This window comes from Skermanella aerolata KACC 11604 (assembly GCF_000936425.1).
GTDB classification, from domain to species: domain Bacteria; phylum Pseudomonadota; class Alphaproteobacteria; order Azospirillales; family Azospirillaceae; genus Skermanella; species Skermanella aerolata.
This window is the reverse complement of the sequence record NZ_AVFK01000005.1, coordinates 228,105-283,669: the sequence shown is the minus strand read 5'-3', so window position 1 is coordinate 283,669 and position 55,565 is coordinate 228,105. Positions and strand designations below refer to the sequence as shown.

Here is a 55,565-nt window from a genome sequence, read left to right as displayed (position 1 = left end):
TCCCGTCTACGGCCTCAGTATCCCGCCGCTCGCGGAGGGCGGCTGGTGGATCATGACGGGTTTCTTCCTGACCACCTCGATCATGCTGTGGTGGCTGCGGACGTACCGAAGGGCACGGGCGCTCGGCATCGGCACCCACGTCTCCTGGGCCTTCGCCGCCGCGATCTGGCTGTACCTTGTCCTGGGGCTCATCCGGCCCGTGCTGATGGGAAGCTGGGCCGAGGCGGTGCCCTTTGGGATCTTCCCCCACCTGGACTGGACGGCGGCCTTCTCCATCCGCTACGGCAACCTGTTCTACAACCCGTTTCACATGCTCTCCATCGTCTTCCTCTACGGATCGACGCTGCTGTTCGCGATGCACGGAGCCACCGTGCTGGCGATCAGCCGGTTCGGCGGCGAGCGGGAGGTCGAGCAGATCGTCGACCGGGGAACGGCGTTCGAGCGCGGCGCCTTGTTCTGGCGCTGGACGATGGGCTTCAACGCCACGGCTGAATCGATCCACCGCTGGGCGTGGTGGTTCGCGGTGCTCTGCCCCCTGACCGGCGGCATCGGCATCCTGCTGACCGGAACCGTGGTGGACAACTGGTTCCTCTGGGGCGTCAAGCACGGGCTGGCTCCGGAATACCCGCACCTCTTCCCGGTCGTGACCGACCCGGCCCTCCTGCAAGGGAGGCCATGATGAAGATGACCCGTGAGGAGGCCCTTCGCAGCCTGATCCTGCGCATCGCCGGGGTGTTCGCGGTGGTGTTCGGCGCAGGATTGCTGTTCACCTTCGAATATCCGCCCGTCGTCAGCGTACAAACCGGCTACCGGGGCGTGGCGCTGGAACAGAACTTCCACCCGGCGCGGCTGGAGACCCTGGCTGCCGCCAACCAGGTTCCGGCGCCGCAGGACCCAGCGGACCCCGACGCCGCCCCGGCGTCGGAGGTCTACCAGAACGTCCAGGTGCTGGGCGACCTGAACGAGAACGAGTTCATCCGCGTCATGACGGCGATGACGGAATGGGTCTCGCCCGAGCAGGGCTGCACCTATTGTCACGCCGAGGGCGAGGAGTTGTCGTCCGACTCGCTCTACACCAAGGTCGTCGCCCGCCGGATGCTCCAGATGACGCGAGACATCAACGTCAACTGGCAGCCCCACGTGGCCCAGACCGGCGTTACCTGCTACACCTGCCATCGCGGCAAGCCGGTCCCGTCGCAAGTCTGGTTCAACGAACCGGGCCAGCCGCACGCGAGGGGTGTCCTCGGCGATCCGGCCGGCCAGAACCAGCCGGCGATGCTGGCGGGGTTGGCGTCGCTCCCCTTCGACCCGCTGACCCCGTTCCTGACGGGCGGCGGCAAGGACGCCGGCATCCGGGTGTCCTCCGACACGGCCCTGCCGTCGGGCAACCGCAGCTCGATCAAGCAGACCGAGTGGACCTACAGCCTGATGATCCACATGTCGGAATCGCTGGGCGTCAACTGCACCTACTGCCACAACAGCCGCTCCTTCCGCGACTGGGGCCAGAGCAGCCCGACGCGGACGACCGCCTGGCACGGCATCCAGATGACACGCGGCCTCAACGCCGACTACCTGGAACCGCTGCAAGGCGTCTTCCCGGCCAACCGCCTCGGCCCGCTCGGCGACGTGCCGAAAGTCGCCTGCTCGACCTGCCACGAAGGCGTCTACAAGCCGCTCTACGGCGTCAGCATGCTGAAAGACTACCCCGAGCTGGCGAAAGCCGGCGGCATCACCGGCGTCCCGGTGCAACCGGCGTCGCCGGTAGCGCCCGAGCCGGGACCGGCGCAAACGCCGGGATCGGCACAGCCGCCATCGTCGGGCCAGCCGGCGCAGTAACAGACGGCTGGGGAGTATATCGTGAGGGCCGGAGTCTCGGACTCCGGCCCTTGGCATTTCGGGTCATGCCAAGGCCAACAAAGAATAACCGGCAAGTTCCGGCAAAGATGTCGGACTGAAGAGTCCCACCCCACAAAAGCACGCTCACGTAGGTCGGGCCTCTTCAGCCCGACATCTAACGCTCCTGACCGGCAAATGTTTAATGACGCTGCTATCAGACCAGAAGCCGAAGAGTTTGACCTGCACTCCAGAAGTGTTGGGCCACGGCCCAACCTACGAAGCAGGAGCCCGTAGGTTGGGCCGTAGCCCAACAAACACTGTCCCCACAGGTCGATATCTCCGGCCCCCGGTATCAGTTGCTTACCGAACCCAGGTCCGTCTGAGCAAAGTCATCGCCCTTGAACACAAGAACAGCGCCCCGGACCTTTGCCAGCGCATAGGAAAAGCAGTCGCCGTAGTTCAAGCCGGCCGGACGCCGGCCCTTGCCATACCGTCGATCCCGCCATCCCCGCTCTTCCCCGTTACCTCAACCTTGATGAATCCTGCTTCCCGCAGGAGACGTTGTGCCAGTCGCTCGAAAATGTTGGGAGATAATGCCTTCAAGGTGTTGAGAAGTTGGTCTTTCCAGTACGGGTCCGCTATGTTGCTGACTTCGTCCTCGATTGGCTCCGCTGCAATATCGCCGTTCGGACCGTCTGGCTTTTGAGATTTACGGCTTTCCACATTCATTTTTCGAACTCGTGAAGGAACCAGTGCGATGCTGGTCTCTGTGCAAGCCTCGCCATCCGGCGTGAGCGTCCAGACGCCGCGCGCGCTGTTGTCCAGGAGGCCGACTTTCTTCATGTAGCTCTTGGCCCATGCAAGATTGTAGCTGACTTTTGTCTGGCGGCCATCAGAGTGCGAGACGGCCTGCACTTCCTGTGGCAGCTTTAACAATTCAGTAAGCTTCGCAAGCAATTCCTCATTCGTCGCCGATCCGTCGAGAGACTTGAGAGCTAGAACCGCAGGCCACATCAGCTTGTCGAAAGTCGGAACGGCTATCATAATTTCTCCGTGTTCAGGCCACGGGTTCTATTAGATGATGAACTATCGCGGTAGATCGCCCGTCAAACATCGCGTGCGAAAAAGAGTTCATAGTGATTAGTTCTCGCCCTACAAATCCCGCAGCAGCTCCGGCAACTCCCGCGCGCCGTGCAGACCACGGAGAATCAACGGCGGTTCTCGACCAGCATCGTAAACGATGACATATGGAAATCCGCTCACCACCAGAAACCGTATCGATTGCGGTGCAAGCTCGGCTCTCACAGCGCCGATCCGGCGGTGATTTCCGATCCGGGTTGCGTCGGCAACGACGGCGTCTCGTAGCGCAACCGCAGCGGATGGATTCTCCTTTGCGATCCAACCTGCCGCCGCAAGCAGATCACGCCGGGCCTGTGGCGCCAGCGTCGCCGCCGACGTCAACGCGACGCCGCTATGATATTGTCCATTTCCTGGGAGACGGCCTCGATATCATGGGTTCCCTCCCGGTCAGCCTCGGCACGGGCTTCATCGAGCATGGCGCCGAACCGCGCGCGGCGCTCCTCGTTCTCCTGTAGGAGTCGCAGTCCCGCCCGGACGACTTCACTGACATTGTTGTAGCGTCCGCTCTCGACGCAACTCCGGGCGAATGTCTCAAGTTCGGCAGTCAGACTGACGTTGGTTGCCACTTGGGACTCCTATGTCAGACTTTGACATAGAGTATCGGGACGGACCATAACAGGCAACTGCCGTTTGCCGGTTTTCGATTTGGAAAAACAAATCAAGGACCTGATCGCGGCCAACGCCGCCGAGTACCAGCGCGGCATGAACAACGCCTTCCGAGAAGGAATGGGCGGGCTTGCAATGTCAGCGACGAGGGGCCCGATCGGGGCATTCCCATACAGCACTGAACAGCCCTGATTCTGCAAATATGAACCGGCTGCCAATATGCAGCTAAGCAGAAGCCGCTTCTGCCTCCACCAGACGCCGCGCCCGGCGGTTGGCGGTTTCGTGCCAGCGTTTGTCTTTGGTGACCGTCTCCAGCGCTTCCGCCGCAAGCTTGTCCAGGTCGGCAAGGCGTTCGACTTCGTCCAGGCGGATCGGCCTTTGCGGCGCCTTGTCCACGCGAAGGTACCGTGTGCCAAGGATACGCGATGCTTGAAGGGTGGAGGCGTGTTCCTGTGCGGCGAGCGTCAGTTCAACGATGCGGTGGCGCATGATCCAGGGGATGCGGCCGCCGAACCATACGGGTTTACCTTCGACCGCCTTTCCAGCGGTACCGATGCTGAGCACGTGCACTTTTTCCGGGATGGCGCCCAGCCGCGCCATGGCTTCGCTTACCGCGATCAGGTCCGGAGCATTGGCTGCCAGTCCGCCATCGACATATACCCGGTCACCGATCCGGTGAGGCGGAAAAAGGGTAGGGGCTGCGGATGTCGCCAGGGCCGCGTCCATCAGGGTCACGTCATCGGCATCCTTCTCCGCCAGTCCAAGGGAGCGGAACAGGTGAGAACTGCCGTTGGTGTGGTCCACGGCGGTCACGAGAACGGGCACCGGCAACTCGCTCAATCTCCTGTCCGCATGATCGCCCAGGATTGCCCGGATCGCCTTTCGCAGGGGCGGTTTAGGATACAATGCGGTAAAAAGACCGAAGCGATGAAACCGTTTCTTGAATATCGACGGCGCGTTGTCCGCTATCGCCGCGTGGATCGCTGCCGCTGGTATTCCGGCGGCAAGACCGATGGCGATGATTCCGCCGATAGAGGTGCCGCCGATCAGATCGAAGCGCTCCGCTGCGGGAGCGTTCGCCGCTTCCTCGAACGCAGTCAGTATCCTGGCCGTGAACAGGCCCCGCACCCCGCCGCCGCTCAGGGACAGGCATGACATCATCGCCAGCCCGGCATGCACGGGATTTGTCGTGTCCTGGAGACGATAAGTCATGCGTCGGCTTCGTCGTAGCCAGGATCGAGTATCTCAAGCCGCGTTCGTGCCTTCAGGACGTCATGATACGCTCGAGCGTGGGTAACCAAGATGAAGCGGCGCTGAAGGGCCTGTGCTGAAATCATCTGTACCGATCTATCCAAGGGATAGCTTTGCCCGTCTTCATCCACGTCGTTCAGGTCGAGCGGCAGGACATCGGACGCCCAGACTTGGGCATCCTGCACCGTGAAGTCGAAGGTGCGAAGCTCGAATTCAGTCTTCGCCACGACAAGGCGCCGCCGCCAGCCGGTACGCTGTGCCGCCGGCAACGCATCGATCGTATATTCAGCTAATCCAACCGCCACACTGCTGGCGAACACGTTCCTTGGCGGAATGGTCGCCGCCCATTTCTGCATCACGTTCTGGCCGCCGCCGACTAAATCTAGGAATGGCTGTACGTCCAGCAGATACATCGTGCCTCAAAGTTTGAATTTCGGCAGCCGTCCGCCCCGTTGCGGTTCGAACTTCAGCCGGGTCGCCGCTGGCAAGTCGGGCCGCTCGGCAAACACATCCGCCAGCGTGGGTTCCGGAATTGCCGAGCTGATGACCTCTCCCAGCATGTCGTATCGCATGGTAACCAAGGTATCCTCACGGATTTCAGACTTGCGACCTCTGGTCGTCAAGCGGATTCGACCTTGAGCGAGCGTTCCTGGCAGATTTCTTGCCTGACGTACATTGACAATCTCGACCGCGACGGAGGGGTCGACACTATGCCGCATCAGCGCGGCCTCGACGGCTTTGGCAACCACTTCGCTGCGTTTTCCGATGGCACTAGCACGTGACATGAAACCCAATTCAACGAGCCGCTTCCGCGCTGATTGTCCGCCTGCTGCCATGATTTTCTGTCCGGCGACGACAACTGTCTCCGTGTCTGAAAATTGGCGGCGTTTGAGTTGATGGGCATGGGTTTTCGCCTTGGCCGTCCCGGCGAACAAACTGCCAAGGCCCTTCTTTTGCCGCTCCGACACAAGCTTGTATCGCGATGTCGAAACCAACGTGTTCCTGACCGTGAACTTCCGCTCCATGGCCATCGCCGGACCTTGCATAATGTGTACACGCACGACAGACTATGTGCTCACACGGCAGCCGCGTCAATCTGACAAACCCAAAAACTGATCATCCGGCCGGATCGAACTTGTAAGTCCGGCTTACAAGTTGCCCCTTGGTGAATTCGCCTTCCGTGTATCATGGCACCCATTCCACAACTCGCTCTCGAAAAAATAGGAATAATATGCTATGGCTCTCCCGTCCCAAAAACCGTCCTTCAGGACCAGCCGACGCCGATAGCCGGGGAGTGACCTATGATCACGACCGCATCCTATTATGGCATCCCGGATCAGGCCTCGGCCCTGATCAGCGTCGCCCGCAATGTCGGCGGTCCCATCGGCGTCTCCATCGCCCAGAACGTCCTGGCCTACCGCGAGCAGTTCCACCAGAACCGGCTGGTCGAGCACGTGGTCCCGTCGATCCCCGGCTATCAGGAAACCCTGCGCATCGTCACCGACTAATTCGCGTCGGCCGGCGGCGGCGTCGCGGACGCGCAAGGACGCGCGATCGCCTATATCGGCCAGCAGGTCGCGACCCAGTCGGCCTACTGGGCCTATATCGACGTGTTCTTCACGCTGATGCTGATCTCGGCATCGGCGGTGCCGCTGGCGCTGATCCTGCGGAAGGTAAAGCTGTGAGGGGTGTGGATGGGAACGGCCTTGAGACCGTTCCATAGATGAGGCAAGGCTGAAATTTCACAGAAATCAGAAATAAATAGCGCAAAAGGGTGAGGCTAAATAATTATGATTCTAGTTGTGTTCCATGACTAACATAATAAATTTCCGTTGAAGGCGCAGATTTTTCTTCATCAGCTTCGGTAAAATCAAAAGTCATTGATATACTTTATTGCTGATAGAAAATTTAAATTAGCTGTTTTCAATAATAATCCTATGATTTTGCAGCGCAGCATATTATGTTGCATAAGCGAGATGGGGCGATCGACCGCCCACTCCTCAAATCCACACCACCAAGGAATTTTCATATGACGACCTCCATCATTGGCCTATTCGAAAACGGCGACATCGCAAGCAAGGTCCTGGGCGAACTGACCAAGGCCGGCCTCAAGAAGGATGCCGTAGAGATCCTTCAGGACGTTGCCGTCGCGAAGATTTCCGGCCGGCTGGTCGAGGCCGGCTACGACAAGGAAAAGGCCGAGACATACGGCAAGGCGATGCAGAAGGGCGGCGCCCTGGTCGTGGCGGAAGTCGCCGACGACAAGGCCGACGAAGGCCTGACCACCATGCGCACCTTCAAGGCGATGACCCCGGAAGCACTGCTCGAGAAGCTGGGCAACCGGACGGTCGAAGAAGGCCAGACCGCCCAGGTGATCGAGGAGGAGCTGGAAGTCGGCGTCTCCCGGACCACCGGCGGCAAGCGCCTGAAGACCGAAGTGACCGAGCGGGAAGTTCAGGAGACGGTGACCCTCCACGAGGAGAACGTCGAAGTCGAGCACACGAAGATCGACCGCGTCCTGAACCCCGATGAGGCCGCCAAGGCGTTCCAGGAAACCACGATCGAGATGACCGAAGTCTCGGAAAAGCCCCTCGTCACCAAGCAGGCTCATCTGGTCGAGGAAGTCGCCCTGAGCAAGGAAGCGGGCGAGCGCGAGGTTACCGTCAGCGGCACCGTCCGCCGTCAGGACGTCACCGTCGAGGAAATCGACCGCAAGCCGGCCACGACCAAGAAGTCCTAAGGTCTGAGCGCGGAAGCAGGCGCTACGGTCCGCCGGACCGCGGCGCCTGCTTTCCGTGCGCTACCTCAAGCCGTGCATATCCAGCGAATTTTCATACCGAGGAATAGTCCATGTCTGCTATCATGAATAAGACCGACACCAAGAAGACAGTCCGCGACGCCAGCGCCGAAGCACCTCAGCCGAGTGCCGCGCCCGCGCGGAAGGTCGTGGACGCCGCGAACCGGGACATCGCCCGCAACAATGCCGAAGCGGCGGAACAGAACCTTCAGAAGGCCGCCGACGACATGCGCGGCACGATCGAGCGCACGACGGAGATTGCCGGCGATGCAGCCGTCACGACCCGCCGGATGGCAGGGCAGGTGGCCGAGCAGGCTGCGGAAAAGGCCGGCGAGATGTCGGCGATGCAGAGCAGGGCTTCGAAGGAACTGGCCGGCCGTACCCAGCAGAACCTCGGCGTCATGATGAAGACGGGAGTCAAGCTGGCCGAGGGCTACCAGTCGATCATGCGCGAGTGGGCCGACTACACCCGGAACGCCATGCAGTGCAATATCGACGGCATGAAGAGCATCATGCGCGCCCGGACTCCGCAGGACCTGAAGGCCGCGCAGACCGAGTTGCTGAATGCCGAAGTGCGGGTCCTGCTCACCAGCGGCGTCAAGATTTCCGAAGCGACGCTTCGTGTCGCCAGGGAAGCCGCCGACAGCGTCGGCGAGCACGCCCGGCAGCAGAGCGAGAAGAACTCCTGAGGAGTTCTTCCAGCGAACGGCCCGGCTGAGCAGCCGGGCTGGGCGGGGACTTACTTCTTGTCACCGCTCGTCCAGACCGTCCGGTTGTCGCCGTTCTGCTCGGGCGTCTCGATCTTGACGTCGTGGCCCAGGTTGCCGACCCGGATGCCATCCTGCAGCGCACTATGGCAGGCCTCTCCCCGGTTGGCGAACTCACCGTTGGCTTTGCCGCTGGAACTGACCGTCCAGTAGCCTTGGTACTTCTTCACTAAGTATTTGATATGGGCTATGGCGCTCATGTTTAAGTTCTTTCAAGTTCAGGATCAAAGAAAAGCTATCTTCAATAGTATAATCCTGATCTTGTATTAATGACAGCGTAATATTTTATTTGTAGTGTCCTAGAAAAGATAATTATCTTTTCTTTGCCGAAAACGATTTGGGGCTGACTTCGCACCGATAGGGCAAGGGCGGGGGAGCGGGCAAGCCGGCAAGAAACCGTGGTCTCGCACACATCGCCTCTCGAAATAATAGGAATATTATGCTACAGTCTCCTGTCCCGAAGGATTGTCCTTCGGGACAGATCTGGGCAGCGACCTATGATGACCTTCGATGCCGTCCCCTCAAAATGATGACATTTGCGTACTTTCAAATACGCGAAGGGGTGTCGTCATCAAACTTCCCGCCATCCGATAGCCTGCCGCAGGAAGCTGTAGCCCAGCGCCGTGAAGCCCGCGCGCTCGGTGTTGTCCTTGCCGTAGCCGTGCCCTCCGGCGGCAGGCTCGTAGAAATAAGCCTCGTATCCCATCGACTGGAGCTTGGCCGCCATCTTGCGGGCATGGCCGGGATGGACGCGGTCGTCTCGGCGGGTGGTGGCGATCAGGATAGGGGGATAGTCCTGACTAGGGACGGCGGTATGGTATGCCGACATCGGCCCCAGGAACGCCCAGTCCTTCGGATCGTCAGGGTCGCCGTATTCGGCCATCCAGCTCGCCCCGGCGAGCAGCTTGGTGTAGCGGCGCATGTCGATCAGCGGGATCGTGCAGAACAGCGCACCGAAGCGCTCCGGGTAGCGCGTCAGCATGTTGGAGATCAGGATGCCGCCGTTGGAGCCACCCTCCGCCGCGATCCGCTCCGCCCTGGTGACGCCCCGGCGGACGAGGTCCGCCGCCACCGCCGCGAAATCGTCGTGCGACAGGCGCTTGCCCTCGCGGCGGCCGGCTTCGTGCCAGGCTGTGCCGAACTCTCCACCGCCCCGGATATTGGCGACGACGCTGGTACCGCCGCGCTCCAGCCAGAGCTTGCCGATGGCCGAGTTGTAGGACGGCAGTTGCGAGATGCCGAACCCGCCATACGCATAGAGATGTACCGGCGCATCGCCCGTAACATCCGCCGGCCCGACCTGGGTATAGGGGATGCGGGCGCCATCCACCGACACCGCTTCATGCCGCGTAATCACCAGTCCGCTCGGGTCGAAACCCGCCGGGCCACGCTTCAGCGGTTCAGGGCTGCCGCCGGCGCGGATCAGGAAAAGCGTCTGCGGCGTCAGCGGGTCCTGGGCGTTGGCGAGCATGTCGCCATTGGACTCCGACTCCTCGACGTCCAGCGGCCAGACGCTGGCGACGCCAAGGTCGGGCAGCCCCGTGATGCGGGACATCGACCAATCCCCGGCAGTGCCCGGATCGCTGGCCGGCGGGGTCCAGACCTCGAACACCGGCCGCAGATCGTCCAGGATCGACACGGTGATCCGTCCGTCGCGCATGAAGAAGCCTTGCAGCGCGCGGCGCTCCGCCGGTTCGAACAGGATGGTGAAGTCCCGCCCGCCCGCCAGGAAATCGTCAAGCCGGATCACAGCTACGCTGTCGGGAGCTACCGTCGTGTCCCCGACCGTCCAGGGGAAACGGGGTTTCGCCGCCAGCCATTTGCGGCTGGCGTCCACCTCGATATCGGTCGGCACGTCGATTTGGGTCTTCGGGCCGGTGCGGTCGCCAATCCAGTAGCGGACGTCGAAGAAGGCGATCCGCTCGGTGAACCAGATGGTCTCCGTCCCGGCTTCCCGGTCGACATGCGCCCCGGCGCCCATCGACTCCTCGGGGATCTCGTAGATGACGGGGGCTGTCAGCGGGTCGGCGCCGCGCTTCCACAGGCGGACCGTCTTGGCATAGCCGGACCGGGTCGCCATGCCGGGGCCGTAGGCGGACTGGAGCAGCAGCGTATCGCGGTCGAGCCAAGTGGCGCCGCCCTTGGCTTCCGGCAGGGTGAAGCCGTCGGCCACGAAACTGCGGGTGGTCAGGTCGAATTCCCGAAGCACCGTGGCGTCGCCGCCGCCGCGCGACAGGCTCAGCATGGCGCGGTCATGGGTCGCGGGCAAGGTCGCGGGACCTGCCCAGATCCAGTCTTCGCCCTCGGCTTCCGAGAGCGCGTCCAGGTCGAGCAGAAGGTCCCATTCCGGCGCTTCGGTGCGATAGCTCTCCAGCGTCGTGGTCCGCCACAAACCGCGCGGGTGCTCGGCGTCCTTCCAGAAGTTGAACAGCTTGTCGCCGCGCCGGGCGACGAACGGAATGTTGGCGGGCTGGTCGTAGATCGCCGCCAGATCGGCCCGGTCCTTGAGGAAGGCGGGACCGCCGAAGCGCTCCAGCGTCTTCGCGGTCTGCGTATCGGCCCAGGACGTGGCCTGCGGCCCGTCCACCTCCTCAAGCCAGATCCAGGGATCGTCGTCGGGGGCTTCCAGAGTGGGGCGCGGATCGGCGAGGGTCATGGCGGACTTTCCGGGTGCGTGTCTTGAGTGGCAGCGAAGCATCGACCAAAACGGTTGATGCCCGCAACCACTCAATGCACAAACAAGTACCTCGGTCAGAAGCGCCGCTTGTAGCGCACCGCCGTAGCAAACGCCGGTGCCGCGCCCTCGACATGGCCGGGAGAGGTCTGGACCAGCGCTCCCGTGCTGAGTTCCTCCTTGTCGCTCAGCAGGATGCGGTATGCCAGTTCCACGTCGATCTCCCGCCCGCTCGGCGTCAGGCTGGCGGACCCGCTTTCGCGCAGGATCGTACCGTCGGCGGTCGTTCCGGTCGGAGCGTCGATGTCGGCGCGCCCGGCGCTGACCCGAAGCGGCTGCGACAGGCTGATCGATATCCGGTCCTGGGCGGAGACGACGTCGTTCCGGGCGAAGCCGACCGTCCAGGCGTCGCTGCGCACCCCGGACAGCCGGCGGATCAACCCGTTGCCGAGCTGGGTATCCGCCGTCGTGCCGTACTGCCAGCTTCCGAACAGCTCGACGAGCTTGAGGTCGAATGCTGCGAAGACTCCGCCGAACCGGGTCGTAACCGGGGCGTCGAAGGCGAAGGCGGAACCGCCGCTGCTGTCCAGCGCCGACCCGCGCTCCGTCAACTGGCCGAACTGGATGCCGACGCGGCCGCCGTCCCAGCTCTTGCGGACTTCGCCCATCACGACCTCGCGGTCGCCATAGTCGCTCCACGACCGGCTGTCGCCGTATTTAAGGTAGTCTTCCTCCCGCCGGGACGCGAAGCCCGTGGCTACCGAAACGCCGTCGCCAAGGTCGGTGCGGATCGAGACGTTGCGTCCGGAATCGGCAAGGTCGAGGAAGGCCGAGCGGGCGGGATCGCCGGAGATCGTGTCGAGCACTACCGGGCTGTCGGCGTCTACGCCGAACCGGGCGGCCATCGGGCGACCCGCCGCAACGCCGATATCGGTGCTCGTCCCCAGCTTCGAGCTGAACGAGAAGCTTCGGCCGGAGCCCTGCCGGGTCGGCTCGACAGTGCGGCGGTCGGTGGTGCGGTCGGAGAAGCTGGCCTGTCCCGTCGTGCCGAATGGTGTCGCGACAGTGTCGTAACTCCTGTCACCCCCCAGCCAGTTGACCAGATCGTGCTGCGGCTGCGGCCGGGCGACGCGGGACGTCAGGTCTACGCTGTAGGCCCGCTGGTAGTCGTCCAGCATGATGCTGTTCCGCAAGGCGCCGCTGGTGGCGAGCGCATCGCCGAACGCGGCGCCCAGCCGGAGCGACGATGTGCCGAGCGGCACGGATGCGCCGCCGACCGTCGTTCCGGTCGGGATGCTGGCTGTCCCGACCGGAGCCATCGCCGCCGCGACGTTGAGCAGGCCCCGGCCATAGACCGGGTCGGTTCCAGGTGCTCCCAGGTCGGTCGCGGTACGCAGGATCAGATCTACGATCTGGGCACCGGTCAGGTTCGGGAAGGCCTGCTTGAGCAGGGCGGCCGCACCCGAGACATGCGGGGTCGCCATCGACGTGCCGGTCACCGTCACGTCATTGCCGGCATTGTTCACCGCCCGGATCGCCTCTCCCGGCGCCACGACATAGAAGTTGGCGGAGCTTCCGGCCTTGTTGGAAAAGCTGGAGATCTGGTTGGCGGAGTTGACCGATCCGACCGCGATGCCGTGGCCGGTCGCATCAGTGCTGGTGACCCACATCGCGATCAGGTTGGTGACGGTGTCCTTGCCGTTGTTGCCGGCGGACGCCACCAGGATCACGTCGCGAGATGCGGCCTCGCTCAGCGCTGCCGCGAGGTTGAGCGGCATCACCCCTTCGCCGCCCAGCGAATAGTTGATGATGCCGGCGCCGTTGGTCACCGCATAGGTCGTCGCCCTGGCGATGTCCTCCGTGAAGTACTCTCCCGACGACTTGCCGGCGGTAGCGGTATAGGCGTCGGTCCGGATCGCCATGATGCGGGCGTTATAGGCGACACCGTGAGTCTGCGCGCCGTTCTTCCGCGCGGCGATGACGGAGGAAACGGCGGTGCCATGGCCGTCCAGATCGGTCACCGCCTGACCGGCGCGTTCCGTGACGATGTCGGTCGAAGCGGGGTGGATGGCGCCCGCGAACTCCGCCAAGGTCATGTTGATGCCGCTGTCGACGAGGGCGACGGTCTGTCCGGTCCCGTCGATCCCTTTGGCATAGGCGGAACTGGCGTTGATCTGCTTCAGCCCGGCGTTCAGACGGTACTCCGCGGTATCGAAAGCGGCAGTGGGATCGGCGGGAGCCGCAGATGCGGGAGGAGCGTTCGAAGTCGTGGGAGATGGGCCGCCACCTCCGCCACCGCATCCGGCGAGCAAAAGTATAGTTGCGGTCGCAACTCCTGTGCGAGGGCTGATCACTGCACTCTCCCCAGATTAGGTTTCTTAGAGCGGTCTGGGGAGCGACTGTATTATTTTAAAACAAGATGCGTATTTTACCTTCAGAGGGAAAATGCCTGGGATTTCGAGGAAGAGTTTTCCTTACTGCATTTGTTGATGCAGAGCTTTGGTCTTAGACGGGTGGGTTTCACCGGCCTTATAGAATACTCATTACTGGAAGGTATGAAGATTGCGCGGGAGAAAACCTGCGCGTCGGCTGTAGAACGTTGTTGGGCCACGGCCCAACCTACGAAACTCCGTAGGTTGGGCCGTGGCCCAACAATACTTCTCCTTTTCTCACGCCGCGCGCTTCAGGCCTATCTCCGCCCAGATCTCCGTAAGGGCGTTCACAAGATGATCGATGTCGGCATCGGTATGAAGGGGGGAGGGGGTGATGCGAAGGCGCTCGGTCCGTCGTGCCACCGTCGGGTAGTTGATCGGCTGAACGTAGATGCCGTAATGGTCGAGCAGACGGTCGCTGATCTCCTTGCACAGCACGGGATCACGGACCATCACCGGCACGATATGGCTGGGGTTTTCCAGCACGGGAATGCCGGCAGCCTCCAGCCGGCGGCGGACGACGGCGACGCGGTCCTGGTGGCGCAGGCGCTCGGCCGTGCTGGCCTTCAGGTGGCGGATGCTCGCCAGTGCTCCGGCCGTGACGGCGGGCGGCAGCGACGTCGTGAAGATGAAGCCGGACGCGAAGCTTCGGACGAAGTCGCAGAGGTCGGTGGACGCCGCGATATAGCCGCCGACCACGCCGAACGCCTTGCCGAGCGTCCCTTCGATCACCGTCAGCCGGTCCATCAGGCCCTCGCGCTCGGCGATGCCTCCGCCGCGCGGACCGTAGAGGCCGACCGCATGGACCTCGTCCAGATAGGTCATCGCGCCATGGGCTTCGGCCACGTCGCAGATTTCCGCGATAGGGGAAATGTCGCCGTCCATCGAGTAGACGGATTCGAACGCGACCAGCTTGGGCAGCCGGGGGTCGAGGGCCGACAGCTTGCGGTCGAGGTCTTCCGGATCGTTGTGGGCGAAGATGTGGCGCTCGGCCCGGCTGTGGCGGATGCCCTCGATCATCGAGGCATGGTTGCCGGCGTCGGACAGCACGACGCAGTTGGGGATCTTCGACGCCAGCGTACCCAGCGCCGCCCAGTTGGAGACATAGCCCGACGTGAACAGCAGCGCCGCTTCCTTACCGTGCAGGTCGGCCAGTTCCTGTTCCAGCAGCACGTGATAGTGCGTCGTGCCGGAGATGTTGCGGGTGCCGCCGGCCCCGGCGCCGCAGCGGTCGATCGCCTCGTGCATCGCTTCCATCACAGCGGGATGCTGACCCATGCCAAGATAGTCGTTGGAGCACCAGATCGTCACGGTGCCGGAACGTTCGCCGTCGACATAGTGTCCGGCGCGCGGGAAACTGCCGGCCTGCCGTTCCAGTTCCGCGAAGATGCGGTAGCGTCCTTCGTTGCGGAGGCTGTCGAGCTGGTCGCGGAAGAAAGTATTGAAGTCCATCATCGCCTCCGTTGGGTGGAAATCGCTTGCCTGAGCGGCAGTGTGGTCATGCCGCTGTCGGCGCGGCGGTTTAGGTACCAGTTCCACAGGGCGGCCGCGGGCAGGGGCAGCACCAGCAGCCAGTGCTCCAGCAGGGCCAGGGTCACCAGGGTCGCCAGGAAGGTGAAGCCCGCCGTCTCGAACCCGCTGTTGCCGCCGGCTCCCGCCGCCTGCACCAGTAGGATCGCGGCAATCGTTGACAGCGTGACGGAGACCGGGAACAGGCAGTTCATCGGGCGCTTGCGGAAGAAGCTTTCCAGGTATTTCAGGTGGTCGGGCAGGAACTCGCTGCCCAGATTGGGAACGCCCAGGAAGACGTTCAGCTTGGCGCTGATGCGCATGGCCCAAAGCACCATGAAGGTCCAGGTGCCGATCTGGTTGGGTGCGTCCCAGGTCAGGGCGACGATCAAGGCGGCCGATGCCGCTATCGCCAGCTCATGATAGGCGATCGCCTCGATCGCGTGGCGCAGACGCTGCAATCCGGCGCTTCCCGGAGGGGCGGCTTCGCGCCTTGGGCCGGTGATGAAGGCCATCAGGAAGCTGATCTCGTTCCAGCCCCAGATTATCAGGCCGCAGGTAAAGGCGGTGAAGGCTCCCGAAACGGTGGTGTCCTGCGCGCTGACCGCCAGACCGTAGAGGCCGAGGACGGCCAGGACGGTCGCCCCTGTCAGGCTCCAGCGGAAGGTGCGCCGGGGCAGCCCGTCCAGCCAGACGATCAGCCCGGTGCTGAACCACCAGAGGAACAGTGTGTAGAGCACCGGGATGATGTGGTCGGACACGGGCGGCATCCTCCGCTTCTACCAGGCCGGGGACAGCCGAACCCGGTTCGGCAGCTCGTTGGAGATCACCGGCAGCATGTAGAGACGCAGGAACGTGGCGGCTCCCGCCACGCCCAAGGCGGCGCCCTTCAGCTTGCCCATAACCCCGCCCTGCTTGCGGGCGGCGGCGCGGCCGTCGGAAATCTCCATCAGCCGGTTCAGGCCGGCACGGAACTTCGGGTTGTCTATGTCGAGCATCAGCGGGAAGACCTGACGCGAGATATCCGACGTGATGCGGAAGACCGTGTAGTCGTAGTCGGTCGGATCGACGCCCAGCGCCTTGTGGAACTCCGGCCGCATGTGGTCGCGGACGAACATGGTGGCGTAGACCGCCAGCAGGAAGAAGCGTATCCACAGCTTGTTGCCGCCGCTCAGCAGGCCCGGATTGGCGCGCATCAGCAGGGCGAAGGCCTCGCCATGGCGGAACTCGTCGTTGCACCACTTCTCGAAGAACTTGAAGATGGGGTGGAAGCGGCGGTCGGGGTGGCGCTCCAACTGGCGGAAGATCGTGATGTAACGGGCGTAACCGATCTTCTCCGACAGGTATGTCGCGTAGAAGATGAACTTGGGCTTGAAGTAGGTGTACTTCTTGACCTTGGTCAGGAAGCTCATGTCGACGCCGATGCCGAAGTCCTTGAGCGTGTCGTTGATGAAGCCGGCATGGCGCGCTTCGTCGCGGCTCATGAAGCTGAACAGCTCGCGGATATCCGGGTTCTTCACCCGCTTCTTGGTCTCGGCGTAGAGGACGCAGCCGGAGAACTCGGCAGTCAGCGAACTGATCAGGAAATCGACGAACTCCTTGCGGAGGCCTTCCGGCAGGTCGTCGAGCATGTTGGTGAATTCGTCCGTGCGGGTGAAGTGCTTCTTGTTGTCGTCGCGGCGCAGTTCCTCCATGACGATGTCCCACTCGGCCCGGACGGAGCTGATGTCCAGCTTGTCCAGCGCGTCATAGTCGGTGGTGTAGAAGCGCGGGCTCAGGATCGTGTCTTCCTGGGCGATCTGCGTGCTTTCGGTGGAGATCCTGGGGCGGCCGGCCGATATGGCCGGGGTGCTCTCGATAGCGGTCATGATGGCCTCCCAGCGGAGAATCCGACTTCGTACAGTTCGGTGAGTTCGAGATATCCGGCCAATTGGGCGCGCAGGCGTTCCAAGGGGCCGGCGTGGACGACGATCGCCGTCCGGTGGAAGAAGTGCTGGGTGCCGAAGGGCAGGGAAGTCGGCGCGTCCTCGATGATGACTTCGTCGCCGGGGCCGACTTCCACCCCTTCCAGATCGACCCAGGCGTGCACGCTGTCGGGCGTGATCTCGATATCAACGGTGCAGGGCACGGTCACCGTGCCGCCACCGTTCCAGCCGCCATTCCAGTTGAGCGCCATGGTCAATTTCTCCCAGCAGTCAGGAGTTGCGCGAAGGCTTCGCCGTTGGTCGGCCCGAAGGCGTCCAACTCGATCACCCGGCCGGTCTCGGGGTCTTCCAGCGAGATGCGGCCGTCGGCCCAGCGGGTCAGCATGAAGGGCGGCTCGATCCCGATGCCCCGGCGTTTCCGCTCCCGCGCCAGACCACGCAGCGTGCCCCGGATGAAGCCGTTGGTGCCCGGCTCGACCGAGGCCGCGACCTTGCCGGTACGGGCATCGGTCACCTGGATCGAGCCGTTCCGCATGTCCTCGAAGCGGAGCGACCGGGTTTCGACCGCAGCCGTTTCCGGCATCTGGACGGTGCCGAGACCGCTGATCCTCGAGACGGCGGCTGTCGTGACGGTAAAGGCCACCAGCAGCGCCGCTCCGATCAAGGCACCCTTCGGGAACACGGGCTTCCGGATAGCGGGGTGGAGGTGGTGGGCAGTCATGTCCGGACCTCCGTCAATCCGGCGGCGCCGGCGGTCTCACGGCGCTTCGCCGGCTGGCGGATGGGCGTCGTCACGGCGTTGGCGCCGTTGGCCGCCGTCAGGGCAGGAGCCAGGATCGCCGCGACCTCGGCGGCATTGGGTATGGCGCGAAGGGTCGGCTCGGGTTTCAGCATCCGCCACGGCCGCACATGGGGCCACAGCAGCATCCAGGCGATCCGGTTGCCGGGCGTCAGGGCCAGCGGGATATCGCCGCTGCCGTCGCTGCGGACCTTCAGCGCCGCATTGCCGATCAGGCGGAACGGGATGTTCAGGGCCATCGGGAAGGCGATGCCGATCCGCAGCACGACCCGCTTGCTGGTTATCGTATAGACCGACGCCCGCGCCGACGCCCAGGCCAGCACCAGCAGGATCGCCAGGGCACACACGGCAAGCGCCAGCAGGGGTAGGGCCGACATGCCGGCGTTCAGGTATGTCGCCCCATCGCTCAGCGAGGTCGCGATGCGCCACGCGATCATCAGGCCGAAATAGATCGCGATCTTATCGAAGTGGAAGGCGCTGCGGGCCAGCGGCCACCAGGCCGGACTGCCTTGCCAGAGCAGGGTTTCGCCTGTGGGCAGCGGGGCGGGGAGTCCGCGTACCGGTTCGGTCTCGTACTCCGTCATCTGGTCGGAGGTCGTCATATCAGGGGCTCCTGCCGCTGAGGCGTCGCGTAGAGATGGCCGCTGGCGAAGTAGGCTGTGATCTTGTCTTCTTCCAGCCGGGTGACCTGATCGGGGCTCTTGATCGCGGGCACGTCGGCGAACTGGGCCGCGGTGATCGAGACCACCTTGACCTTGCGGTTCCAGCTATCGATCCGGACGAACTGCATCGGCAGCAGCACGGTCTTGCCGCCGACGGTCTCGACCTCGAGGTAGCGGACGGCGGGTTCGGAGCGGTCGACCCAAACCTCCCGGACGTCGCCGGCGACGTAGCCGTCGAGCGCCACCACTTCCATCCCGACGGGGTTCGGATCGCGGTGGGCGATGAAGAAGTCATGGGCGACGCGCAGCGGCACGATCCGGTGCTCGTCTTCCGCCGTCAGTTCCGGATCGTCGCTGCGCTGTGCCCAGGCCGCCGGACCGACGCCGTCGATCATGGGATTGCCGGTCGGGACCAGCGGCGCTCCAGGCCAAAGGCCGGACGGGACAGCCGCGATCTCCCGGTCGTCGGGATTGCCTGGCGGCGCCTGATACTTGCTGCCGTCGCGGAGCGTGAAGGTCTTGGGCGATGGGATCGGCGGGAAGCCCTGCACCTTCACATGGTCGGAACGGTCCGACAGCAGCGGATAGCCTTCGCGCTTGTCTTCCTGATGCAGGTAGTAGATCAGGCCGGCGAAGAAGATCCAGAAGGCATACAGAACGAGCTGGGCCACGTCGATGTAGCTTGTGATGGCTCCGGTTTCCATCGCGACCTCCGCGTTTTGGTTGCGTCAGCCGGGGAATTCGGCAAGGCCGAACCCGGTTGGCTGCGGTTGACGGGTTACTGCGGCCGTGGTGCGGACCAGGGGTCCGATCGCGGCCAGCGTGGCGAAAAGCAGGATGATTTCCAGGTAGTAGACGGCGCCGTAGCCGACCGAGGGATCGGCCAGCACCGGCCCCAGCACGCCCTGCGCGCCGAGGCTGGAAACGACGTCGCGGATGGCTCCCCCCATCGCTATGGCGGTTCCGGCCGCCGTCGCCTGTACGGCTCCCCAGGCGCCGAGCGCCAGGCCGCTTTCGCCGTCGCGAGCCAGCGCCATCGCGGCAGTCAGCGTGCCGACGACGAACAGGCCGCTGCCGAACCCGATCAGGACGGTGCCGATCCGGCACAGCATCGGCGATTCCATGGGAGCGGAAAAGATCACGGCGGAGAAGGCGAACAGGCCGGCCATGACGCCAAGGGCGGCCAGCCGGTAGGGATCGGCGCCCCGGCCCAGCTGGCGGGCGGCAAGGGCGAAGCCACCCAGCGTTCCAGCTGCCAACAGGGCCGTCAGCGCCGTGGTTTCGCCGACGGTCAGGTTCAGGATCTGGCCGCCATAGGGTTCCAGCAGGATGTCCTGCATGCTGAAGGCCGCCGTCCCCAATCCGACCGCGACCAGTACCCGGCCGGCGCGTCCGGAACTGCGGAATGCCGCCCAGGATTGGCTGAAGGACGGGCGCGGCAGGTCGGGCCGAGTGGCTGCGGGGTTGCGGGGTTCCTGCTTCCACAGCGCGATCACGTTGAGCACCACGGTCGCGACGGCGCATCCCTGGACCAGCTGGATCAGGCGCAACTGCGTGAAGTCCGCCAGCAATGCTCCGAACAGCAGGGCGCTGAAGACCATCCCGGCCAGCAGCATGACGTAGAGCAAGGCGACGACGCGCGGCCGGGCTTCCGCCGGGGCAAGGTCGGTGGCGAGCGCCAGACCGGCGGTCTGGGTCGTATGCAGGCCGGCGCCGACCAGCAGGAAGGCGAGGGCGGCGCCGGCATGGCCGACCCAAACAGGGCCGGTGGTGTCGCCGGACAGGATGATCAGCGCGAACGGCATGATCGCGAAGCCGCCGAACTGAAGCAGCGTGCCGAACCAGATATAGGGCACCCGCTTCCAGCCCAGGACCGAACGGTGCGTGTCCGACCGGAATCCCACCAAGGCGCGCAGCGGCGCGAAGACCAGGGGGAGTGAGACCATGCAGGCTACCAGCCATGTCGGCACGCCCAGTTCCACCACCATGACACGGTTGAGCGTGCCGTTCAGCAGCACGATCGCCATGCCGATGGAGACCTGGAACAGCGCCAGCCTGAGCAGCCGGCCGAGCGGCAGCTCAGGCGTCGCCGCATCCGCGAAGGGCAGGAAGCGCGGTGTCAGGTATGTCCAGACGCGGGCGACCTTAACCATGAGGCACCAGCTCCAGCGCCTGGGAGGTGTAGAAGCCGCAGGCGATCCGTTCGGACCGCGACGCCTTCCATCCGTCAAGCCCGGTCAGCAGATGACGGAGCGAGGCTTCGCGGACCGGCTCGATCGCGGGGGCGCGGTTGCCGCGCGGGAACAGCTTGCCGACCGCGTGCATGACCATCAGCGCTTTGGTGCTTGGCGCGAAGGTGAAGACGACGGACGATCCCGTGCGGTCGGTCAAAAGCTCCAAGGCGCGGACCATGTCGGCGGCCTTGTAATGGATCAGGCTGTCCATCGAGACGATGTGGTCGAACCGGCCAAGGGCCGGGTCCAGCATGTCGCCGACGCGGAAGTCCACCTTGAGGTTGCCGGGCAAGCGGTCGCGCGCCAGTCCGACCAGCGTCGGCGACAGGTCGATCGCGGTGACTTCCGCACCGCGCTTCGCCGCTTCCAGCGCCAGCATGCCGGTGCCGCAGCCGGCGTCCAGCAGGCGCATGCCCCGCATGTCGTCCGGCAGCCAGCTCAGCAGGGTGCCGCGCATCCGGTCGCGGCCCTCGCGGACGGTGGCCCGGATGCGGCTGACCGGAGCGTCGCTGGTCAGGCGCGACCAGGCATCGGCGGCGGTGCGGTCGAAATAGGTTTCAAGCTGACCGCGGCGCTCGATGTATGAAACGGTTTCCATCAGTCGAACCCCAGCAGGTCGAAGATATCGCGGTCCTTCATGGGCTTGGGAGCCAGTGGGTCGGTCCCGGCCCAAAGCGTGGCGGCCAGCCGGAGGTATTCGTTCTGAACCGCTTCCAGTTCGGGGGAAGGCTCCATCTCGAACAGGGTCGCCTTCTTCAGGCGGCTGCGGCGGATCGCGTCCAGGTCGGGGAAGCGTGCCAGGGTGTTCAGGCCGACGACATTGTTGAAGCGGTCGATCTGGTCGGTGCCAGCGCTTCGGTTGGCGATGACACCGCCCAACCTGACATTGTAGTTCTTGGCCTTGGCATGGATGGCGGCGACGATGCGGTTCATCGCGAAGATGCTGTCGAAGTCGTTGGCGGTGACGATCAGCGCACGTTCGGCATGCTGCAACGGCGCCGCGAAGCCGCCGCAGACGACATCGCCCAGCACGTCGAAGATCACGACGTCGGTATCGTCGAGCAGGTGATGCTCCTTGAGCAGCTTGACCGTCTGGCCGACGACGTAGCCGCCGCAGCCGGTCCCGGCGGGCGGGCCGCCGGCCTCGACGCACATCACGCCGTTGTAGCCTTCGAACACGAAGTCCTCGGTCCGCAACTCTTCGGAGTGGAAGTTGACCGTCTCCAGGATGTCGATCACGGTCGGGACCAGCCGCTTGGTCAGCGTGAAGGTGCTGTCGTGCTTGGGGTCGCAGCCGATCTGGAGCACCCGCTTGCCCAGCTTGGAAAAGGCGACGGACAGGTTGGACGATGTCGTGCTCTTGCCGATGCCGCCCTTGCCGTAGACGGCGAAGACCTTGGCGGTGCCGAGACTAACCGTCGGGTCCATTTGGACCTGGACGCTGCCTTCGCCGTCACCGTTGCCGATCCTTCCCGGAACCGGACGCCTCGTCAGGATTGTGGTCATGCCGCTGCCTTCTAGTGCTGGGAACTGAAATGCGCCTTGGCGTGATAGAGCGTCTCGATCGTGATGCGCGCGATGCCCTGTTCGCGGGCGAAGCGTTCGGTATTGCGGCGGGCCTTTCCCCGGACGAAGAACGGGATCTTGCGAAGCTCCCGCTCGGCATCGGGCGCCCAGTCGGTGTCGTCCGAGTCGGCAACTTCTGCGACTGTTTCCGGAACGACAGGGCTGACGCTGACGGGGTGGCCGAGATGCGAGGGCGCCGCTTCGCCGTGGAACTCGAAGTCGTCGCGGAACATCGCGAGCAGGTGTTCCTCCAAGCCCATCATCAGCGGATGGACCCAGGCGTCGAAGATCACGTTAGCGCCCTCGAACCCCATCTGCGGCGAGTAGCGCGCCGGGAAGTCCTGGACATGGACCGGGGCGGAGATGACAGCGCAGGGAATGCCCAGGCGCTTGGCGATGTGGCGTTCCATCTGAGTGCCGAGCACCAGATCAGGCTGGAGCTCCGACACCCTGGATTCGACCTCCAGGTAGTCGTCGGTAATCAGCGCCTCGATGCCGTAATGGGTGGCGGCGTCCCGGACTTCCCGCGCCATCTCGCGGCTGTAGGTGCCGAGGCCGACCACCTTGAAACCCAGTTCGGCATGTGCGATCCGGGCCGCCGCGATGGCGTGGCTGGCGTCGCCGAAGATGAAGACGCGCTTGCCGGTAAGATAAGTGCTGTCTACCGAGTGCGAGTACCAGGGCAGGCGCGACGAACCGGCGACCAGTTCCGCCGGGACCTCGATCCCGGCGACATCAGCCACTTCCGCGATGAAGTCGCGGGTTGCGCCGACTCCGATCGGGACGGTCTTGACGGTCGGCTGCCGGAAGGTCTTTTGCAGCCATTGGGCGGCGGTGTTGGCGATTTCCGGATACAGGACGATGTTGAAATCGGCTTCGCCCAAGCGGGCCAGATCGGCGGGGCAGGCCCCCATCGGGGCGACGACGCCGATATCGATGCCGATCCGGTCGAGCAGCCCGGTGATCTCGGTGATGTCGTCGCGGTGGCGGAAGCCGAGTGCGGTCGGGCCGAGCAGGTTGCAGCGCGGTCGGCTGCCGGTATGCCGGGGGCAGGCTGGATCGGCCAGGGCACGGACCAGCCGGTAGAAGGTCTCGGCGGCGCCCCAGTTCTCCTTCTTCTGGTAGGCCGGGAGTTCCAGCGGGATCACCGGCACTGGCAGGTTGAGCGCCTGGGCCAGCCCGCCGGGATCGTCCTGGATCAGCTCGGCGGTGCAGGACGCACCGACCAGGATCGCTTGGGGTTGGAAGCGCTCATAGGCTTCCGCCACGGCAGTCTTGAACAGCTCGGCGGTATCGCCGCCGAGGTCGCGGGCCTGGAAGGTGGTGTAGGTCACCGGCGGGCGCTTGGGCCGGCGCTCGATCATGGTGAACAGCAAATCGGCGTAGGTATCGCCCTGCGGAGCGTGCAGCACGTAATGCACGCCTTCCATCGCTGTTGCGATCCGCATGGCTCCCACATGGGGCGGGGCTTCGTAGGTCCAGAGCGTCAGTTGCATGGCGTCAGGCTACCAGTGAAAGGCTGCGGCGGAGCGGCCGGGCGAACAGACCAGCCAGGTCGGAGGCCTGCTCGTAGCCATGAATAGGGGTGAACAGCAGCTCGATCGACCACTTGGTCGTCAGGCCTTCCGCCTCCAGCGGGTTGGCGAGGCCGAGGCCGCAGACCGTGATGTCGGGCTGGGCGGCGCGGCAGCGGTCGAGTTGGCGTTCCACGTGCTGGCCTTCGCTCAACTGCGTGCCGGGAGGCAGCAGCGCCAGTTCCTCCGCCAGATGGGCGCGGTGGAGATAGGGCGTGCCGACTTCGATCAGCTGCATCGAAAGCTCGGTCGCCAGGAAACGGGCGATCGGGATTTCGAGCTGGCTGTCGGGGAAAAAGAAAACGCGCTTGCCCGCAAGGTCGGAGCGGAATCGGGCAAGCGCGGCCCGCGATCTTTCGCGGCAGGGGGAGACGACTCTTTCAAAACGCTCGGGTTCGACGTTCCAGGCACTAGCCGCAGCCTTGAGCCATGCGGTGGTGCCTTCGGCGCCGAGCGGGAAGGGGGCGGACAGTCTGATAGCGCCGCGCTGTTCAAGCAACCGGGCGGTTTCCGCCAGGAAGGGTTGCGCCAGCAGGAAGGAGGTGCCGGGGCCGATGCCGGGAAGGTCGGCGGCGCGGCGCGGTGGCAGGAAATGGACGGGGCCGATGCCCAGATCGTCGAAGATCCGCTTGAACTGGTCCTCGACTACATCGGCGAGCGCTCCGACCACCAGCAGCGACCGGTCTTCCGAAGCGGGAAGTTCCGAGACGAGCGAGGCGAGGCAGGCGTCTTCGCCCTGGGTGAAGGTCGTCTCGATCCCGCTGCCGGAGTAGCTGAGTATGCGGACGCGCGGGCTGTGGTCGCGGGACAGGCGGAGTGCGGCGCGCGACAGGTCCAGCTTGATCACTTCCGACGGGCAGGAGCCGACCAGGAACAGCAGGCGGATATCGGGACGGCGTTCCAGCAGCCTGGTAACCGCTTTATCCAGCTCCTCGTTCATGTCGGCCATCCCGGCCAGATCGCGTTCCTCGATGATGGCGGTGGCGAAGCGCGGCTCGGCGAAGATCATGACGCCGGCGGCCGACTGGATCAGGTGGGCGCAGGTGCGGGAACCGACCACCAGAAAGAAGGCGTCCTGGATCTTTCGGTGGAGCCAGATGATGCCGGTCAGGCCGCAGAAGACTTCGCGCTGGCCGCGTTCCTGAAGGACCGGAGGGTTCGGAAGCGCGGTCATCGTGCCGGCTCCAGCGCGTCGGTCGGAGCGCCGGCATGAGCGCCGCCATCGCCGCGCCGGGCGGCGCGCAGCTTCAGGATGAACTGGGTGGCGTTGATGACGTAGGTGGCATAGGCGGCGAGCGCCAGGATCATCTGCCCCTGCGCTCCCAGGGCGTCGAAGGCTACCGCCGCCAGATATGCGGTATGCAGCGCCAGCACCAGCATGCTGAAGACGTCTTCCCAGTAGAAGGCGGGGGCGAACAGGTAGCGGTCGAAGACCACCTTTTCCCAGATGCAGCCGGTAATCATGATCGCGTAGAGGGTCAGCGTCTTGACCACGACGGAGGCGGTGGCGATGCCGAGTCCTTCGCCGGTCGCCAGATACCGGAGCACAAGGCACAGGCTGGCAAGGAAAACGACGAACTGGATGGGAGCCAGGATGCCTTGGACAAGTGTCCAAGGCGACGCGTCGCGGCGTTTCCGTTCTTCCGGTGTGTAGAGTGGCGGGTTCCGACCCTGTTTCATTCACGTCCTCCCTGGGATGCGGTGAGCTACCGACTGTCGCGGTTCGAAGCCCGCCGGCACTCCGGTCCTCTTTTTCGATCCCTTGTTGACGAGAACGCTAAACCGTTGACGCAGAGCCGTCAATAACTTTGGACGTCAATTTTAATTGACAGTTTTCGAGGGCTGAGGCTTGCTAGCGGCAGCTAAGGGCAAACTGCAAAATCGATCGGGGAGGCATGTCCATGTGACCTATTCGGAGCATAGTAAACCTCCCCTGATTTGTGGTTGAGGCTTATTAAGCATGAGGGTAGGCTCATCCCATCCTCAGGGAGCAAAAAATGAATGACTCGCTTGAACGGGTCGTTTCAGGGAGGGCCTGGGAAGAGGTCGAATGTGCGCCGGTAACGGAGAGCACAGTTATCGATCCTCGGGTCATCACGAGGCGCGGCCATCCCGGCCAGCTATTGGCCGGTTTGATTGACACAGTCGAGGCGGAGATCGTTCCCCGCCTTATTCTTGCCCGTCGTTCATCTCCGGGGATATATCCGGGACTTGGCGAACTGCCTCCGGGTGCCCTGGCCGAAGTCCCGCTTATCCTCGGGGAAGGTGCAAGCTATGTTCAGCAACCCGACGATGTGCTGGAGCTTGCGGATCTGCTGGTGAACGACCGGTTCCAGATAGCGGCTTCCTTCGTGGACGGGCTGCGGACGAGCGGCGTGCCGCTCGAGTCCCTCTACCTGGACTTGCTTGCTCCGACAGCACGCCATCTCGGCGATCTCTGGACGAACGATACTCTTCACTTCGCCGATGTCACGATTGGATTGTGTCATCTGCAACAAGTTCTGCACGACTTCAGTCCAGCGTTCCTGAACGAGGCGTCAACCCGCGACGACGGCCGCCGTGCCCTGCTGATGAGCGTGCCAGGGGGGCAACATACCTTCGGCGTGTCGATGGTGGCTGAATTCTTCCGCCGTGCGCGCTGGGATGTCGTCACCGGCGCCCCCGTCTCCCGCGATGAACTGATCCGAACCGTGCGCAGCCAGTGGTTTGCCGTGGTCGGCCTGTCAGTCAGTTGTGACGTACAACTGGACACACTGGTTGCGACCATCCGCCTGATTCGCCGCGCGTCGCGCAACCAGTCCGTCGGCATCCTGGTCGGGGGACCCGTCTTCGTCGAACATCCTGAAATGGTAACGCTTGTCGGAGCCGATGCGACGGCGGTCGACGGCCGGCAAGCTCCGGTACAGGCTGAAAATCTTCTTGCGCTGATCTCGAAACAAAGCTGAAACTGTCAAGGCCTTTAGACGTTGAACGGGTGGAGTCCACCCGGTTTTTTTTGTGCTCAGAGAAAAGGCGGCATTGAAGTGGCAAGTGTCAATCTCGATATACGTCAAGTCGGCTTGACAAAATTTTGCAGGATGTTCTAATGGTGAGACCTAAGGCGTCAGCCGAACTCGCCGGACCTCTTGGCAGCAAGACCGGCCTCAGACCTGCGGGCGCCGACTTCCATCCTTCGGGCTCGAAGGTCTCCCCTCCCGTGAAGCATTTCAAAGCTCCAAAGGAGTCGTTTGAGAACCTTGACGCCGAGGCCGTAGCGGCCTTGGTAGCGTCCGCCGGAGATATTGCCATCGTCATGGATGACAAGGGCATCATCCGCGACCTGACCTTCGGTAACGACGACCTGCCGCGCGAATGGACCGATCAATGGATCGGCCGTCCGTGGATGGAAACGGTGACGGTCGAAAGCCGGATCAAGATCGACAGCATGCTGAGTGAGGCTCGCGCCGGCATTCCGCCTCGCTGGCGGCACGTCAATCACCCCTTGCCCCGCAGCGCCGACATCCCGATCCAATACTCGGTCGTCCAGATCGGCGCCGAAGGCAGGATGGTGGCGGTCGGGCGCGACCTGCGGCCGTCCGCCGCCCTTCAGCAACGGCTGGTCGAAGCGCAGCAGTCGATGGAGCGCGACTACGCCCGCCTGCGTCATGTCGAGATGCGCTATCGCCTGCTGTTCCAGATGACGCCGGAGGCGATCCTGATCGCCGACGCCGCAACCCACAAGGTCCTGGAATCGAACCCCGCGGCGGATGCGCTGCTGGGATTCGGCGTGGCGGCCGGCGGCGCCGTGGGACGGGCCCTGTCAGACACGCTGGATGCCGCCGACGCTCCGGCGGTACAGTTGCTGCTGGCCGGCGTACGGGCGACGGGACGCGAGGACGAAGGACGCGTCCGCTCCACGCTGGGACGTGATCTCCGGATCACGGCATCGCTGTTCCGTCAGGACAATGCCTCGCTGTTCCTGGTGCGTCTGATGCCGCTGAGCGCCGAGCAGGCCGGTCAGCCGGAAACACAGCCGAGCCAGTTCCAGATCGTCGAGAACATGCCCGATGGTTTCGTCATCACCGATGCCGAGGGACGTGTGCTCGCCGCCAATTCGGCTTTCCTGGACCTTGCCCAACTGGCGGCGGAGGATCAGGCCCGGGGCCAATCGCTGGAGCGCTGGCTGGGACGGCCGGGAGTCGACCTGGGCGTGCTCCTTGCCAACCTGCGGCAGCATGGCTCTGTCAGGCTATATGCCGCGACGTTGCGCGGCGAGTACGGCGCCATGGCGGAAATCGAGGTGTCGGCGGCGTCCGTGCCAGGCGGCGACGGTCCCGGCTTCGGCTTCTCGATCCGTGACGTCGGCCGCCGGCTGACCGCCGACTCCCGCAAGAAGGAATTACCACGCGCCGTCGAGCAGCTGACGGAGCTGGTCGGGCGAGTGCCGCTGAAGGATCTCGTGCGGGAGACCACGGACGTGATCGAGCGGCTGTGCATCGAGGCGGCTCTGGAAATCACCAGCGATAACCGGGCTTCCGCCGCGGAGATCCTGGGATTGAGCCGGCAGAGCCTGTACGTCAAGCTCCGGCGCTATGGCCTGGGCGATCTGGAGAGCGGCGAAGAGTAACATCGGTCGGGACGCCGGAACGGGACGGTCCGGCCTGGACGTTCAGAGTGGTCAATGGACGATCCGCGGGTCGTCCAGGCTGACGCCGTCCTCCTGCTGCTGCTTGCATCCGCCGCCGGCTTGATCTGCGGCGGCGTTCAGCATGGCCTCGGCGGTCTGGCGAACCTGTTCCGACCGCGCCTTTTCGCGCGGGGAGCGGTTGCCCTTCTGGAAGAAGCCCGCGGCCTGGTGGGTCAGGGCCAGGGTTTCGACGACTTCTTCCATCGTCTGTTCCAGCGCGTCCGCGCTCAGGTTGTCGGATGCGGCATCGTCGCAGCTCGGCTGGGTCTTGTCATTCTCGCTCATCGGTCACGACCACATGGTTTTGCCTCTGTTGACAAAACCAACAGCGACTCTGCGCCTGACGTTCCGCATAAACCGATATCATAGGTTTCGGGGTCAACGTCTCGAAAGAGGAATAACCTTAGTGACGGACCGGCTGCCGACGCCCTGCTGGATCACCAGCGCCGGATAGTCCGGGATCTGATCGGCCGTCAGGGTAAGTCCGACCCCCTTCTGGGAAACAATAACCAGATCGTTGCCGGTCTGGGTCAGGCTTGCGTCGTTGTAGGCGCCGGTCTGGCTGGCGATCGCCAGGTTCCCCTTGCCAAGCTGGGCGATGGCGGTCCCGTTGGTGCCGCCGCTCTGCTCGATCAGCGTCGCGTTGGCCTGACCGGCCTGGAACGCATGGGCGGCCGTTCGACCGCCTGCGGCCGGCTCGCTCCGCCTCTCGCCCGCTATGCCGGCCCGAAGGACGGAAGCCTCACCGGACAGCGCCGCTCCTTCCTGACTTCCGATGCCGGCCAGGAGGATGTCGCCCTCTCCCGCGGTGGCGGGAGAGGAGAGGGACAGCAGAGTGGCGACGGCGGAGAGTATCAGGGAGGTGCGCATGATGAGGCTTCTCGTGCTCTGGTGCTGGGAGGAGAGGGGCGGCCGGACCGCTTACTTCTGCGTCTGGTAGGCGTAGTTGCCGACGCCGGCCTGGACGACGGCGCCGGTGTTGACCAAACCCGACTGGGTCTGGGTGGAGCGGTTGGCGGCGCCGATCTGGATCGACAGGGCTTCCTGTCCGAAGCCGGTCTGCGTCTGATAGGAGCCGTCATCGGAACCGACCTGAAGCACTGTGGCCGTATGGCCGATACCGGACTGCTCCTGGGTCGCCCCGTGCCAGTCGCCGACCTGAAGGACGCCCGCGAACGAGCCGACGCTGTATTCGGGAGCATCGGACCGGACGGTGCCGCGTCCGTCGGCATTGGTGTAGGGAGTGGTCGTTTCCCCGATGGTGCCCTGGGTCTGGAGGACGTAGTTGTCCTTGCCGACCTGGACCGAAGCGGCGAGGTTGTAGGCGCCGATCTGGGTCTGCGTCGCCATGTTGCGCGCGCCGTCCTGGACGGCGACCGCAGCCGACGAGACGCTGGCGATATCGAAGGTGGAGCGGGTCTTGACCGGACTGGACCGGTCGGCCGGCCTGAAGGTGTCGACGGCGACGCCTTCGGCGCCCTGGGTCTGCTTGACCGTGTTCAGCCTGCCGGTCTGGAGCGACAGCGCCACGTTGCCCGCGGAGCCGGCCAGCTGGTGCTGTGTCGCCCGGTTCCTGTTCCCGGCCTGGATCGCGACGGCGGTGTCGTCGAAGCCTTCCTGGGTCTGGTTGACCTTGTCGTGGTTGCCGACTTGAAGAACGTAGGCGTCGTTCTCGCCGGCAAGGGCGGCTGTCGAGGCCAGGAGAACGAGAGCGGTGGAAGCGAGGAAATGAATGCGCATGGTGGCTGCCTCGGCTTGATTGATTGCACTCGGGCTTTACCGGCCCGATCGGAGAAACCAGTGACTTGCTTGAAAAGTAAAAGATGCTGCGACCGAAATCCGACGGCTTACAGGCAAGACTGAGTGGAGCCCGAATCAGCAATCAAGATTTGCTTGGGTCTTTTTCTCTTTGAATGATAGTTTACTAAGGTCGAGGTGTGTGGCTGGTGTTGAATGCTTTCCGGTATCGTGTTCGCTGAAGTAACGATACCGATTGTGGTAGAGGGTGAATAGGCGTGCAGCGGAGATACCGAATTTAAATAAAATTTTAACGAAAGTTTAAACGTATTTGTGAATGGATCGCCGGCTGGTCAGCGGAGAGGTGAATCCCGAAGCCGAACTGGGCTACAATCAGGTTAAGGAAGTATTATCCAAAAGAAGGATGGGGAGAGCCATAGAGGGCGGGGCAGCAAACCTGCCGCGATGTCCTGGCGTCGATCCGCTTTGTCTCGGTCGTTGCTTGTGAACGAAACGCAAAAAGCCCGGCGGAATATTCCGCCGGGTTAGTTTGGCTAAAGTTCGGGTCGATGCTATTCGACCCGCAAGGGCCATGCCCTTGGCTCGATCCCCCGCCGGGGATCTTGCGGGGGTCGGTGAGGCCGTTATCCGGCCGACACCGTATTGGGTGTATTGATCGAGGTTCAGGCGGGGAGTACGGCGGCGTCAGCGCTGGGTCTGAACAGCCGTGTTGCTCCGGCCGACCTGGACGATCGTCGCGGCGTTGAACGCTCCGCCCTGGGTCTGCGTCGCCGAGTTGCCGCGTCCGACCTGGATGGTGGTCGCATCGTTCCGGAAACCGGCCTGCTGGACGGTCGCGGTGTTGTCCTTGCCCGCCTGCGCCACCGCGGCGCTGTTCTTCGTCCCGCTTTGGCGGAGATAGGCATCGTTGCCGAGACCGGCCTGAAGGATCGTCGCTTCGTGATCGGCTCCGGACTGGCTGGCATCGGCCTTGTTGCCCGTGCCGACCTGAACGACGGCGACGTCGTGGCCGTAGCCGACCTGAGCGATCATCACGTCGTTGTAGGTGCCGGCCTGGAAGATATTGGCGTCGTCCATCAGCCCGGCTTGGACCACCGTCACGTCGTTGGCCCAGCCGAGTTGGACGGCGGAGGCTTCGAGCCCCCCGCCGACCTGATCGATGAAGGCGTCGTTGCTCCCGCCGACCTGGGCTATGACGGCGTCGTTCCACGTACCGCCCTGGTGGATGGCGGCGGTGTTGCCGTAGCCGGCCTGCATCAGGTCGGCGTCGTTATGGTAGGCGATCTGGATGATTTCGGAATCGTTGTAGGCGCCGAACTGAAGGGTGGCGGCGGTATTCGAATATCCGTCCTGAAATTGGATCGAGCTGTTGGCAATGCCCATCTGAACGATTTCGGCATCGTTGAATGTACCGGCCATTACCGGAGCCGAAAGGCAAATCACGGCCGCCGACGCCAGGAGAACCTGCTTGATGTTCGGTGGGGTCATGGTGGAAGCAATGTCCTCGGCGGTAAATGGGGAAAACAGATCCAAGCCGGCGAAATAGACGGCCGGGAGGAGAGGCGGAGGGCCGAAGCCCCCCGCCCGCCGCACCGCTTAGCGCTGGATCTGGTGGGCCGAGTTGCCCACGCCGACCTGCATGGCCACGGCGTTGTCGCCACGGGCATACTGGTCCTGGTGCACGTGGTTGAACGCACCGGCCTGAACGGCGACGGCGTTGTTGGCGACGCCCGTCTGGTGCTGGAGAACGGAGTTGGCGAAGCCAACCTGGAGAGCGGAGGCCGTGTTGTACGCGCCCGACTGGGTCTGCTCGGAGGAGTTGCCGATACCCACCTGAAGGACGGAGGCCTCGTGGCCGTAGATGCCCGACTGATCCTGCTTGGCCACGTTGAAACCGCCGACCTGCATCGCCACGGCGTCATGACCGAGGCCGTACTGGTTCTGCTCGGCCGAATTCTTGACGCCGGCCTGAATTGCCAGCGCGTCGTTGAAGCCGCCCGCCTGCTTCTGCTTGACGGAGTTGCCGATACCCATCTGGACCGCGGTGGCTTCGTTGTAGGCGCTGTACCAACCTTCCTGGGTCTGCTCGACCTTATTGTCGATGCCGACCTGGAGCGACATGGCGGAGTTCCGCACGCCTTCCTGGGTCTGGCTCAGCTCGTTGCCGAGGCCGAACTGGGCGCCGGCGACGACGCCTTCGTAGCCGGACTGGGTCTGGAGCGAGTCGTTGCCGCCGCCGACCTGAAGGATATAGGCGTCGTTGCTGCCGGCCAGGGCGGCGCCAGTGGACAGGGTGACGAAAGCAACGGAAGCGAGAAGAAGATTACGCATGACTTTAGCCTCTATTTTGGGAAGAACAGGGCGAAATTGCCCGGTGGAAGCCGATTATCGGTCCAAACGAATGGTCTTGCGGTGGGAGGCGGGGGTGATGAAAAACCCCCGCCGACCGGCCTGAATGATTTTCCGCGCGCTTATTTCTGGGTCTGGCTGGCCGTGTTCTTCACGCCAGCCTGGATCGCCAGGGCGTTGTCGTTGTGGCTGGTCGCTTCCTGCTTCTGGGTAGCGGTGTTCTGGAAGCCGGCCTGGATGGCGGTGACGGTGCCGTAGTCGCCCATCTGATGCTGCGTCACGGAGTTGCCGGCACCGATCTGGAAAGCTGTGGCTTCGTTGAAAGAGCCCTGCTGCCGCTGTACCGACTCGTTATCGATGCCGACCTGAACGGCCAGGGCATCGTTATCACTTTTCCGCTGGATCTGGGTGGCGGTGTTGCCGATGCCTGCCTGGAGGATCGTGGCTTCCTGATACTTGCCGGTCTGGGTCTGGGTGGCCTCGTTCTGCGCTCCGAACTGGACGGCGAGGGCGTTGCTCTCAAGGCTGATGGCGGTGTCGGCGCCCTGGGTCTGGGTTACGGTGTTGCCGAAGCCGAGCTGTACGGAAACCGCTTCGTTGCCGGTGGTGACCTTGTTGACGGGAGCGTCGCCCTGCGTCTGTGTCGTTTCGTTGCCGCCGCCGACCTGAAGAATGAAGGCGTCGTTGTTGTCGGCCAAGGCGGCCGAGGTCAGGGCGAAGAAAGCGGCGGAAGCGAGAAGAATATTGCGCATGACTTTGAAGTTCCAATCGATTGTTTGAATTTTGGGCGCAATTGCCCCTTGGCCTTTGTGTGCAAAGAACCTAACGAATTCATTTTTTCGAGAAGGGACCGGGGGGCCGAAACCGCCCTCCCGGCGTCTTCGAGGTCTTACGGCAGGGGCTGGCTTGCCGGGGCTTCGGCCGATTGCGGGGCCGGTGCCTGATGTTCCACGGGAGCGGACATCGGGACGGCGCCCGGCGCGATGATCCGGCCGCCCGGATTGGGCGTCTGCCCCGGCACGATATATGTCGGACCCGGTGTCGGCGCAGGGACGCCGGGTGTCAGCGGTGGAGCCAGCTTTTCCTCGCCGTTGGCATCGGGAGAGGGAGACCGGGCTGGCGGCGGGCTGACCTGGAGGTCGCCGGGCGAAGTCTTGACGGTCTGGACGTTGTAGATGCCGTCGCGCTCGGCCCAGTACTTGTTGATGAGGCCTTGCGTCTGTGCGGGGTCCTTGAGCCGCCAGAAGTTGTCGATCAGGCCTTCGACGACCAGGGTATAGACGGCCTTCTCGACCGCCGACTTGACCGCCAGGGTAACCGGCTCGTTCGTGGTGATGCCGGTCTCGACTTCCAGCAGCTTCTTGAAATCGACGAAGCGGAAGGCGCCGCCCTGGAGGGCCGCTGAATATATCGTCTTTGAAACGTTGACCGATTTCAGCACTTCGCCGGACTGGACCGATACGGCGCGGAGGAAGACCGTTACGGTATCGCGGCGGTAGTCGGCATTCGCGCCGACGCCGAGGAACCGGGCGCCGAAGCCGCCGGTGATCGTGTTGCTGTCGTAGCCGATGATGCCGCCTTCCAGCATGATGCCGGCATAGGTCATCGGCGGCAATGCCGGCAGGTCCTTCCCGCCGTATTCCTCGCGGGTGACCCGGATGATCTGGCGTTCCTGAAGAAGGGAAGGCAGGGACGCCCGCTCGACCGGCGTGAACCACTTCCTATTGCCGGCGCGTTCCAGGGCGTTGATCAGAATGGATGTGCCGCCCTGGGTGACCGCCCGGCTGTATTCGGAGAAGTTTTCGTTGGGCTTGTTCTGCCCGGTCAGATCCTCGAACTTGTAGACGGCGACCGCGACTTTGCGGAACGGTTCCGGCAGGGCCTGGAGTTCATCCAGGTTGATGGTCTTGATCTCGGCTTCCGCCGGCTGGGAAAAGGCCAGTTCCGGGCGGCTGTTGGGTTGGGCGCAGGCGGCCAGAGCCACGCTGCTCACCACGGTGAGCAGTAGATTGCGGAAAATACGCATGATTGAAAACTCTCTTCACAGGAAATGGCCGAGAATCCGGCACTGATGTCAGCGGATCGTGAAGCTTCCGTCGGAGTTCGGCGTAATGGAAAGGCCGAGACCGCTTCGCGTGGCGGTGCCGCTGCTTGTCCCCGTGGTAGTATCGGTGGTCGTATTAACGGCGCCGGAGCTCGTGCCGTTTCCGATGCCGTCGGTCAGGACGCCGCTTCCGGCGGTTCCCGTGGTGCCGGCAGTCGTAGCGCCGGCGGTGCCGAAATCGATGTTGTTGAGGACTTCCTCGATATCGACGGCGTCGGGGTCCTTGTAGCGGTCGTTGGCATTGGCGATGCCAAGCAAATGTGCGGAGTTGAAAGGATCGCCGCCGAACGAAGGATTGATCGGCCGGTAAGTGAGTTGACCGGCTGCGGCGGTTCCGTTCAAGCAGACCAATAAAATGGTGCCTGCGATAAGGGAATTTGATACTTTAGCCATCTGTCATTTCCTCGCTCAGCCCGCGTCCGGCTGGCTATTGTTTTATTTGTTCGGCTTTTCGGATCGCTTTGTTTCGCGTCCTGCCGTGTTCTGAGATTGAAAATACCGATATGGGTAGAAACAGCCAAGCCGTGGAAGAGAGGTATGGGATTTTTATAAAGTTTTAACGAAAGTTTACTCGTGCGCTTTCAGAACCGCTTGGATTGGGTATCCGTTCACGTCAGGCGGACGGGATGCGAATCGTGCCGACGGGGGAGGTGCCGGATACTTCCAAAGAGAAGCCGCCCTATATCGTGCCGTCGAGCCGGTTTCACTTTTAACTAAAATTATTAAGATTTGATGAAGCAGGCGCCGAAACAGAAATAATTTTTCCCGGTGCTTACTGAAAAAGCAGCAAAACCCGCATTGACCTTTGGGATATTTACTTTCGAGTTGACTCCAAATAGCTTCAGCTTTGTAGCGTGATCTTTTCGGAAACGCTGGAAGCCATGACAAGCAAGGGGCTGCATCATGACGATGCTGACTTCGGGAGTGCTCCGGTGAGATCCGGGTATCGTCCATCGCTCAGACTGAAGCTGATCGTGGCCTTCGCCATTCTCTCGTCCATTGTCGTCATCGGAATCAGCATGCTGGTCGGCGCGATCGCCTCGCGCCAGGTCGAGCGCAGCAGCAGCGCCATGCTGACCGAAGTCGCGCATCAGATGCGCGACAAGCTGGATACCGGCATGTTCGAGCGGTTCCGCGACATCGGCGTCGCGGCGTCGCTGACGAAACATCTGCTTGGTCCCGGCAGCGCCGATGGCTGGCGCTCGCTGGTGAACAGGCTTCAGGCGACATATCCGCTCTATGCCTGGATCGGCTTCACCGATGTGCAGGGGACGGTCGTTGCATCGACCGGAGGGTTGCTGGAGGGCAGGGATGTCGGCGCCCGGCCGTGGTTCCAGGAAGGCTTGCGCGGAATCCATGCCGGCGACGTCCATGAAGCGCTGCTGCTCGCGAAACTGCTGGCCGAACCGTCGGAGGAGCCGCCGCGCTTCGTTGACGTGGCGGCGCCGGTCGTCGATGCCGGCGGCAACACCATCGGCGTGCTTGGCGCCCATCTGAACTGGCAGTGGGCGGAGGAGGTCGAGCGCTCCGTCCTGGTGGATGCCGCCCGCCATGAAGCGGCGGAAGTGCTTGTGGTCACCCGCGAAGGGCAGGTGATCCTGGGGCCGACGGGACTTCGGCATACCGCGCTGGACCTTGCCAGCCTCCGGGCGGCGCGGGCCGATGGCGGCGGGTCGATGGTCGAGCGCTGGCCCGACGGCAGGGACTACGTCGTCGGCTATGCCCGGAGCTTGGGCCACCGGGAATATTCCGGTCTGGGCTGGACCATCCTGGCGCGGCAACCGCTGGAAGTCGCCCTGGCGCCGGTTTCGACTCTGCGGCAAAGCATCCTGATGGTCGGGCTGGCGACGCTGCTGGCGTCGCTGGGCCTCGCCTGGTTCATGGCGTCGCGGCTGGCATCGCCGCTGGCGCGGCTCCGGCGGGCAGCGGATCGCCTTATGGAAGTGTCCGGCCCCGTGTCGATCCCGCTGGCCGACGACTATGCCGAGGTGAAGTCGCTCAGCCAGTCGCTTGACCTGCTGGTCCGACGGTTGCGGGATCGCGAAGAGCAGGTGCGGATGACGGTGGAAGCCGGACAGGTCGGGACGTGGGACTGGGACATGGAGAGCGGCGCCATGACCTGTTCCGACCGGTGCCGGGAGATCCTGGACATCGACGGCGCCATCGGACTTGCGGCTATCCTGGACCGCGTCCACGTGGACGACCGCGAGTATTTCGGCAGGTCGATGGACACCATATCCATCCTGGGCGAGATGCGGATGGAGATCCGCACGGTGGACCGGGCTGGCGAAACCCGCTGGATCGACATCCGGGGGCGTGTGGCCGAGAACCGGACGCGGTCCGCGCGTTTCCTCGGCACGATGATCGACATCACCGACCGCATCCGCCTGATGCAGGAATTGGGCGACTCCCTGCACGAGAAGGATATCCTGCTGACCGAAGTGCATCACAGGGTCAAGAACAACCTTCAGGCCATCTGCGGCCTATTGCAGGTGGAATCGAACCGGCTGCGCCACAATCCCGAAGCTCGTGAGCGCATGCATCTGATCGGTCAGCGGATCGCCGTGCTGGGGTCGATCCACCAGCATCTCTATACGGCGGACAACGTCGCGGAGGTCAGGATAGTCGACCATTTCCGCCGGCTGTGCGAAACGCTGTGGGGCAGCTACCTGGACCGGCCGGTCAAGCTGACGGTGGACGCCGAGCCACTGTGCTGCGACCTGGATACCGCACTGCCGCTGGGCCTGATCGCCCACGAGCTGGTGATCAACAGCCTCAAGCACGGCTGCGCCGACGGCGGGCAGGGATGCGTGCGGATCGGCCTGCATCACAGGCCGGAGATCGGCCGCGTCGTGCTGACGGTATCGGACGACGGTCCCGGTCCGGCGGAGGACGCGGCGGCCGGCGCGGGGCTGGGGCTGATCCTGCTGAGGGCGCTGGCGGACCAGATCGACGCCACGGTCGAGGTCTGCACCTTGGCCGGGTACCGGACGACGGTGTCGGTCGAGGAGCACCGCTTCTCCGGTTTCGGCGCCGGCGCGCCGTCCAGGCGGGCTTGGGAGGTGGCGGCAACCTGACGCGGGTTATCCGGGCCGATCCCGGAACGGAGGGGCGGCGGATGGGTTCATGACCTGATCCGATCCCGGACGCTCAACGGATGGCTGTTCGCCCATGGACGCTACGAAATACGACCGGCTGCTGAACCTGTGGCTGCGGCTCAAGACCAGCCTGTGGTTCATACCGGTGCTGATGACGCTGGGGGCGGGAGTCATCGCCGTCTTGGCCTTGCGGATCGACAGCGATCTTTTGCCAGACGGCGAGCGGGTCTGGTGGCTTTACAGCGGCAATCCGGGGAGCGCCAGCGACCTGCTGGCGACCCTGCTGTCCTCCATCATCACGATGGCGACGCTGGCGATCTCAATCACTATGGTCGTGCTGACGCTGGCGGCCAGCCAGCTTGGTCCGCGCCTGATCCGAAGCTTCATCGGCAACCAGCGGACGCAGGCGTCGCTGGGCTTCTTCATCATGACGATTGTCTACCTGCTGCTGGTCTATCGCCGGATAGACGATCAGCTTTCGGCGGAAAACGTGCCGCACGTGGCGATCACGCTGGGCAGCGTGTTGTCGCTGGTCTGCGTCTTTCTGCTGCTGTTCTATGTGCATCACCTCGCCAGCTCGATCGTATCGGACACGGTGATCAACCGCGTCGGCGGCGAGATGGACGACCTGATCGAGCGGCTTCTGCCCGAAGCGGGCACCGTCGCCCCCAGCGACGCCCGGCCGGAAACCGACGTCCCGGAGGAGACCGGCGGTAAGGCGCTGGGACTGCCGAAGGGCGGCTACGTCCAGACGATCGGGTATGCGGCGCTGGTCAATCTGGCCCAGGACCATGACGTGACCCTGACCCTTCGCTTTCGCGCAGGCTCGCACTTGCTGGCCAGCGGGCGCCATGTGCTGGTCTTGCCGCAGGAGCGGGCGAGCGACGAACTGGCCGGCAAGATCGCCGACGCCATCGTGCTGGGATCCGAGAGCACGCCGACCCAGGACCTCGAGTTCTCGCTGCGCCAGATGGTCGAGGTGGGGCTTCGCGCGCTGTCTCCCGGCATCAACGACCCCTATACCGCCGTCGCCGTGATCGACCGGCTGGCGACCTCGATCGCGCTGGTGATGGGCCGCGACATGGAGCCGGCCTTCCACCGGGACGAGCAGGGCGTGGCGAGGCTCGTGACCCGGCCTGTCACGTTCACCGGGCTGGTCGACCGGGCCTACAACGAGTTGCGTCAGGCGGCGTCGACCTCTCCCGCCGTCCTGATCCACATGCTCGATTCGCTGACTGAGTTGGCCTGCCATTGCCGGACCGCGCAGCAGCGGGACGCCTTGGCCCGGCATGCCGGGATGATCGCATCCGCCGGTCACCGGTCCGCCGAGGAAGAGTCGGACGCGATGGCGATTTCCATCCGATACGACACGGTAGCCAGGAGCCTTGCGGCCCTGGATGTATCCTGAGCGGGCTTGTGAGCGATGAACCCGGTATGATCCGGAGCGGAGCTTCATCGGGGAAAGCCCTGAGGGAAAGGTAGTTCATGGCGCGCTTGAGACATCATCGGGAAAACCATCTGCTCGAACGCATCGGATGGCTGCGGGCGGCAGTGCTGGGAGCGAATGACGGCATCGTCTCGACCGCCAGCCTGATCGTCGGCGTCGCGGCGTCGAATGCCGAGCCGAGGGAGATCCTGGTCGTCGGCGCCGCCGGGCTGGTGGCGGGCGCCATGTCGATGGCGGCGGGGGAGTATGTCTCCGTCAGTTCGCAGTCCGATACCGAGCAGGCCGACCTTGCCAAGGAAGCGAAGGAACTGCACGAGTATCCCGATGCCGAGCGGGAGGAACTGGCGCAGATCTATGTTGGGCGTGGGCTGACGCTGGATCTGGCGCGGCAGGTCGCCGTGCAGTTGATGGATCACGACAAGCTGGGCGCGCATGCGCGGGACGAGCTTGGGATATCGGAGATCACGACGGCGCGTCCGGTCCAGGCGGCGATGGCCTCGGCGGCATCCTTCGCGGTCGGGGCGGCCTTGCCGCTGGTGACGGTGCTGTTGGCTCCGGCCGGGATGCTGATTCCGGCGGTGTCGGTCCTGTCGCTGGCGCTGCTGTCGCTGCTGGGTGCGGTCGGCGCACGGGCGGGTGGGGCGGACCCGGTCAAGGGCGCGGCGCGCGTGGGGTTCTGGGGTGCGGCGGCGATGGCGCTGACCGCCGGCATCGGGGCGGTGTTCGGGACCGTCGTGTAGTGGTGGAGCCGGGGCGGGGCGGGCGAGGGAGCGTCGGGGCCAAGCAAAAAGGGCGGGGTTGCCCCCGCCCTTTCTGGGAATATTCTGTTGCTAGGCCATTCCAGCCCCGCCTAGTTTCACCACGGCCACCGTTAGGCAGCTACGCGGAGATCCTGAGCATTGTGGTTGTCATTTGCGACATTCACAAGTTGTCGGACGAGCTTCACCCCGGAAGGGGATCAGCGGGCGTACCTCACCCAGCATCTAAACGACCCTTATTCACCCACGTCGATCCTAATTCGCCCCCATAGGACAAGCCCTGAACTCCAAAGGAGGTTTGGCCTGATGGTCCGAAGACCATGCCCCGCTCATCACGAGGTCTTTTGGTGGAGGCGGGGGGCATTGCAGCCCCCGTCCGCCAGGTCTTATATGATCGCAGTCTCGAACGGCCCGAAGGCCGCTCTGCAACGCTGAGCATTAGATAGGCGAAATCGGTCGGGACTTCAAGCCCCCCGGCGGGGGCTCGATGGGTCTATCATGCCGGGGTATTCGGGACCGGTGCGGTGACCAGGGCCAGAAGCTCCCGCTCGATCGCATCCTTGCGGGCGAACGCGGCTTGGCGCTGATGCTGGAGGGCGGTGACCCCTGTGCGGCGATACCACGCGACCTGCTCCCGCCGCTTCGTCATCCAGGCCGCAACGCGGGCGCTGTGGTTGGCCCGCGTGCCGGCCTCGCCATGGGGGGATGCCAGCCTGAGAAGGAAATTGCTCACGTACAGAGGGTGGCGAGAGCAATACAAAAGATGCTTTTACGAGGCGCGGCTATTCCGCTGCCTCTCGACGTAATCCTCGGAAGTCATGCCGCCGGTAAAATCACGGTCGATGATATCATCGACCTGTGGCAGTTCAGACCGGGAGCGAAGGAAGCGAACTTCGTTGGCCTCGACTTGAGATAGCCTGCCCAAGATTTTGAAGTAAAGCATTCCGGTTACCTGAACGCGCCGATTGTGAAAAACTTCCGCGATCTGGTGACGTTCGACTTCCATAAGCGCCTTCCCGGAGACGATGCATTTTATGATGTCGCCGGTCACCCGATGCCGGACATACAGCAGCTTCCGGCCAAAACCATCCCGCTCGACACCTTGGAAATATCCTTCGACGGAGCCGAATTCCCGGTACGGCTTGGAAACCGGCTTGAGGACGCGATCCGTGTTCGCCGCTGCCCCTCGCGCAATTACCGGCGTTATCAAGATCGGCAGCAATCCTTCGCCGAAATCGACCTCCGTCAGGTTGAGGCCGTTCGTAACGCGATCGAAGATCCCAAGGGCCTTGGTCAGCACCTTGTCCGTGAAATACTCAGGCCGCTCGGCTGTGGTTTGCAGGAGTTGGAAGCCCTTCGCGGTGCAATCCATCACCAACTCGGCCCGCCGGTCGATGTTCACCGCATAGTTCCTCGGAAATGCCTGACACTCCAGCGCAAGCGGACTGTTCCGGCTGGCATCGACGATCCGCCAATCAATGGCAAGCGCCCCGTCCTCGGCCACCGCTTCCTCGACGCCATGGAGGATTTCCAGGTAATCGCGAACCTGATCAAGCAGGTCTTCCACGGACGGCGCATCGGTGCCAGCGCCGCTCCCGCTTATCCTGATCTTGAACATCCTACCCATGGCACCCTCACCGGAAACTCACATCAGGCGATAGCCATGTGCGAGTTGCTATGCATCATTTTTTTGCTATCAGAACCATTCAGTGCCGCGATGATGCATCCACCATGGAGAATCTTACGCTGGTTATAGCGGAAGTCAAATTTCGCAGGGTAGCGTTATCGATGCTTCTTGACGCAGCAGCGGAGGCATCTACGTGCCACTCTGAAACTCGACATGAGCCTCTGAATTGACTGTTCCGCAAATGCCTCTGAGGGCTATTTGCTTCAACCGGCGATGATTGCATGTCCACCGGAGGTTGACCTGTTTCTTTTTGCATACCTTTCTCTTTGATGTGCTATAATGACGCCAAACGGTGAGAAAACTACAAGTCCGGAAAAGAGAAGATGGAAACTATAAGTGAAATTAAGGATGCTTCGAAGCCATACGTTATAAATTTTAATGGTTTTCTAGCATGCCTAATGTATTCGGAAGCGCATACAGACTTTCGTTCAGCAATATTAAATAATTGGAACTCACTGCATGAGTTTTCAGGAAAATATGTGTTACTTTTGACCGCTGATGTTCCTAAAGTAAAAGAAAGAAAACCCCGAAGAAGATCAATGATCAAAGGCAACTCAATAGGATACTTAACAACATTTGCAGGGTTCTCTCCTCATCAGACTGATAGTTTTAATTCGGAGGCGCGTGAATATTTTGGAGTGCGAAGGGCAGATATGCCGTGCATAGTGTTCTTTGATGATCTCGATGAGCCATCAACACTCTCCTATTCTTTTCGCAATTCTAACGATCTCATTGGTGATTTCTTCAACATTTTTGACGATTGTGAGTCTGCTTGGTCGCTCCCAGCGGCAGCAGATCTTAAAAATTTACCAGATTACCGACGGAGAAAGATGATAGAACTTGAAAGTCTTTTAAATAGAAGAAGATTTCTGCGTTTGGCTTCTAGGCTGACAAAAAATCCAAGTTTTTCGGGAATTCTTAAAATTTTTGGCTGAAAAATTAATAAAAATAGAGGATATCATGAAAAGATTGGGGTGGTACCTATTAAAGCCTGATGGAGTTGTTGATATCGGAATCCATAATACTTCCTTAAATCAAGAGTCTTTCGATGAATTTACCCGAGTTGTGGGCATTACTGCTGAACTAAGGCCCATAGTTGTGGATTACCTATCGTTAGTCGAGGAATTTAATGAATTAAGCCGTGCTGAGATGGATATAAGTAGATCCATCCAGAATGTACCAAATCCAGTTGTTTGGGTTGGTGCTAAGATGACGTTCGCCTATGTAAAGGCACAGCGTGCAATCTCAAACTTCCTTTCTGCGGCAAGTGCTTTCCGTGACAGAACGCTGACACGCTTGTCTGAAGCTTATGGTAAGAACTCAAGGGAATTTTGCGTTTTTAATTCGGCTATCAAAGATGCTTATGATAGTTCATTCGCTTACCGTGCTCTCTACAACCTTCGAAACTATTCACAGCATCATGATAGTCCTTTATCGTTGCTGCCAGTAAATGGATCACGTGATAATTTTGATGGTTTAATGAAAATTAGTGTTAAAATAATGTTGCAATGGAATGACATGTTGAAAAGTAGCAGAATTCAGAAAAAGTTTTTACTGGAAATCAAAGAGAGGTCTGAGCCGAAAATTGAGTTGATTGGGTTAGCCCACGACTATATGTTACAACACTCTAATTTAATGCATAAAATCATTTCTTTGCATATAAATAGATTAGATGAAATGCATGAATATGCTCAAGTCATTATGAGTGTTGGCTGTATACCAAAGGGCGCAACTCCGGTGATTTGGGAAGATACGGGTAGAGACGCGTCAGATGAAAAAAGCAAAAATAAAATGTTTCACCATTTTTCTTTTGACGAACTTTTTTATGTAATATCTCTATATGAATGTATAGGTGAAGGTAATTTTGCTCCTGAAGTGTCGTTAAAAATATAAAAATAACAATCATAACATGCGAAGAATTTAAAGTATAAATCATTGAGGTTAGCTATGGCTCATAAATTTCGATCTGCCTTTATGACCCCTTCCGCAAATCATAATATTATTTCAGTATATACTCGAGCATTATTATAAAAATACTTTAACCTTTTTACCTGCCTATTGATCAATGATTTGTCTGAACGACTTCATTTTCCTTGATTAGGAGTGACGCGCCGCGCGTTTTTGCCAACGGCTAGGAGAAACAGCACCGTATTTAAAGCCTGCGGGATTTCGGATTTCGTTGCATTGGCGCTACGCTATGTATGCGACTTCCGACTGTTCCTAGGCCACCGGCACGATTTTGATACCAGCGGAATGGATGAAAAATTCTAGGCTCTATCCTCTGGCTTCTCCCTTGTGCATCTGGATCAACATGGAGGCTTTAAGGAGGATTGCGGCGGATATCATCGTTGGGGTCCGTTCTACTATTGCTTCGACGAATAACGGGTCGTCAGGTTCTTTCAGCAGGATGGCGGTGATCGCCGATGTATCAATTACCATCAGTTCGGAAATCCATGCTCATCGTAGCTTAGAATGTCGTTGATGCTTCGGGTGTCCAGATCGGGTAGGGCGCTGCAGCATGCGCCTATCGCAAGCAGTTCATCGGCGAGCCTTCGACCGGCTTCGTCGCGTCGAATTCGTTGAAACCTCTCTTCGGCGGCATTTCGAACCGCCGTGGTGCCTACTTCGCCCGTGATGGCAGCCGGTTCATGGACGACCTGTTCGGTGTTGGGGTCCTTGATGTTCAGCGGCATCGCTCGGGCTCCTAGGCAGAAATTTAGGCCTGGGAAGATAAGGGACATCGTTGGATTTTACTAAAGCCTTGTAGCTGCGGCACATTGGCTCATGCGCATCCTCTCCGCCTCAGAGGACCTCGTCACCGACTGGCTCGCCTTCCGTCCACAGCCGGTCGATCTCTGGAGCAGGAGCGGTCGGATCGCACTTGGCGATAAGCTCATCCAGCGTGTAGCGCCGACGCTTAACCGACTCGGCGGCACCGCCGTCACCCGTCTCCGTATCCACCGGCATCTGATTCTCCCCGCTCATCACGGCGCATGCCCGTCCAGCAGCCCCGGCGACAACTCCATCAGCCTCGGCCCGTCGGTCCACAGCAGCACGCAGCGGATCGGCTTCTCCCGGTAAATCGCCGACAGCGCGGCGCGATACGCCGCCATCTGGCGCAGGTAGACCGGCGAGACGTCGGCTTCGACCAGCGGCGGGGGGCGGTTGGTTTTGTAGTCTACGATCCAGACGGCTTCGTTGGTCACCAGCAGGCGGTCGATCTGGCCGGATAGAGCGCGGCTGGAGACGACGCCGACTACGGGGACCTCGGCTCGGCTGCCGGGGCCGAACAGGGGGGCGAAGGTGGGGTCGCGCAGCACGGCGAGGGTCTCGTTGGTGATGAGTTCCTGGCCCTCCTGCGTCAGGTTGTGGGCGGAACGGCCGAGGAAGCGGCGGCAGGCGGCCTCCTGCAAGGCGGGGTCAAGGTCGGGCAGGGTCTGGAGCAGGCGGTGGATCAAGGTGCCGCGCAGGAAGCGGGCGCCGTTGTCGGTGCCCATGGGGGAACGGACGGCGGGTTCCGGCTCTTCCGGGCGGGACGGGGTCAGGGGGCGCGACGGGGTCGGCTCTTCCGGGGCGCCAGCTCTGGCCCACTGCGGCAGGGATGACGGGGCGGTCTCGCGGTCGGCATCGAGGTTGTCGTCCTTGGCCGGCATGGACTGCGCACCGCGCAGGCGCCAGCCCTCGCCGGACCAGCCGTCCTGGGGCGACAATGCTGTGAAGTCGTAGTTGCAGGGCTCGCCGATCTCGCGCAACGCCTGTTCGGCAAGGCGGTACCAGCAGGCGTCGTTGGGCTCCTTCTTGCCCTGCCAGCCGCAGATGTAAAGCCGGTCCTCGGCTCGGGTCAGGGCGACGTAGAGCAGGCGGCGGTATTCCTGGTCGCGCCGCTGGTCGGCGATCCGGCGGGCGCTGTTGCAGGTGCCGTCCTCCTGGGCGCGGCGGGGGGCGAACAGGGGGACGCCGTCGGTTTCCTCGGGCCACAGGAGGCGCGGGCTCTGGGTCGGCACGCCCATGCTGTCGGGCAGGAAGACGATGGGGGCTTGCAGGCCCTTCGACCCGTGGACCGTCATGATGCGGACGCGGTCGCTGCCCTGTTCAAGCTCGCGCTTGATCTCCGCCTCGCTGGCCTCCAGCCAGTGCAGGAAGCTCTGGAGCGAGGGCGCATGGCTGCGCTCGAACGCCAGACAGGCCGACAGGAACTCGTCCAGCGGGTCCTGCGCGTCGGGACCCAGGCGTTTCAGGATCGCGCGCCTTCCGCTGACCTCGTCGGTGGGGCAGGGGGCGTTCAGGACGCGGGCGAACAGCTCGAACGGGCGGATGAAGTCCGTCTCGTTCAGCAGCCGGCGCAGATAATCGTGGACGGGGCGAAGCTCCGTGCCGGTCTCGGCATGGGTCCGCAGGGCTTTCCACAGCGTGCCCTTGCGCGGATGGGCGAGGTCGAAAAGCTGTTCTTCCGTCAGGCCGATCAGCGGGCTCTTCAGGATGGTCGCCAGCGTCAGGTCGTCTTCCGGCAGAAGCAGGAAATTGGCGAGCGCCATCAGGTCCATGATGCTGAGCTGCTGAGTCAGCACCATGCGGTCCACGCCGGCCACCGGGACGGCGCGCTCCTTCAGGGCACGCACCAGTTCCTCGACGAAGCCGGTGCGGCGGCGCACCAGCACCATGACGTCGCCGGGGCGGATCGCGCGGCCTCGGGCCGGCAGTTCCTCGCCGCGCTCCAGCCAGTCGCGGATCGTGTCGGCGATCACGGCGGCGAGCCTTGCCGGCGGGCTGTCGGTGCGCTGGCGCGTCAGCGGCGGCTCCCACGGGGCCGGGGCTTCGCGTTCCTGCGGGGTGACGGGGGGCCAGAGTTCCACGAGGCCGGCATGGCCCCGGCGGAACGCGACGTGGCGGATCGTCGTGGAGGACTCGAACGCGACGCCGTCGCGGGCCGTCTGGAGCGCGAAGACGGCGTCCACCGCGTCGAGCACGGCGGCGGTCGAGCGGAAGGAGATTTCCAGGTCGATCTTGTGCCAGCGGCCTTCCGCCGTCTCCACTCGGGACTGGAAATGGCCGCGCATGCGGGCGAACTCGGCCGGGTCGGCCCGCTGGAAGCTGTAGATCGACTGCTTCTCATCGCCGACGGCGAACAGCGTGCGGATGCGGTCGGAGCCGGCGGCATTGGCGAAGAACTCCTCGGCCAGTGCCGCGACCACCTGCCACTGCTCCGGGTTGGTGTCCTGCGCCTCGTCGATCAGGATATGGTCCAGGCCGCCGTCCAGCTTGAACAGCACCCAGGGGGCGACGCCGTCCTTGGTCAGCAGGTGCTGGGCCGCCAGGATCAAATCGTCATAGTCCAGCCGCGAGCGGTCGGCCTTGAGCTGGGTGTAGGTCTCGATCAGCGCTTCGGCCAGGATCAGCAGGGCGGAGGTCGAGTTGGCGACTCCGGCCGACTTGACCCGGTCGATGATCTGGCACAGGCGCTCGGCCTCGGCCATCAGGCATTGGAGCGCTGCGGGGTTGGATGTCGCGGGCTTCTTGGTCAGCAGGGTCTTGCGGGGAGTTCCCTCGGTGGTCAGGAAGTGCTTGACGAAATCGTGGAAGCGCTCGATCCGGGACTCGGCGGCGTCCAGCCATGCCTGGATTCCGGTGCCGCGTTCCTGGTCGGTGTTGCTGCCCAATGAGAGGGCGCGGCAGGCGTCGCGCAGGCCGGGGACGTCGAAGGCGCCGTCGTGGCACGCCTGGGTGAGGATTTCGGTCTCGTCGGCGCCGGGCGGCACCTTCAGCAGGTCGAAGACGGCGTCGATGGTGGCGGACAGGCTACCGTGGCGCTCGATGATGCGGCGGATGCGGCCGCGCTCCATCGCGATCGACTTCAGGATATCAGCGAAGTCGTCCTGCTGGATGTCGCGGGTCAGGCGGGTGACTGCCTTGCCGAGTTCGCTGCCGGCCTCGAAGCGCGAGCGGGCCAGGACGGTGTCGCGGGCTGCGGCCAACAGCTCGTCGGCGGTGCGCTCGTCCATCACGTCGAACTGCGGGGCAAGGTCGGCTTCCAGCGGGAAGCGGCGCAGCAGCGACTGGCAGAAGGCGTGGATGGTCTGGATCTTCATGCCGCCGGGGCAATCCACCACTTGGGCGAACAGCCGGCGGGCGCGGGTGCGCATGTCGGCGTCGGGGCGGGCGCCGGTCAGGTCGGTCAGCCGGTCTTCCAGGCGGTCGTCGCGCAGCGTCGCCCATTGCGCCAGCGTGTTGTTGATGCGGATCGACATTTCCGCCGCCGCCGCCTTGGTGAAGGTCAGGCAGAGGATGCGCGACGGCTGGGTGCCAGCCAGCATCAGGCGCAGCACGCGGTCGGTCAGCACCTTGGTCTTGCCGGTGCCGGCGGAGGCGCCGACCCAGACGGAGCATTCCGGATCGCTGGCGCTGCGCTGCTTGACGTTGGGGTCGATCGCTCGGGTGGGCAGTTCGATGACGCTCATGGGGTGTCGCTCGATTTAAGGGCGCTCGATGCAGGGGCGCTCATTCCACAGGCTCCCCGCCGCCGGCGGACCATTCCTGGACGCGGGCGAGGTGGCCGTAGTCGGTGTAGCGCGGCGCCCAGTCGGGGCGGGGGCGCGAGCGGTAGGGCGTAGCGGGGTCGTCGAAGGTGCGGATCAGGTCGATCAGGCCGGAGCGGGCCTGTTCCGCCAGCACGGTCAGGTCGCCCTTGACGGGGATCTCGGAGCCGGCGGGATCGCCGCCGCTCAGCTTCCAGAACGCCATGGCGCCGACGGGGGAGGCATCGACCGACTCGAAGCCGCCGGTGGCCGCCATGACGGCCTCCAGCGGGAGCTGCGGGGCGAAGCCCAGCGCTACTTCGGTGCTCGATGGCGGCGTGCCGGTCTTGTAGTCGATGATCGCGAGGCCGCCGTCCGGCAGCTTGTCGATCCGGTCGGCCTTGGCGCGGAGCGTGAAGGGACCGGCGGGGCCTTCCAGCACCAGCCTGCCTTTCACTTCGGTCGCAAGCGGGCGGATGGTGCGGCGGCGCTCTGTTTCGAACTGGACGAACCACGCGGCGACACGCTCGAACCGGGGCCACCAGAAGGCCCAGACTTCCGGCTGCGACAGCAGCTTGCCGAAGGCGTCCTGACCGAAGTGGGTTAGCTTTTCCAGCGCATCGGCGGGGAGGGCGTTGGGGTAAGCCTTGACGAAGGTGTCGAGCGCCTGATGGATGAACTGGCCGCGCTCCGCCGCTCCGGGATCGGCCGCGATGGGTTCCAGCGCGTCCAGCCTCAGCACGCGGCGGGCGTAGATCGCATAGGGGTCGCGCATCCACGTTTCGATCTCGGTCACCGACAGGGTGCGCGGGCGGGCGGCGAGCGGAGGACGCGGTTCGGGCGCCTGGACGGGGCGGACTTCGTCCGGGCGGTCGAGCTGTTCGACCCAGGACAGCCACTGCTCCGCCTCGGCGTCGATCAGACCGTGGAGGTTGAGGCCGCGCAGGACGGTGTCCAGGCGCAGCAGCCAGCGGGACGGGACGGTGGGCGTGCCGTCCACCCGCTCGGCCCGTGTCAGGACGACGCTGGTGCCGCCTGCCGCCTGGACGAAGTCGTGGGCCGCGACGCCGACCTGACGTTCCGGCACCGGCAGGCCGAAGGCCTTCCGCATCGGGCGGGACAGCCACGGGTCCGCCGCTGCGTCCGGCGGCCAAGTGCCCTCGTTGAGGCCGCCCAAGATCATGACGTCGGCATGCTGAAGGCGAGCTTCCAGCAGACCCAGGATGCTGAGGCGCGGGTGGCGGCCGTAGCGCGGACGGACCACGGTCGAGGCCATCAGGGCTTCGAGGAAGGCGGGGTACTGGGAGGCGGAGATCGGCGGGAAGTCTCCCGCTGCCTGCATCATCTCGTTGACGAATGTCGCGGCGGCTTCGCCGTCCTCGTGCCGCCACAGCCGCTCTGGGCCGCTGATGTCGTCGGTTGCGGCGAGCGACTCGGCAAACGCGATGTGCAGTCGCAGCCAGTCGGCAGGCTGGAGCGCGTTGGGGCCGGACATCGCGTCGAAGAAATCGGCCGCACGGTTTTGCAGCTTCTCAACGAACTGGATCAGCTTGACGCGGCCTTCCTCGCCGAAGTCGAAGCGGCGTTCGTCGGCTTCTTTCAGGGCGGTGAGCAGGCCGCGGAAACCGGGGGCGGGGCGGGGACCGCGCAGGACAGCGCGTTCCAGATGGCGGGCGCGGTTGCGGAACTTGATCAGCTCCAGCCGGCCGCCCGCCAGGGGGTGCTTGAGCAGGGCCAGCAGGCGGAGCGGATCGGCGTTCTCGACGGCGCATTCGGCTGTCAGGCGCAGATAGGCGCCGACGGCGGTATCCGCCAGCGGGCGTCCGCCGGAGTCGTCAACGGCGATGTCCCAGCGCTCAAGGGCCGTGGCGACGCGGCGGGCGAGATTGCGGTCCGGCGTGATCAGGGCCGCGGTGCGGCCGGGGATTTCCAGCGCCTGCCGCATCATCAGGGCGATGACGGCGGCTTCTTCCTGGGAGGTCGGGCAGTCGATCCGGGTGATGCCGCCAAGTGCCGATTCATCGAACGAGTCGAGCGCCCGCCATGCCTCCGTCGTGGCGGCGGGGCGCATGGCCTCCGCGATCAGGCTGGTGCGGGCGGGGTTGGCGGGTTCCAGAGGGCAGTCCCACGGCTGGACTTCGGCGCGGGGGAGTTTCAGCTTGGTCAGCAGGCTGGCGAGGCCATGCTGCGGGTGGCCGTCGTCGATGGAAGCCGCCGTCCAGCTCTCGTCGTCCATCTCCTGGTCCAGGCCGGGCAGGACGATGCAGCCCTGGGGCAGGTTGGCGATCACTTCGAGCAGGTCGGCGGTCGCGGGGATCGTGCCGGTCGATCCGGCGGCGATGACGGGACCGGCGGGAGGATTGGCTCGCCACGCGTCGGCCTGCGCCTTCAACACCAGATTGCGCCGCTGGGCGGCGTCGATGGCGCCTTCCAGGTCGAGGATGGTCGGCCAGATCTCCGTCAGGATCTTCAGGAATTCAAGCGTGATCTGCCAGTGCTGGGCGTATTCCTCGGGGACGAGGTTGGTCAGGCCGTCGAAGGGCACACCCTCGGTATGAACCTGATCGAGCAGACGGGCCAGTTCGGCGGCCAGACGGGCGGCCTGATCGGCGGTGATGCCCTTGCCGTCCTTGGCCAGGATGGCGCGGCCCAGCAGCAGTTGCCGGCGCAGGCTGGAGAGTGCGGGGGGCAGGTCGAGCGCGCCGGCAAGGCCGGGAATTTCTTCCAGCGACAGGCTCAGCTCGTCGGCGTCGATGTCGCCGAGCGGGCTCATGCGCGGCAGCAGTTGCGGCGCTCCGCCCGACAGCCGGAGGAAGGCTTCGCGGAGCGTGCGGCAGGCGCGGCGGGTCGGCAGCAGGATGCTGTACTGAGCGAGGGTCAGGGGGCCGCCTTCGGCCTCCGCCCGTGCCAGGATGCCGGTCGCGAGCGCGTCCACGAAGGGCACGCCGGCTGGGATGGTGAAGACTTTTGCGGTAGGGTGGGCCATATGGCCGTCGATCCCCGAGCTTGTGAATACCAGCAGGTTCGACGACCACCTATACTACAGCTCGGGGTCGGGATGCAAATTCTTCCCATATATTGTATTTAGCGGGCCTGATCGTTAACGGAACGGTTACGACTCGGCGTGGTGCGGCCGGACTTCCAGATGCTCTTCGACCTGACCGATGCTGGCAGGGGTCCCGACGTGGAACCATAGGCCATCGTGACGCATGCCGTAGAGGCGTTCGCTCTCCAGCAGCCGGTCCCAGATCAGGTTGGTCGAGAACGCGCCGTCGGGCGTGTCGGCGAACAGCTCGGGTTTCAGGATCTGAACGCCGGCGAAGACGAAGGGAGCGATCTCTCCGCTGCGGCGGCGGGTGACCTTGCCGATCGGGTCCATGTGGAAATCGCCCTTTCCGTCATAGCCATAGGCGCTGACGGCGGGGTGGAGCAGCAGCAGCGCGTCCATCGCCTTCGGGTTCCAGGCCAGAAGCAGCCGCTCGATCGCGGTGGTCGGGCCATCCATCCACAGGATGTCGGCGTTGACCGACAGGAATGGGTCGGTTCCCAGGAGCGGCAGCGCGTGCTTGATGCCGCCGCCGGTTTCCAGCAAATCGGCTTCGGGCGACAGCACGACATGGGGAGCCGTGCGGTCCTTCAGGTGGGCCGCGATCATCTCACCCTTGTAGTGGGTGTTGACCACGGCGGTCCCGATCCCAGCCGCCGCGACCCGGTCGAGCGCGTGGTCGAGCAGGGGCTTGCCGGCGACGGAGATCAGCGGCTTCGGCATTTCGAGCGTCAAGGGGCGCATGCGCAGGCCTAGCCCGGCGGCCAGCACCATCGCGTGAGTCAGGGTCGTCATCAATCACTTGCTTTCAAATGGAACAGAGGGGCGCGGGCCTGGGGAGGCAGGGTCCGGTCGAACCAGTCGCGCACTGGCGTCAGTGCCGGTTCGGCCAATTTCGCTTCCAGCAGGCGCCAGACGCGGGGAAGATGTTGCAGGTATTCCGACCGGCCATGGGACAGGTGCAGGCGGGCGAAGACCGCGACGATGCGGGTGTGCCGGACGGCGCCCAGCACAGCGTAGGACCGGAAGAACGCGTCGCGGTCGAGGTCCGGGAAGCCTTTCAGGTAGTGGTCGAGCATCGCGGTGGCAAGCGGTGTCGGAACGTCGCGGCGGGCGTCTTCCAGCAGGGATACCAGATCGTAGCTGATGGGACCGAGGCCGGCGTTCTGGAAATCGAGCAGGCCGCAGGCGGCCGGGCCGGCGCGGTCGGGCAACCGCATCAGGTTGTCGACGTGATAGTCCCGGTGCAGCAGGGACGTGCCGATTTGGACCGCGTCGGGGACCGTCGCGCGCCAAGCCTGCTCAAGCTCGGTCCGCTCGGCGGCGGTGGCGGCGCGGCCCAGCGCTGCGGGGACGTAGACGTCGGCCAGCAGCATGACCTGTTCGATGAACAGGTCGGCGTCGTAGCGGGGCAGGTTGATCGTGGAGGCTTGGTCCGGGCGGAAATCCCGGTGGATCACGGCCAAGGCATCGACCGCAAGCCGGTAAAGTTCGGCGGGGTCGGTCGCCTGTGCGATCAGGCGGGTGAAGGTGCCGTCGCCGAAGTCTTCCAGCAGCAGCAGGCCGTCGTCGGGCTGCGCCGCCTTGATCTCGGGAGCTGACAGGCCGAGGCGGTGGAGGATATCGGCGATCGCGATGAAGGGGACAACGTCTTCAGCGGGGTTGGGCGAGTCCATCAGGATCGCGCGCTCGTTCCCGCGCGCCAGACGCAGGTAGCGGCGGGCGGAGGCATCCCCGACGAGAGGATCGCGGAGGGCTGTTCCCCAGCCGTGGGTGCTGAGAAAGTTGGAAATGATTTCGGGGCGATCAGTCACTTCGGCGGGTTCTCCAGCGGGGCGAGCCGGGCGGCCCAGCCGCCGTGACCGGTCAGGGCGGCACGGCGGGACTCAGGTGTGGGGCCGAAGGAGATCGCGATGTCCAGCCGGTCGGTCGGCAGCAGGCTGCCGAGGCGGTCCGGCCACTCGACCAAGGCGATGCCGTCGGCGCGTACGTCGTCCCAGCCAAGCTCGATCACTTCGTCGGGACCGGAGAGGCGGTAGAGGTCGAAGTGCCAGATCGCGCCTTTGGGCGTCTCGTAGGTCTGGACCAGCGTGAAGGTCGGGCTGGGCACTTCGTCGTCGGGATCGCCGTGCGACTGGATCAGCGCGCGGGCGAAGGCCGTCTTGCCGGCGCCGAGATCGCCGCGCAACGCCACCATATCGCCGGGGCGCAGGAGTGCGCCGACACGGGTTGCAAGAGCTGCCGTGGCCGCTTCGTCGTCCAGGTCGATGATCAGGCCGTGCTGGCGTGGAGCCGTCATTGGCATATGCTCAGTGCCGTCCGCAGAGGGAGATGATGCCGGGGGTTTGATCCCGGCTGGAAATCCGGTACATGAAGGGAAATCAATGCCACACCCTTCCTAGCTTTTCCGGAGTCACCATGTCGAGCCCCGAGCAGCATACCGATGTCGCCATTATCGGTGCCGGTCCAGTTGGTCTGTTCGCCATCTTCGAATGCGGCATGCTGCGTATGAAATGCCACGTTATCGATGCCCTCGACGTGATTGGCGGGCAATGCGCCGCGCTCTATCCGGAAAAACCCATTTACGACATTCCTGGTTACCCGTCCATTGACGCGGCCGATCTGATCGAGCGGCTGAACGAGCAGACGGCTCCTTTCTCGCCGGTTTATCACCTTGGGCAGCAGGTCGTCAGCCTGAGCCGGGCGGAAGGCGACCGCTGGCTGGTCGAGACCTCCGCGGGGACGCGGATCAACGCCAAGGCCGTCATCGTCGCGGCGGGCGTCGGCGCCTTCGGGCCGAACCGGCCGCCGCTGGACGGGCTGGAGCAGTACGAAGGCAAGTCGGTCCATTATCTGGTGCGTCGCCGGCTGGACTATGCCGGCAAGCGGGTGGTGATCGCGGGCGGCGGCGACAGCGCCGTCGACTGGGCGAACAGCCTTGCCGAGGTCGCGGCCAAGATCATGGTCGTCCACCGGCGCGCCAAGTTCCGTGCCGCACCGGAAAGCGTCGCACGGCTTGAGCAACTGACCAAGGAAGGCAAGGTCGAGATGGTCGTGCCATACCAGCTCGCCGGACTGGAAGGGACGGATGGCACGTTGACCGGCGTCCGGGTGGCGACGCTGGACGGCGACGAGAAGGTGCTGGATGCCGACGTGCTGCTGCCGTTCTTCGGCCTCGCCATGAACCTGGGGCCGATCGCCGACTGGGGGCTGAACCTGGAGCGCCACCACATCAAGATCGAGCAATCGACCTGCGCCACCAGTCTTCCCGGCATCTTCGCCATCGGCGACATCGCGACGTATCCCGGCAAGCTGAAGCTGATCCTGTCCGGCTTCGCGGAGGCCGCTGCGGCGGCCTATTCGGCCTTCCCGCTGGTCCATCCCGGCGAGGTGCTGCACTTCGAGTATTCCACCACCAAGGGCGTGCCGGGCGCCGCCGAGTAGCGGTCTGGTAGCGGGGTCCAGGAAACCCTTGCGCGTCTGGGCTGTTCTCCAAGGTAACCAACGGAGGACAGCATGAAGCAGCCGCATACCGAACAGAGCGTCGAGCACACCGACGACCAACAGAACACCGGCAACCACCACAAGCCCGGCGCCAAGGATGCCGGCGGTCCGGACAAGTTCGGCGGCACCCGCAAGGGCGCCGAGAATGTGGAGCCGGAAGCCGGCAAGAAGTAGTATGGTTATGGTGCGGCCCTAGCGGCCGCATCGCCAGCACTGCCGGTTGGAAGAGGAAGGTGTTAGCGCATGATCACCGACTCCGACATCCTGGCAGCCGTGCGGGAGGCGCTTCCGGGGGTGCGCAGGGTATACCTGTTCGGAAGCCGCGCCATCGGCGAAGAATGGCCCGACAGCGATCTGGACTTAGCCGTCGTGCTCGATGGTCCCGCCGATTCCGTCAGTCTGTGGATGGCAGGCGAGGATATCGCCAGCCGGCTCGACGTCGATGTCGATCTGATCGATCTGCTGAAGGCGGATACCGTCCTGAAGCATCAGATCGTCACAAACGGAAAATTGCTGTTCACGAACGACCCAGTCGAAGCCGAGCGGTACGAAATCTTCATTCTAAATGATATGATGGAATTGAATGAAGCTCGCAGGCCCTTGATCGCAGATATCATGCGCGAGGGGCGGCTTAATGGCCGATGATCTGCTTGCTGAAAAAGCAGTCGTTATCCAGCGTTGCTTGGAACGCATCCGTGAGAAGTACGATAACGATCCTGCCGCCTTCCTGGTGGATCAGGACCGTCAGGACATCGCCGTGTTGAACATCCTGCGGGCGTGCCAAGCCTGCATCGACATGGGACAGATTCTGATACGCCGCCGTCACCTCGGTCTTCCCAAAAGCAGCCGCGATGTGTTCAGGCT

General features: G+C 63.5%; 56 protein-coding genes, 1 other RNA gene and 1 pseudogene (2 of these 58 cut by a window edge). 17 read left to right on the top strand and 41 right to left on the bottom strand.

Annotated features, from left to right (window positions below; translation table 11 throughout):
- A protein-coding gene (gene pufM / locus N826_RS09350) for a photosynthetic reaction center subunit M (RefSeq protein ID WP_044427888.1) crosses the window boundary here: on the top strand, positions 1–679 show its 3' portion. Its footprint begins 296 nt before the window's first position; only the last 679 of its 975 coding nucleotides appear in the window; the start codon falls outside the window, past its left edge; it ends in the stop codon at positions 677–679.
- The gene (gene pufC, locus N826_RS09345) at positions 676–1,836 is read left to right on the top strand and encodes a photosynthetic reaction center cytochrome PufC (protein WP_244619561.1); all 1,161 of its coding nucleotides are present in this window, start codon (positions 676–678) and stop codon (positions 1,834–1,836) included. Before pufM ends, pufC begins: the two co-directional genes overlap by 4 nt.
- Before the next feature lie 459 nt (positions 1,837–2,295).
- Here the strand turns inward: pufC and N826_RS09340 are convergent, their stop codons facing one another.
- The 3 genes from N826_RS09340 to N826_RS09335 all read right to left on the bottom strand — a co-directional run bounded on the left by N826_RS09340 (position 2,296) and on the right by N826_RS09335 (position 3,542).
- Positions 2,296–2,880, bottom strand: coding sequence for a restriction endonuclease (locus tag N826_RS09340; protein ID WP_052830963.1), 585 nt, complete (start codon positions 2,878–2,880; stop codon positions 2,296–2,298).
- 108 nt (positions 2,881–2,988) lie between these two features.
- Positions 2,989–3,297, bottom strand: a complete 309-nt coding sequence (locus N826_RS41560) for a type II toxin-antitoxin system RelE/ParE family toxin (protein WP_084720608.1) — start codon at positions 3,295–3,297, stop codon at positions 2,989–2,991.
- Positions 3,294–3,542: a type II toxin-antitoxin system ParD family antitoxin gene (locus N826_RS09335; RefSeq protein WP_044427884.1), complete on the bottom strand. Its 249-nt coding sequence runs from the start codon at positions 3,540–3,542 to the stop codon at positions 3,294–3,296. The genes N826_RS41560 and N826_RS09335 overlap by 4 nt, the downstream gene beginning before the upstream one ends.
- A gap of 64 nt (positions 3,543–3,606) precedes the next feature.
- On the opposite strand from N826_RS09335, the gene N826_RS42910 reads away from it, so the two are divergent.
- Entirely contained in the window at positions 3,607–3,774 is a 168-nt protein-coding gene (locus N826_RS42910; RefSeq protein WP_157599331.1) for a hypothetical protein, read from the top strand.
- A gap of 33 nt (positions 3,775–3,807) precedes the next feature.
- Here N826_RS42910 and N826_RS09330 read toward each other — a convergent pair whose 3' ends face one another.
- The 3 genes from N826_RS09330 to N826_RS09320 are packed head-to-tail and all read right to left on the bottom strand — an operon-like array spanning position 3,808 to position 5,858.
- Entirely contained in the window at positions 3,808–4,794 is a 987-nt protein-coding gene (locus N826_RS09330) for a CBASS cGAMP-activated phospholipase (RefSeq protein WP_052830962.1), read from the bottom strand.
- The gene (locus tag N826_RS09325) at positions 4,791–5,246 is read right to left on the bottom strand and encodes a hypothetical protein (RefSeq protein ID WP_044427882.1); all 456 of its coding nucleotides are present in this window, start codon (positions 5,244–5,246) and stop codon (positions 4,791–4,793) included. Before N826_RS09325 ends, N826_RS09330 begins: the two co-directional genes overlap by 4 nt.
- 6 nt (positions 5,247–5,252) lie before the next feature.
- Complete coding sequence (locus N826_RS09320; protein WP_147040593.1) at positions 5,253–5,858, bottom strand: hypothetical protein; 606 nt, start codon at positions 5,856–5,858, stop codon at positions 5,253–5,255.
- Positions 5,859–6,134: 276 nt separating this feature from the next.
- Between N826_RS09320 and N826_RS09315 the strand changes: the two genes are divergently transcribed.
- Positions 6,135–6,341 carry a hypothetical protein gene (locus tag N826_RS09315; RefSeq protein ID WP_044427879.1) on the top strand — a complete coding sequence of 69 codons (207 nt, stop codon included), beginning with the start codon at positions 6,135–6,137 and terminating at the stop codon, positions 6,339–6,341.
- Between the two features lie 92 nt (positions 6,342–6,433).
- Here N826_RS09315 and N826_RS45690 read toward each other — a convergent pair whose 3' ends face one another.
- Complete coding sequence (locus N826_RS45690) at positions 6,434–6,565, bottom strand: hypothetical protein (RefSeq protein WP_280178462.1); 132 nt, start codon at positions 6,563–6,565, stop codon at positions 6,434–6,436.
- Between the two features lie 297 nt (positions 6,566–6,862).
- On the opposite strand from N826_RS45690, the gene N826_RS09310 reads away from it, so the two are divergent.
- Entirely contained in the window at positions 6,863–7,573 is a 711-nt protein-coding gene (locus N826_RS09310; protein WP_044427876.1) for a YsnF/AvaK domain-containing protein, read from the top strand.
- Between the two features lie 110 nt (positions 7,574–7,683).
- Complete coding sequence (locus N826_RS09305) at positions 7,684–8,319, top strand: phasin family protein (RefSeq protein WP_084720606.1); 636 nt, start codon at positions 7,684–7,686, stop codon at positions 8,317–8,319.
- A 50-nt stretch (positions 8,320–8,369) separates the two neighbouring features.
- Here N826_RS09305 and N826_RS09300 read toward each other — a convergent pair whose 3' ends face one another.
- From N826_RS09300 to bchF, 16 genes are all read right to left on the bottom strand, one after another.
- Entirely contained in the window at positions 8,370–8,597 is a 228-nt protein-coding gene (locus tag N826_RS09300) for a hypothetical protein (protein ID WP_147040595.1), read from the bottom strand.
- A gap of 371 nt (positions 8,598–8,968) precedes the next feature.
- Positions 8,969–11,053: a prolyl oligopeptidase family serine peptidase gene (locus N826_RS09295; protein WP_044427871.1), complete on the bottom strand. Its 2,085-nt coding sequence runs from the start codon at positions 11,051–11,053 to the stop codon at positions 8,969–8,971.
- A gap of 95 nt (positions 11,054–11,148) precedes the next feature.
- Positions 11,149–13,425, bottom strand: coding sequence for a S8 family peptidase (locus N826_RS39795; protein ID WP_147040597.1), 2,277 nt, complete (start codon positions 13,423–13,425; stop codon positions 11,149–11,151).
- A 315-nt stretch (positions 13,426–13,740) separates the two neighbouring features.
- Positions 13,741–14,955, bottom strand: coding sequence for a 5-aminolevulinate synthase (gene hemA / locus N826_RS09285; protein WP_044427868.1), 1,215 nt, complete (start codon positions 14,953–14,955; stop codon positions 13,741–13,743).
- Positions 14,955–15,773 carry a putative photosynthetic complex assembly protein PuhE gene (puhE, locus tag N826_RS09280; protein ID WP_044428017.1) on the bottom strand — a complete coding sequence of 273 codons (819 nt, stop codon included), beginning with the start codon at positions 15,771–15,773 and terminating at the stop codon, positions 14,955–14,957. The genes hemA and puhE overlap by 1 nt, the downstream gene beginning before the upstream one ends.
- An 18-nt stretch (positions 15,774–15,791) precedes the next feature.
- Complete coding sequence (gene acsF / locus N826_RS09275) at positions 15,792–16,880, bottom strand: magnesium-protoporphyrin IX monomethyl ester (oxidative) cyclase (protein ID WP_044427866.1); 1,089 nt, start codon at positions 16,878–16,880, stop codon at positions 15,792–15,794.
- Positions 16,877–17,188 carry a hypothetical protein gene (locus tag N826_RS09270; RefSeq protein WP_044427863.1) on the bottom strand — a complete coding sequence of 104 codons (312 nt, stop codon included), beginning with the start codon at positions 17,186–17,188 and terminating at the stop codon, positions 16,877–16,879. Before N826_RS09270 ends, acsF begins: the two co-directional genes overlap by 4 nt.
- Positions 17,189–17,190: 2 nt before the next feature.
- Positions 17,191–17,658, bottom strand: a complete 468-nt coding sequence (gene puhC, locus N826_RS09265) for a photosynthetic complex assembly protein PuhC (RefSeq protein WP_044427861.1) — start codon at positions 17,656–17,658, stop codon at positions 17,191–17,193.
- On the bottom strand, positions 17,655–18,338 hold the full coding sequence (puhB, locus tag N826_RS09260) for a photosynthetic complex putative assembly protein PuhB (protein ID WP_244619562.1): 684 nt from the start codon (positions 18,336–18,338) through the stop codon (positions 17,655–17,657). Before puhB ends, puhC begins: the two co-directional genes overlap by 4 nt.
- Positions 18,335–19,102, bottom strand: coding sequence for a photosynthetic reaction center subunit H (gene puhA, locus N826_RS09255; RefSeq protein ID WP_044427859.1), 768 nt, complete (start codon positions 19,100–19,102; stop codon positions 18,335–18,337). Before puhA ends, puhB begins: the two co-directional genes overlap by 4 nt.
- A 24-nt stretch (positions 19,103–19,126) precedes the next feature.
- On the bottom strand, positions 19,127–20,551 hold the full coding sequence (locus tag N826_RS09250) for a BCD family MFS transporter (RefSeq protein WP_044427857.1): 1,425 nt from the start codon (positions 20,549–20,551) through the stop codon (positions 19,127–19,129).
- Complete coding sequence (gene bchM, locus N826_RS09245; protein WP_044427855.1) at positions 20,544–21,230, bottom strand: magnesium protoporphyrin IX methyltransferase; 687 nt, start codon at positions 21,228–21,230, stop codon at positions 20,544–20,546. The genes N826_RS09250 and bchM overlap by 8 nt, the downstream gene beginning before the upstream one ends.
- On the bottom strand, positions 21,230–22,138 hold the full coding sequence (gene bchL / locus N826_RS09240) for a ferredoxin:protochlorophyllide reductase (ATP-dependent) iron-sulfur ATP-binding protein (protein WP_044427854.1): 909 nt from the start codon (positions 22,136–22,138) through the stop codon (positions 21,230–21,232). Before bchL ends, bchM begins: the two co-directional genes overlap by 1 nt.
- An 11-nt stretch (positions 22,139–22,149) precedes the next feature.
- Positions 22,150–23,694 (bottom strand): ferredoxin:protochlorophyllide reductase (ATP-dependent) subunit B, encoded by a 1,545-nt coding sequence (bchB, locus tag N826_RS09235; RefSeq protein WP_044427852.1) that lies wholly within the window; start codon positions 23,692–23,694, stop codon positions 22,150–22,152.
- A gap of 4 nt (positions 23,695–23,698) precedes the next feature.
- Positions 23,699–24,946, bottom strand: coding sequence for a ferredoxin:protochlorophyllide reductase (ATP-dependent) subunit N (locus tag N826_RS09230; RefSeq protein WP_044427851.1), 1,248 nt, complete (start codon positions 24,944–24,946; stop codon positions 23,699–23,701).
- Positions 24,943–25,452 (bottom strand): 2-vinyl bacteriochlorophyllide hydratase, encoded by a 510-nt coding sequence (gene bchF / locus N826_RS09225; RefSeq protein WP_044427850.1) that lies wholly within the window; start codon positions 25,450–25,452, stop codon positions 24,943–24,945. Before bchF ends, N826_RS09230 begins: the two co-directional genes overlap by 4 nt.
- 317 nt (positions 25,453–25,769) lie before the next feature.
- Here bchF and N826_RS09220 point away from each other — a divergent pair, with 317 nt between their 5' ends.
- Together N826_RS09220 and ppsR are read left to right on the top strand one after the other, a co-directional pair.
- Positions 25,770–26,717: a cobalamin B12-binding domain-containing protein gene (locus tag N826_RS09220; RefSeq protein WP_084720605.1), complete on the top strand. Its 948-nt coding sequence runs from the start codon at positions 25,770–25,772 to the stop codon at positions 26,715–26,717.
- Between the two features lie 140 nt (positions 26,718–26,857).
- Positions 26,858–28,378, top strand: a complete 1,521-nt coding sequence (gene ppsR, locus N826_RS09215; protein WP_244619563.1) for a transcriptional regulator PpsR — start codon at positions 26,858–26,860, stop codon at positions 28,376–28,378.
- Between the two features lie 51 nt (positions 28,379–28,429).
- Here ppsR and N826_RS09210 read toward each other — a convergent pair whose 3' ends face one another.
- The 8 genes from N826_RS09210 to N826_RS39785 form a co-directional block, all read right to left on the bottom strand.
- The gene (locus N826_RS09210; RefSeq protein ID WP_044427849.1) at positions 28,430–28,723 is read right to left on the bottom strand and encodes a hypothetical protein; all 294 of its coding nucleotides are present in this window, start codon (positions 28,721–28,723) and stop codon (positions 28,430–28,432) included.
- A gap of 93 nt (positions 28,724–28,816) precedes the next feature.
- On the bottom strand, positions 28,817–29,308 hold the full coding sequence (locus N826_RS09205) for a hypothetical protein (RefSeq protein WP_044427848.1): 492 nt from the start codon (positions 29,306–29,308) through the stop codon (positions 28,817–28,819).
- Positions 29,309–29,359: 51 nt separating this feature from the next.
- Positions 29,360–30,178: a hypothetical protein gene (locus N826_RS09200; RefSeq protein ID WP_044427847.1), complete on the bottom strand. Its 819-nt coding sequence runs from the start codon at positions 30,176–30,178 to the stop codon at positions 29,360–29,362.
- Between the two features lie 702 nt (positions 30,179–30,880).
- Positions 30,881–31,684 (bottom strand): hypothetical protein, encoded by an 804-nt coding sequence (locus N826_RS09195; RefSeq protein ID WP_052830958.1) that lies wholly within the window; start codon positions 31,682–31,684, stop codon positions 30,881–30,883.
- Between the two features lie 108 nt (positions 31,685–31,792).
- Entirely contained in the window at positions 31,793–32,527 is a 735-nt protein-coding gene (locus N826_RS09190) for a hypothetical protein (protein ID WP_044427845.1), read from the bottom strand.
- A gap of 140 nt (positions 32,528–32,667) precedes the next feature.
- The gene (locus tag N826_RS39790) at positions 32,668–33,297 is read right to left on the bottom strand and encodes a hypothetical protein (protein ID WP_052830957.1); all 630 of its coding nucleotides are present in this window, start codon (positions 33,295–33,297) and stop codon (positions 32,668–32,670) included.
- A gap of 137 nt (positions 33,298–33,434) precedes the next feature.
- A complete protein-coding gene (locus tag N826_RS09180; RefSeq protein ID WP_052830956.1) occupies positions 33,435–34,571 on the bottom strand; it encodes a CsgG/HfaB family protein in 1,137 nt (378 codons plus the stop codon).
- Positions 34,572–34,619: 48 nt separating this feature from the next.
- Entirely contained in the window at positions 34,620–35,042 is a 423-nt protein-coding gene (locus tag N826_RS39785) for a curli assembly protein CsgF (protein ID WP_084720604.1), read from the bottom strand.
- A 539-nt stretch (positions 35,043–35,581) separates the two neighbouring features.
- Between N826_RS39785 and N826_RS39780 the strand changes: the two genes are divergently transcribed.
- The 3 genes from N826_RS39780 to N826_RS09160 all read left to right on the top strand — a co-directional run bounded on the left by N826_RS39780 (position 35,582) and on the right by N826_RS09160 (position 39,934).
- Positions 35,582–37,726 carry a sensor histidine kinase gene (locus tag N826_RS39780; RefSeq protein WP_169789310.1) on the top strand — a complete coding sequence of 715 codons (2,145 nt, stop codon included), beginning with the start codon at positions 35,582–35,584 and terminating at the stop codon, positions 37,724–37,726.
- Positions 37,727–37,820: 94 nt separating this feature from the next.
- Positions 37,821–39,155: a DUF2254 domain-containing protein gene (locus tag N826_RS09165; protein WP_052830953.1), complete on the top strand. Its 1,335-nt coding sequence runs from the start codon at positions 37,821–37,823 to the stop codon at positions 39,153–39,155.
- Positions 39,156–39,232: 77 nt separating this feature from the next.
- Positions 39,233–39,934 (top strand): VIT1/CCC1 transporter family protein, encoded by a 702-nt coding sequence (locus N826_RS09160; RefSeq protein WP_044427844.1) that lies wholly within the window; start codon positions 39,233–39,235, stop codon positions 39,932–39,934.
- A 72-nt stretch (positions 39,935–40,006) separates the two neighbouring features.
- Here N826_RS09160 and ssrA read toward each other — a convergent pair.
- From ssrA to N826_RS09150, 3 genes are all read right to left on the bottom strand, one after another.
- Positions 40,007–40,408: a transfer-messenger RNA gene (ssrA, locus tag N826_RS41255) on the bottom strand.
- A gap of 40 nt (positions 40,409–40,448) precedes the next feature.
- Entirely contained in the window at positions 40,449–40,685 is a 237-nt protein-coding gene (locus tag N826_RS09155; RefSeq protein WP_044427843.1) for a hypothetical protein, read from the bottom strand.
- Positions 40,686–40,721: 36 nt separating this feature from the next.
- Positions 40,722–41,456, bottom strand: a complete 735-nt coding sequence (locus N826_RS09150) for a hypothetical protein (protein ID WP_147040601.1) — start codon at positions 41,454–41,456, stop codon at positions 40,722–40,724.
- 506 nt (positions 41,457–41,962) lie between these two features.
- On the opposite strand from N826_RS09150, the gene N826_RS42905 reads away from it, so the two are divergent.
- Both N826_RS42905 and N826_RS42900 read left to right on the top strand, forming a co-directional pair.
- Positions 41,963–42,574: a hypothetical protein gene (locus tag N826_RS42905; RefSeq protein WP_147040603.1), complete on the top strand. Its 612-nt coding sequence runs from the start codon at positions 41,963–41,965 to the stop codon at positions 42,572–42,574.
- The gene (locus N826_RS42900; protein WP_147040604.1) at positions 42,567–43,532 is read left to right on the top strand and encodes a hypothetical protein; all 966 of its coding nucleotides are present in this window, start codon (positions 42,567–42,569) and stop codon (positions 43,530–43,532) included. The genes N826_RS42905 and N826_RS42900 overlap by 8 nt, the downstream gene beginning before the upstream one ends.
- A 545-nt stretch (positions 43,533–44,077) precedes the next feature.
- Here N826_RS42900 and N826_RS09145 read toward each other — a convergent pair.
- The 7 genes from N826_RS09145 to tsaE all read right to left on the bottom strand — a co-directional run bounded on the left by N826_RS09145 (position 44,078) and on the right by tsaE (position 53,496).
- Positions 44,078–44,332 carry a type II toxin-antitoxin system VapB family antitoxin gene (locus N826_RS09145; RefSeq protein ID WP_044427839.1) on the bottom strand — a complete coding sequence of 85 codons (255 nt, stop codon included), beginning with the start codon at positions 44,330–44,332 and terminating at the stop codon, positions 44,078–44,080.
- A 109-nt stretch (positions 44,333–44,441) separates the two neighbouring features.
- The gene (locus N826_RS42895) at positions 44,442–44,606 is read right to left on the bottom strand and encodes an AbrB/MazE/SpoVT family DNA-binding domain-containing protein (protein WP_157599330.1); all 165 of its coding nucleotides are present in this window, start codon (positions 44,604–44,606) and stop codon (positions 44,442–44,444) included.
- A 17-nt stretch (positions 44,607–44,623) separates the two neighbouring features.
- The gene (gene addA, locus N826_RS09140; RefSeq protein ID WP_044427838.1) at positions 44,624–48,094 is read right to left on the bottom strand and encodes a double-strand break repair helicase AddA; all 3,471 of its coding nucleotides are present in this window, start codon (positions 48,092–48,094) and stop codon (positions 44,624–44,626) included.
- Positions 48,095–48,134: 40 nt separating this feature from the next.
- Positions 48,135–51,137: a double-strand break repair protein AddB gene (addB, locus tag N826_RS09135; protein WP_044427837.1), complete on the bottom strand. Its 3,003-nt coding sequence runs from the start codon at positions 51,135–51,137 to the stop codon at positions 48,135–48,137.
- Positions 51,138–51,263: 126 nt separating this feature from the next.
- Positions 51,264–51,992 (bottom strand): nucleotidyltransferase family protein, encoded by a 729-nt coding sequence (locus tag N826_RS09130; RefSeq protein ID WP_044427835.1) that lies wholly within the window; start codon positions 51,990–51,992, stop codon positions 51,264–51,266.
- Complete coding sequence (locus N826_RS09125; protein ID WP_052830952.1) at positions 51,992–53,011, bottom strand: aminoglycoside phosphotransferase family protein; 1,020 nt, start codon at positions 53,009–53,011, stop codon at positions 51,992–51,994. The genes N826_RS09130 and N826_RS09125 overlap by 1 nt, the downstream gene beginning before the upstream one ends.
- The gene (gene tsaE, locus N826_RS09120) at positions 53,008–53,496 is read right to left on the bottom strand and encodes a tRNA (adenosine(37)-N6)-threonylcarbamoyltransferase complex ATPase subunit type 1 TsaE (RefSeq protein WP_044427832.1); all 489 of its coding nucleotides are present in this window, start codon (positions 53,494–53,496) and stop codon (positions 53,008–53,010) included. The genes N826_RS09125 and tsaE overlap by 4 nt, the downstream gene beginning before the upstream one ends.
- Positions 53,497–53,615: 119 nt before the next feature.
- Between tsaE and N826_RS09115 the strand changes: the two genes are divergently transcribed.
- From N826_RS09115 to hepT, 4 genes and pseudogenes are all read left to right on the top strand, one after another.
- Positions 53,616–54,641 carry an NAD(P)/FAD-dependent oxidoreductase gene (locus N826_RS09115; RefSeq protein ID WP_044427831.1) on the top strand — a complete coding sequence of 342 codons (1,026 nt, stop codon included), beginning with the start codon at positions 53,616–53,618 and terminating at the stop codon, positions 54,639–54,641.
- A 72-nt stretch (positions 54,642–54,713) separates the two neighbouring features.
- Positions 54,714–54,875 (top strand): hypothetical protein, encoded by a 162-nt coding sequence (locus N826_RS44160; protein WP_169789309.1) that lies wholly within the window; start codon positions 54,714–54,716, stop codon positions 54,873–54,875.
- Positions 54,876–54,944: 69 nt separating this feature from the next.
- The gene (gene mntA / locus N826_RS09110; protein WP_044427830.1) at positions 54,945–55,346 is read left to right on the top strand and encodes a type VII toxin-antitoxin system MntA family adenylyltransferase antitoxin; all 402 of its coding nucleotides are present in this window, start codon (positions 54,945–54,947) and stop codon (positions 55,344–55,346) included.
- Positions 55,336–55,565, top strand: a pseudogene (hepT, locus tag N826_RS45940) (type VII toxin-antitoxin system HepT family RNase toxin); it runs 205 nt beyond the window's last position. Before mntA ends, hepT begins: the two are co-directional and overlap by 11 nt.

Excerpts from the sequence above, each read along its gene's own strand:
- bchL (WP_044427854.1), bottom strand. The coding sequence starts at position 22,138 with ATGACCACAATCCTGACGAGGCGTCCGGTTCCGGGAAGGATCGGCAAC.
- N826_RS09180 (WP_052830956.1), bottom strand. The coding sequence starts at position 34,571 with ATGCGTATTTTCCGCAATCTACTGCTCACCGTGGTGAGCAGCGTGGCT.
- N826_RS09250 (WP_044427857.1), bottom strand. The coding sequence starts at position 20,551 with ATGGTTAAGGTCGCCCGCGTCTGGACATACCTGACACCGCGCTTCCTG.
- bchF (WP_044427850.1), bottom strand. The coding sequence starts at position 25,452 with ATGAAACAGGGTCGGAACCCGCCACTCTACACACCGGAAGAACGGAAA.
- addB (WP_044427837.1), bottom strand. The coding sequence starts at position 51,137 with ATGGCCCACCCTACCGCAAAAGTCTTCACCATCCCAGCCGGCGTGCCC.
- N826_RS09195 (WP_052830958.1), bottom strand. The coding sequence starts at position 31,684 with ATGACCCCACCGAACATCAAGCAGGTTCTCCTGGCGTCGGCGGCCGTG.
- N826_RS09300 (WP_147040595.1), bottom strand. The coding sequence starts at position 8,597 with ATGAGCGCCATAGCCCATATCAAATACTTAGTGAAGAAGTACCAAGGC.
- N826_RS09220 (WP_084720605.1), top strand. The coding sequence starts at position 25,770 with ATGAATGACTCGCTTGAACGGGTCGTTTCAGGGAGGGCCTGGGAAGAG.
- puhA (WP_044427859.1), bottom strand. The coding sequence starts at position 19,102 with ATGGAAACCGGAGCCATCACAAGCTACATCGACGTGGCCCAGCTCGTT.
- N826_RS09310 (WP_044427876.1), top strand. The coding sequence starts at position 6,863 with ATGACGACCTCCATCATTGGCCTATTCGAAAACGGCGACATCGCAAGC.
- addA (WP_044427838.1), bottom strand. The coding sequence starts at position 48,094 with ATGAGCGTCATCGAACTGCCCACCCGAGCGATCGACCCCAACGTCAAG.
- tsaE (WP_044427832.1), bottom strand. The coding sequence starts at position 53,496 with ATGACGGCTCCACGCCAGCACGGCCTGATCATCGACCTGGACGACGAA.
- N826_RS09320 (WP_147040593.1), bottom strand. The coding sequence starts at position 5,858 with ATGGAGCGGAAGTTCACGGTCAGGAACACGTTGGTTTCGACATCGCGA.
- bchB (WP_044427852.1), bottom strand. The coding sequence starts at position 23,694 with ATGCAACTGACGCTCTGGACCTACGAAGCCCCGCCCCATGTGGGAGCC.
- N826_RS09295 (WP_044427871.1), bottom strand. The coding sequence starts at position 11,053 with ATGACCCTCGCCGATCCGCGCCCCACTCTGGAAGCCCCCGACGACGAT.
- bchM (WP_044427855.1), bottom strand. The coding sequence starts at position 21,230 with ATGGAAACCGTTTCATACATCGAGCGCCGCGGTCAGCTTGAAACCTAT.
- N826_RS09270 (WP_044427863.1), bottom strand. The coding sequence starts at position 17,188 with ATGGCGCTCAACTGGAATGGCGGCTGGAACGGTGGCGGCACGGTGACC.
- N826_RS09305 (WP_084720606.1), top strand. The coding sequence starts at position 7,684 with ATGTCTGCTATCATGAATAAGACCGACACCAAGAAGACAGTCCGCGAC.
- N826_RS09130 (WP_044427835.1), bottom strand. The coding sequence starts at position 51,992 with ATGACGACCCTGACTCACGCGATGGTGCTGGCCGCCGGGCTAGGCCTG.
- N826_RS09325 (WP_044427882.1), bottom strand. The coding sequence starts at position 5,246 with ATGTATCTGCTGGACGTACAGCCATTCCTAGATTTAGTCGGCGGCGGC.
- N826_RS39790 (WP_052830957.1), bottom strand. The coding sequence starts at position 33,297 with ATGCGCAATATTCTTCTCGCTTCCGCCGCTTTCTTCGCCCTGACCTCG.
- N826_RS09160 (WP_044427844.1), top strand. The coding sequence starts at position 39,233 with ATGGCGCGCTTGAGACATCATCGGGAAAACCATCTGCTCGAACGCATC.
- N826_RS42905 (WP_147040603.1), top strand. The coding sequence starts at position 41,963 with ATGGAAACTATAAGTGAAATTAAGGATGCTTCGAAGCCATACGTTATA.
- N826_RS09330 (WP_052830962.1), bottom strand. The coding sequence starts at position 4,794 with ATGACTTATCGTCTCCAGGACACGACAAATCCCGTGCATGCCGGGCTG.
- ppsR (WP_244619563.1), top strand. The coding sequence starts at position 26,858 with ATGGTGAGACCTAAGGCGTCAGCCGAACTCGCCGGACCTCTTGGCAGC.
- N826_RS09145 (WP_044427839.1), bottom strand. The coding sequence starts at position 44,332 with ATGCCGCTGAACATCAAGGACCCCAACACCGAACAGGTCGTCCATGAA.
- hemA (WP_044427868.1), bottom strand. The coding sequence starts at position 14,955 with ATGGACTTCAATACTTTCTTCCGCGACCAGCTCGACAGCCTCCGCAAC.
- N826_RS09230 (WP_044427851.1), bottom strand. The coding sequence starts at position 24,946 with ATGACCGCGCTTCCGAACCCTCCGGTCCTTCAGGAACGCGGCCAGCGC.
- N826_RS39785 (WP_084720604.1), bottom strand. The coding sequence starts at position 35,042 with ATGGCTAAAGTATCAAATTCCCTTATCGCAGGCACCATTTTATTGGTC.
- N826_RS09200 (WP_044427847.1), bottom strand. The coding sequence starts at position 30,178 with ATGCGCATTCATTTCCTCGCTTCCACCGCTCTCGTTCTCCTGGCCTCG.
- N826_RS42895 (WP_157599330.1), bottom strand. The coding sequence starts at position 44,606 with ATGCCGGTGGATACGGAGACGGGTGACGGCGGTGCCGCCGAGTCGGTT.
- acsF (WP_044427866.1), bottom strand. The coding sequence starts at position 16,880 with ATGACCGCTATCGAGAGCACCCCGGCCATATCGGCCGGCCGCCCCAGG.
- N826_RS44160 (WP_169789309.1), top strand. The coding sequence starts at position 54,714 with ATGAAGCAGCCGCATACCGAACAGAGCGTCGAGCACACCGACGACCAA.
- N826_RS09340 (WP_052830963.1), bottom strand. The coding sequence starts at position 2,880 with ATGATAGCCGTTCCGACTTTCGACAAGCTGATGTGGCCTGCGGTTCTA.
- mntA (WP_044427830.1), top strand. The coding sequence starts at position 54,945 with ATGATCACCGACTCCGACATCCTGGCAGCCGTGCGGGAGGCGCTTCCG.
- N826_RS09165 (WP_052830953.1), top strand. The coding sequence starts at position 37,821 with ATGGACGCTACGAAATACGACCGGCTGCTGAACCTGTGGCTGCGGCTC.
- puhC (WP_044427861.1), bottom strand. The coding sequence starts at position 17,658 with ATGACTGCCCACCACCTCCACCCCGCTATCCGGAAGCCCGTGTTCCCG.
- N826_RS09315 (WP_044427879.1), top strand. The coding sequence starts at position 6,135 with ATGATCACGACCGCATCCTATTATGGCATCCCGGATCAGGCCTCGGCC.
- puhB (WP_244619562.1), bottom strand. The coding sequence starts at position 18,338 with ATGACGACCTCCGACCAGATGACGGAGTACGAGACCGAACCGGTACGC.
- N826_RS09210 (WP_044427849.1), bottom strand. The coding sequence starts at position 28,723 with ATGAGCGAGAATGACAAGACCCAGCCGAGCTGCGACGATGCCGCATCC.
- N826_RS09205 (WP_044427848.1), bottom strand. The coding sequence starts at position 29,308 with ATGCGCACCTCCCTGATACTCTCCGCCGTCGCCACTCTGCTGTCCCTC.
- pufC (WP_244619561.1), top strand. The coding sequence starts at position 676 with ATGATGAAGATGACCCGTGAGGAGGCCCTTCGCAGCCTGATCCTGCGC.
- N826_RS09115 (WP_044427831.1), top strand. The coding sequence starts at position 53,616 with ATGTCGAGCCCCGAGCAGCATACCGATGTCGCCATTATCGGTGCCGGT.
- N826_RS09190 (WP_044427845.1), bottom strand. The coding sequence starts at position 32,527 with ATGCGTAATCTTCTTCTCGCTTCCGTTGCTTTCGTCACCCTGTCCACT.